The 47,355-nt window shown below is 64.3% G+C and carries 40 protein-coding genes (1 of these 40 cut by a window edge); 19 read left to right on the forward strand and 21 right to left on the reverse strand.

What is annotated here, in order from left to right:
• The 3 genes in view from LB538_RS21985 to tdh are tightly spaced (at most 46 nt apart) and all read left to right on the forward strand, a layout consistent with a single transcriptional unit that may run on beyond the window.
• Nucleotides 1-99, forward strand: the 3' end of a protein-coding gene (locus LB538_RS21985; protein WP_224529097.1) for a glycine C-acetyltransferase. Its footprint begins 1,089 nt before the window's first position; 99 of the gene's 1,188 nt are visible here — the last part of the coding sequence; the start codon falls outside the window, past its left edge; it ends in the stop codon at nucleotides 97-99.
• A gap of 28 nt (nucleotides 100-127) precedes the next feature.
• Nucleotides 128-571: an SRPBCC family protein gene (locus tag LB538_RS21990; protein ID WP_224529094.1), complete on the forward strand. Its 444-nt coding sequence runs from the start codon at nucleotides 128-130 to the stop codon at nucleotides 569-571.
• Between the two features lie 46 nt (nucleotides 572-617).
• Nucleotides 618-1,652 (forward strand): L-threonine 3-dehydrogenase, encoded by a 1,035-nt coding sequence (gene tdh, locus LB538_RS21995; RefSeq protein WP_224529090.1) that lies wholly within the window; start codon nucleotides 618-620, stop codon nucleotides 1,650-1,652.
• A 208-nt stretch (nucleotides 1,653-1,860) separates the two neighbouring features.
• Here the strand turns inward: tdh and LB538_RS22000 are convergent, their stop codons facing one another.
• Entirely contained in the window at nucleotides 1,861-2,304 is a 444-nt protein-coding gene (locus LB538_RS22000; protein ID WP_224529342.1) for a MarR family winged helix-turn-helix transcriptional regulator, read from the reverse strand.
• 133 nt (nucleotides 2,305-2,437) lie between these two features.
• Here LB538_RS22000 and hmgA point away from each other — a divergent pair, with 133 nt between their 5' ends.
• Genes hmgA through LB538_RS22020 form a run of 4 tightly spaced genes read left to right on the forward strand, consistent with a single transcriptional unit; the run spans nucleotide 2,438 to nucleotide 6,234 of the window.
• The gene (hmgA, locus tag LB538_RS22005) at nucleotides 2,438-3,751 is read left to right on the forward strand and encodes a homogentisate 1,2-dioxygenase (RefSeq protein WP_224529087.1); all 1,314 of its coding nucleotides are present in this window, start codon (nucleotides 2,438-2,440) and stop codon (nucleotides 3,749-3,751) included.
• Complete coding sequence (locus LB538_RS22010; protein WP_224529084.1) at nucleotides 3,748-4,647, forward strand: MBL fold metallo-hydrolase; 900 nt, start codon at nucleotides 3,748-3,750, stop codon at nucleotides 4,645-4,647. The genes hmgA and LB538_RS22010 overlap by 4 nt, the downstream gene beginning before the upstream one ends.
• Nucleotides 4,644-5,657: a fumarylacetoacetate hydrolase family protein gene (locus LB538_RS22015; protein WP_224529081.1), complete on the forward strand. Its 1,014-nt coding sequence runs from the start codon at nucleotides 4,644-4,646 to the stop codon at nucleotides 5,655-5,657. Before LB538_RS22010 ends, LB538_RS22015 begins: the two co-directional genes overlap by 4 nt.
• 16 nt (nucleotides 5,658-5,673) lie before the next feature.
• A complete protein-coding gene (locus tag LB538_RS22020; RefSeq protein WP_224529078.1) occupies nucleotides 5,674-6,234 on the forward strand; it encodes a DinB family protein in 561 nt (186 codons plus the stop codon).
• Here LB538_RS22020 and LB538_RS22025 read toward each other — a convergent pair.
• The 3 genes from LB538_RS22025 to hppD form a co-directional block, all read right to left on the reverse strand.
• Nucleotides 6,213-6,587, reverse strand: coding sequence for a type II toxin-antitoxin system VapC family toxin (locus tag LB538_RS22025; RefSeq protein ID WP_095767795.1), 375 nt, complete (start codon nucleotides 6,585-6,587; stop codon nucleotides 6,213-6,215). The genes LB538_RS22020 and LB538_RS22025 overlap by 22 nt on opposite strands.
• Nucleotides 6,584-6,811, reverse strand: coding sequence for a type II toxin-antitoxin system Phd/YefM family antitoxin (locus LB538_RS22030; protein ID WP_095767794.1), 228 nt, complete (start codon nucleotides 6,809-6,811; stop codon nucleotides 6,584-6,586). The genes LB538_RS22025 and LB538_RS22030 overlap by 4 nt, the downstream gene beginning before the upstream one ends.
• A gap of 62 nt (nucleotides 6,812-6,873) precedes the next feature.
• Entirely contained in the window at nucleotides 6,874-7,989 is a 1,116-nt protein-coding gene (gene hppD / locus LB538_RS22035; RefSeq protein ID WP_095767793.1) for a 4-hydroxyphenylpyruvate dioxygenase, read from the reverse strand.
• Nucleotides 7,990-8,127: 138 nt separating this feature from the next.
• Between hppD and LB538_RS22040 the strand changes: the two genes are divergently transcribed.
• Nucleotides 8,128-8,595: an Lrp/AsnC family transcriptional regulator gene (locus tag LB538_RS22040; protein ID WP_095767792.1), complete on the forward strand. Its 468-nt coding sequence runs from the start codon at nucleotides 8,128-8,130 to the stop codon at nucleotides 8,593-8,595.
• A 154-nt stretch (nucleotides 8,596-8,749) separates the two neighbouring features.
• Here LB538_RS22040 and LB538_RS22045 read toward each other — a convergent pair whose 3' ends face one another.
• From LB538_RS22045 to aztA, 4 genes are all read right to left on the reverse strand, one after another.
• Nucleotides 8,750-9,088, reverse strand: coding sequence for a TIGR01244 family sulfur transferase (locus LB538_RS22045; RefSeq protein WP_224529076.1), 339 nt, complete (start codon nucleotides 9,086-9,088; stop codon nucleotides 8,750-8,752).
• Between the two features lie 197 nt (nucleotides 9,089-9,285).
• Complete coding sequence (aztC, locus tag LB538_RS22050) at nucleotides 9,286-10,227, reverse strand: zinc ABC transporter substrate-binding protein AztC (protein WP_224529072.1); 942 nt, start codon at nucleotides 10,225-10,227, stop codon at nucleotides 9,286-9,288.
• A 35-nt stretch (nucleotides 10,228-10,262) separates the two neighbouring features.
• Nucleotides 10,263-11,138 carry a zinc ABC transporter permease AztB gene (aztB, locus tag LB538_RS22055; protein WP_140634059.1) on the reverse strand — a complete coding sequence of 292 codons (876 nt, stop codon included), beginning with the start codon at nucleotides 11,136-11,138 and terminating at the stop codon, nucleotides 10,263-10,265.
• The gene (gene aztA / locus LB538_RS22060) at nucleotides 11,138-11,965 is read right to left on the reverse strand and encodes a zinc ABC transporter ATP-binding protein AztA (protein WP_224529070.1); all 828 of its coding nucleotides are present in this window, start codon (nucleotides 11,963-11,965) and stop codon (nucleotides 11,138-11,140) included. The genes aztB and aztA overlap by 1 nt, the downstream gene beginning before the upstream one ends.
• Before the next feature lie 220 nt (nucleotides 11,966-12,185).
• Here aztA and LB538_RS22065 point away from each other — a divergent pair, with 220 nt between their 5' ends.
• The gene (locus tag LB538_RS22065) at nucleotides 12,186-12,530 is read left to right on the forward strand and encodes a RidA family protein (RefSeq protein WP_140697768.1); all 345 of its coding nucleotides are present in this window, start codon (nucleotides 12,186-12,188) and stop codon (nucleotides 12,528-12,530) included.
• A 164-nt stretch (nucleotides 12,531-12,694) separates the two neighbouring features.
• Here LB538_RS22065 and hutC read toward each other — a convergent pair whose 3' ends face one another.
• Together hutC and LB538_RS22075 are read right to left on the reverse strand one after the other, a co-directional pair.
• On the reverse strand, nucleotides 12,695-13,441 hold the full coding sequence (gene hutC / locus LB538_RS22070; protein WP_224529067.1) for a histidine utilization repressor: 747 nt from the start codon (nucleotides 13,439-13,441) through the stop codon (nucleotides 12,695-12,697).
• A gap of 13 nt (nucleotides 13,442-13,454) precedes the next feature.
• Entirely contained in the window at nucleotides 13,455-14,810 is a 1,356-nt protein-coding gene (locus LB538_RS22075) for a formimidoylglutamate deiminase (RefSeq protein WP_224529065.1), read from the reverse strand.
• Between the two features lie 97 nt (nucleotides 14,811-14,907).
• Here LB538_RS22075 and hutI point away from each other — a divergent pair, with 97 nt between their 5' ends.
• The 8 genes from hutI (at nucleotide 14,908) to LB538_RS22115 (ending at nucleotide 32,871) form a co-directional block, all read left to right on the forward strand.
• A complete protein-coding gene (gene hutI / locus LB538_RS22080; protein ID WP_224529046.1) occupies nucleotides 14,908-16,137 on the forward strand; it encodes an imidazolonepropionase in 1,230 nt (409 codons plus the stop codon).
• Nucleotides 16,134-17,675 carry a histidine ammonia-lyase gene (hutH, locus tag LB538_RS22085; RefSeq protein ID WP_224529043.1) on the forward strand — a complete coding sequence of 514 codons (1,542 nt, stop codon included), beginning with the start codon at nucleotides 16,134-16,136 and terminating at the stop codon, nucleotides 17,673-17,675. The genes hutI and hutH overlap by 4 nt, the downstream gene beginning before the upstream one ends.
• On the forward strand, nucleotides 17,672-18,493 hold the full coding sequence (hutG, locus tag LB538_RS22090) for an N-formylglutamate deformylase (protein WP_224529040.1): 822 nt from the start codon (nucleotides 17,672-17,674) through the stop codon (nucleotides 18,491-18,493). The genes hutH and hutG overlap by 4 nt, the downstream gene beginning before the upstream one ends.
• A 31-nt stretch (nucleotides 18,494-18,524) precedes the next feature.
• Nucleotides 18,525-20,198, forward strand: a complete 1,674-nt coding sequence (hutU, locus tag LB538_RS22095; protein WP_224529037.1) for a urocanate hydratase — start codon at nucleotides 18,525-18,527, stop codon at nucleotides 20,196-20,198.
• Between the two features lie 116 nt (nucleotides 20,199-20,314).
• Nucleotides 20,315-20,902 carry a HutD family protein gene (locus LB538_RS22100; protein WP_224529035.1) on the forward strand — a complete coding sequence of 196 codons (588 nt, stop codon included), beginning with the start codon at nucleotides 20,315-20,317 and terminating at the stop codon, nucleotides 20,900-20,902.
• Between the two features lie 270 nt (nucleotides 20,903-21,172).
• Nucleotides 21,173-29,752, forward strand: a complete 8,580-nt coding sequence (locus LB538_RS22105; RefSeq protein WP_224529032.1) for a GH36-type glycosyl hydrolase domain-containing protein — start codon at nucleotides 21,173-21,175, stop codon at nucleotides 29,750-29,752.
• Nucleotides 29,753-30,126: 374 nt separating this feature from the next.
• Nucleotides 30,127-31,896: a glucan ABC transporter ATP-binding protein/ permease gene (locus LB538_RS22110; protein ID WP_224529029.1), complete on the forward strand. Its 1,770-nt coding sequence runs from the start codon at nucleotides 30,127-30,129 to the stop codon at nucleotides 31,894-31,896.
• Nucleotides 31,897-32,112: 216 nt separating this feature from the next.
• Nucleotides 32,113-32,871, forward strand: a complete 759-nt coding sequence (locus LB538_RS22115) for a heme ABC transporter permease (RefSeq protein ID WP_224529028.1) — start codon at nucleotides 32,113-32,115, stop codon at nucleotides 32,869-32,871.
• Between the two features lie 161 nt (nucleotides 32,872-33,032).
• Here LB538_RS22115 and LB538_RS22120 read toward each other — a convergent pair whose 3' ends face one another.
• Complete coding sequence (locus tag LB538_RS22120) at nucleotides 33,033-34,088, reverse strand: D-TA family PLP-dependent enzyme (RefSeq protein WP_224529024.1); 1,056 nt, start codon at nucleotides 34,086-34,088, stop codon at nucleotides 33,033-33,035.
• 204 nt (nucleotides 34,089-34,292) lie between these two features.
• On the opposite strand from LB538_RS22120, the gene LB538_RS22125 reads away from it, so the two are divergent.
• Nucleotides 34,293-34,979: a D-lyxose/D-mannose family sugar isomerase gene (locus LB538_RS22125; protein WP_095767778.1), complete on the forward strand. Its 687-nt coding sequence runs from the start codon at nucleotides 34,293-34,295 to the stop codon at nucleotides 34,977-34,979.
• 15 nt (nucleotides 34,980-34,994) lie between these two features.
• Here the strand turns inward: LB538_RS22125 and LB538_RS22130 are convergent, their stop codons facing one another.
• Genes LB538_RS22130 through LB538_RS22155 form a run of 6 tightly spaced genes read right to left on the reverse strand, consistent with a single transcriptional unit; the run spans nucleotide 34,995 to nucleotide 40,954 of the window.
• The gene (locus LB538_RS22130) at nucleotides 34,995-35,873 is read right to left on the reverse strand and encodes an RDD family protein (RefSeq protein WP_224529022.1); all 879 of its coding nucleotides are present in this window, start codon (nucleotides 35,871-35,873) and stop codon (nucleotides 34,995-34,997) included.
• Nucleotides 35,860-36,876 (reverse strand): stage II sporulation protein M, encoded by a 1,017-nt coding sequence (locus tag LB538_RS22135; RefSeq protein ID WP_224529020.1) that lies wholly within the window; start codon nucleotides 36,874-36,876, stop codon nucleotides 35,860-35,862. Before LB538_RS22135 ends, LB538_RS22130 begins: the two co-directional genes overlap by 14 nt.
• A complete protein-coding gene (locus LB538_RS22140; protein WP_224529005.1) occupies nucleotides 36,873-38,177 on the reverse strand; it encodes a DUF58 domain-containing protein in 1,305 nt (434 codons plus the stop codon). Before LB538_RS22140 ends, LB538_RS22135 begins: the two co-directional genes overlap by 4 nt.
• The gene (locus LB538_RS22145) at nucleotides 38,174-39,130 is read right to left on the reverse strand and encodes an AAA family ATPase (protein WP_095767774.1); all 957 of its coding nucleotides are present in this window, start codon (nucleotides 39,128-39,130) and stop codon (nucleotides 38,174-38,176) included. The genes LB538_RS22140 and LB538_RS22145 overlap by 4 nt, the downstream gene beginning before the upstream one ends.
• Nucleotides 39,117-40,331, reverse strand: coding sequence for a DUF4350 domain-containing protein (locus LB538_RS22150; protein WP_224529002.1), 1,215 nt, complete (start codon nucleotides 40,329-40,331; stop codon nucleotides 39,117-39,119). The genes LB538_RS22145 and LB538_RS22150 overlap by 14 nt, the downstream gene beginning before the upstream one ends.
• Nucleotides 40,328-40,954 (reverse strand): DUF4129 domain-containing protein, encoded by a 627-nt coding sequence (locus tag LB538_RS22155; protein WP_224528999.1) that lies wholly within the window; start codon nucleotides 40,952-40,954, stop codon nucleotides 40,328-40,330. Before LB538_RS22155 ends, LB538_RS22150 begins: the two co-directional genes overlap by 4 nt.
• 149 nt (nucleotides 40,955-41,103) lie before the next feature.
• On the opposite strand from LB538_RS22155, the gene LB538_RS22160 reads away from it, so the two are divergent.
• Entirely contained in the window at nucleotides 41,104-41,886 is a 783-nt protein-coding gene (locus tag LB538_RS22160) for a hypothetical protein (RefSeq protein ID WP_224528997.1), read from the forward strand.
• A gap of 306 nt (nucleotides 41,887-42,192) precedes the next feature.
• Here the strand turns inward: LB538_RS22160 and LB538_RS22165 are convergent, their stop codons facing one another.
• The 4 genes from LB538_RS22165 to LB538_RS22180 all read right to left on the reverse strand — a co-directional run bounded on the left by LB538_RS22165 (nucleotide 42,193) and on the right by LB538_RS22180 (nucleotide 47,145).
• Nucleotides 42,193-43,833 carry an ABC transporter substrate-binding protein gene (locus LB538_RS22165; protein WP_224528996.1) on the reverse strand — a complete coding sequence of 547 codons (1,641 nt, stop codon included), beginning with the start codon at nucleotides 43,831-43,833 and terminating at the stop codon, nucleotides 42,193-42,195.
• Between the two features lie 259 nt (nucleotides 43,834-44,092).
• The gene (locus tag LB538_RS22170; RefSeq protein WP_224528995.1) at nucleotides 44,093-45,136 is read right to left on the reverse strand and encodes an alpha/beta hydrolase; all 1,044 of its coding nucleotides are present in this window, start codon (nucleotides 45,134-45,136) and stop codon (nucleotides 44,093-44,095) included.
• 5 nt (nucleotides 45,137-45,141) lie between these two features.
• Nucleotides 45,142-45,819 (reverse strand): isochorismatase family protein, encoded by a 678-nt coding sequence (locus LB538_RS22175; RefSeq protein ID WP_224528994.1) that lies wholly within the window; start codon nucleotides 45,817-45,819, stop codon nucleotides 45,142-45,144.
• Nucleotides 45,820-45,846: 27 nt separating this feature from the next.
• On the reverse strand, nucleotides 45,847-47,145 hold the full coding sequence (locus tag LB538_RS22180; protein WP_224528993.1) for a M24 family metallopeptidase: 1,299 nt from the start codon (nucleotides 47,143-47,145) through the stop codon (nucleotides 45,847-45,849).
• Nucleotides 47,146-47,355: the final 210 nt, after the last annotated feature.

The raw sequence follows: 47,355 nt of genomic DNA on the forward strand, positions 1-47,355 counted from the left end.
ATCCGCACGCAGATGTCTGCCGCCCATTCCAGCGCCGACATCGACAGGGCCGTCGCGGCCTTCGGCGACGTGGGAAAAGAACTGGGTGTAATCGCTTGACCCACGCCGAGGAAAACAGAAGTCGGCCATGACGATCGATGTCACGAGCAGGATCGAGATCGCCAGGCCCCGCGCGGTCGTCGCCGCCTTTTCCGCCGATCCGGACAACGTGCCCCGCTGGTACGTCAATATCAAATCGGTCGAATGGAAGACGCCCCGACCGGTTCAGGTAGGATCGAGAATTGCATTCGTAGCGCAGTTCCTCGGACGGCGGCTTGTTTACACCTACGAAATTGTCGATCTCGTGCAGGGCGAGCGGCTGGTGATGCGAACCGCCGAAGGACCGTTTCCCATGGAAACGAGTTATGCATGGCGCGATACCCGAGAAGGCGCTACCCATATGGCGCTCCGGAACCGCGGTACCCCGACAGGCTTTTCCCGTCTTGTGGCGCCGTTTATCGCCCTGGCCGTTCGGCGTTCGACCAATCGAGACTTGCTCAGGCTGAAGAACATTCTGGAGGCGGCGCACTGATGAAACCGATCCCATCAAGACAGGCAAGATTTTTGAGGAGCGTCTGATGTCGAACATGATGAAGGCGCTGGTGAAGGCCAAGGCCGAGCCGGGCATCTGGATGGAAGAGGTGCCGGTGCCGGAGATCGGCCCCAACGACGTGCTGATCAAGGTCAAGAAGACCGCGATCTGCGGCACCGACGTCCATATCTACAATTGGGACCAGTGGGCGCAGAAGACGGTGCCCGTGCCGATGGTGACGGGCCACGAATTCGCCGGCACGGTCGCTGATTTCGGCTCCGCGGTCACCGAATACAAGGTCGGCCAGCGCGTGTCGGGCGAAGGCCACATCGTCTGCGGCCATTGCCGCAACTGCCGCGCCGGGCGAGGGCATCTCTGCCGCAACACGCTCGGCGTCGGCGTCAACCGTCCCGGCGCCTTCGGCGAGTATCTGGCGATCCCACAGCACAATGTCGTGCCGATCCCCGACGATGTGCCGGACGAGATCGCCGCTATCTTCGATCCGCTGGGCAATGCCGTGCACACAGCCTTGTCCTTTGATCTGGTCGGCGAGGACGTGCTGGTCACCGGCGCCGGGCCGATCGGCATCATGGGTGCGCTGGTGGCGCAATGCGTCGGCGCGCGAAAGGTCGTCATCACCGATATCAACCCGGTCCGGCTGGATCTGGCGCGAAAACTCGGTGTCCAGCATGTCGTCGACGCCTCGAAGAAAAAGCTGCGCGATGTGATGCCGTCGATCGGCATGAGCGAGGGTTTCGACGTCGGGCTGGAGATGTCAGGCGCGGCCCCTGCCTTTCGCGACATGATCGACACTATGAACAATGGCGGCAAGATCGCCATCCTCGGCATCGCGCCGACCGGCTTCGAGATCGACTGGAACAAGGTCATCTTCAAGATGCTGCATCTCAAAGGCATCTACGGCCGCGAGATGTTCGAGACCTGGTACAAGATGATCGCCCTGGTGCAAGGCCCGCTGGATGTCTCGGGGCTGATCACCCATCGCATCGGGATTGACGATTTCCAGGTGGGGTTCGATGCGATGAGGAGTGGGAGTTCTGGGAAGGTTGTGATGGATTGGTGAGAGCCTCTGGAGAGATGTCGAGTTCCTTCGCCCCCCTCTCTGTCCTGCCGGACATCTCCCCCTCAAGGAGGGAGATCAGCCGTCACATCGGCCTTCGCCAATCGCGGACGTTGCAAGACGAGCGCCGTCGCCAAAGCTGCCAATCTCCCCCCAAGAGGGGGAGATGTCCGGCAGGACAGAGGGGGGCGCTGTCCCGCCGGCCTCTCATCTACTTTCTCTCCAAAGCCTCTTCCAGCGCCGCCACCCCCCTGGCAATCGCCGCGCGCTCCTCCACACTCAGCTTCCCCAGCAACTCCCTTTCAAACGCCTTCGCCAGCGGCACCATCTCGCGATAGGCGGCTAAACCCGTCTTGGTCAGCGCCAGGCGCTCTACGCGGCGATCATTCTCATCCGGCGTCCGCGTCAACCACCGCCGCCGTTCCAACTCCGCCACCGCGCGCGACACCTTCGTCTTGTGCATGGCCGACTGTTCACCGAGTTCGGTCGCCGTCATCGTGCCCCGCTCGCCAAGCCCCGACAGCGTGCGCCATTCCGGTCGCGTCAGACCGTGGCGCTCTTTGTAGATGCGCGAAAATTCGCGGCTGACGGTATCCGCCAACCGATAGAGTCTGTAGGGCAGGAAGCTTTCCAACTCGAGGATATCCGGTTCCATGAAGCGCTCCCGGGATGCCGCGCGGCCGTTGATAGTTACATTTTCGATGGTTACAAATGAAACCAGTTTGGTCAACATCGCCGGCAGCGCCGCGTTGTCAGGACGCTGGCAAGCCAGGATCAGGGAGGATCGGATGGCCTTTTCCTACATGCCGGGTTTCGGCAATGATTTTGAAACCGAGACGCTGCCCGGGTCGCTGCCGCAGGGCCGCAACTCACCACAGCGGCCGGCCTATGGCCTCTATGCCGAGCAACTGTCCGGCTCGCCCTTTACCGCGCCGCGCGGCACCAACGAGCGCTCCTGGCTTTACCGCATCCGTCCGAGCGTGAAGCACACCGGCCGATTCAAGGGCGCCAGCTACCCCTTGTGGAAGACCGGGCCTAATATCGGCGACCACGAGCTCGCGCTCGGCCAATACCGCTGGAACCCGACGCCAATGCCGACCGAGCCGACCGACTTCATTTCCGGCATGCGTACCTTCACCACGGCCGGCGATGCGGTCGGCCAGTCGGGCATGGCGGCGCATGTTTATGTCGCCAACCGGTCGATGGTGGACGACCATTTCTTCAACGCCGACGGCGAATTGCTGGTCGTGCCGCAGGTGGGCGCGCTGCGCTTCGTCACCGAGATGGGGGTGATCGAGCTTCGCCCCGGCGAGATCGCGGTGCTGCCGCGCGGCCTCGTCTTCAAGGTCGAGCTCGCCGACAAGGAGGCGCGCGGCTATGTCTGCGAGAATTACGGCGCCAAGTTCACCATGCCCGACCGCGGCCCGATCGGCGCCAATTGCCTGGCCAATCCGCGCGATTTCAAAACGCCCTGCGCCTGGTTCGAGGAGAAGGAGACGCCCTGCCGGCTGATCGTCAAATGGTGCGGCGCCTTCCACGTTACCGAACTCGGCCATTCGCCGCTCGACGTCGTCGCCTGGCATGGCAACTACGCGCCCTACAAATATGATCTGGCGACGTTTTCGCCCGTCGGCGCCATCCTGTTCGACCACCCCGATCCATCGATCTTCACCGTGCTGACAGCGCCGAGCGGCGAGGAGGGCACGGCCAACGTCGACTTCGTCATCTTCCCGCCGCGCTGGCTGGTGGCCGAAAATACGTTCCGGCCGCCCTGGTACCATCGCAACATCATGAGCGAGTTCATGGGCCTGATCCATGGCCAGTACGACGCCAAGGAGGAAGGTTTCGTGCCCGGCGGCATCAGCCTGCACAACCAGATGCTGGCGCATGGCCCGGACGCTTCCGGCTTCGAGAAGGCGACGCGCGTCGACCTGAAGCCGGTCAAGCTCGACAACACCATGGCCTTCATGTTCGAAACGCGCTTTCCGCAGATGCTGACGCGCTACGCCGCCGAGCTCGGCACCTTGCAGGAGAACTACATCGACTGCTGGGCCGACCTGAAGAAGCGTTTCAACGGCACTCCGGAAGGCGACTGGTCTTGAATACCGAAAACGTGGATCGGCTCGTCCTGCTCGGCTCCAAGGGTGGCCCGGCAGTCCGGCCGGGCGGACCCTGGCCGAGTTCGTCGCTGCTTGAAATCGGCGGGCGCACCATCGTCGTCGATTGCGGGCTGGGCGTCACGCGTGCGCTGACTGATGCCGGCGTCAGCCTGAAGGCGCTCGACCTGATCTTCGTCACGCACCTTCATTCGGACCACGTTCTGGAACTCGCGCCGCTGATCCACACCGCCTGGACGGCGGGGCTGGCGACGCCGGTGACCGTTTTTGGCCCACCCGGCACGGGGTACTACTGGCAATGCTTCTGCCAGGCGATGGAGTTCGACATCGAGATCCGCATCATCGACGAAGGCAGGCCGGACATCCGCGACCTGATCACGGTCGAGGAGTTCGGCGAAGGGTCGGTTTTGGACGAGCGAGGTCTGACGGTGACTTCGTTGCGCGTCGACCATCCGCCGGTCACCGACTGTTTTGCGCTGCGTTTCGAGCAGGGCGGCAAGAGCGTGGTGTTTTCCGCCGACACTGCCTTCTTTCCGCCACTGGCTGAGTTTGCCAAAGCTGCCGACATCCTTGTCCATGAGGCCATGCTGGAGGGGGGCGTGGAGCGACTGGTCGCCCGGACCGGCAACGGCGCGCGACTGCGCGAGCATCTCCTAGCCAGCCACAGTTTTGCCGACGAAGCAGGCCGCATCGCCAGCGATGCCGGGGTGAAGCGGCTGGTGCTCAACCATCTCATTCCAGCCGACGATCCGGCGATCGGCGAGGACGACTGGATCGACGCCGTCAGGAAAACTTGGGCCGGCGACTTGACGATTGCCCGCGACGGCCTTGTTGTGGGGCTAGGCGGTCAGAAGGCCGCTTCAGGAGAGGAAACCGCATGAAGCTTGCCACATTGAAGAACGGGACGCGCGACGGAAAACTGGTCGTGGTCTCGCGCGATCTGACGCGGTTCACCGACGCTTCCTTCCTGGTGCCGACGCTGCAGGCTGCGCTCGACGATTGGCGCCGCATTGCGCCGCATCTGGCGGCCATGGCCGAATCGCTTGAGACCAACGCAGTTCCCTCGGCGCGTTTCCACGAGCACGACGCGCATTCGCCGCTGCCGCGCGCCTATCAATGGGCGGACGGTTCGGCCTATGTGAACCATGTCAAGCTGGTGCGCAAAGCGCGCGGCGCCGAGATGCCGGCGAGCTTCTGGACCGATCCGCTGATCTACCAGGGCGGCTCGGACTCCTTCATTGCGCCGCGCGATCCGATCCGCATGGCCGACGAGGCCTTTGGCATCGACATGGAGGCCGAGGTCGCGGTCGTCGTCGACGATGTGCCGATGGGCGCCAGTCTGGAACAAGCGAAGGAGGCAATCCGCCTCATTATGCTGGTCAACGACGTCACACTGCGCGCCATCACCGGGCCGGAACTGGCCAAAGGCTTCGGCTTCTTCCAGTCGAAACCTTCGTCGGCCTTCTCGCCAGTGGCGGTCACGCCCGACGAACTGGGCGATGCCTGGGACGGCGGCAAGGTCAATCTCTCGCTGCTGGTCGACGTCAACGGCAAGCCGTTCGGCCGCGCCAATGCCGGCGTCGACATGACCTTCGATTTCCCGACGCTGATCGCGCATGCCGCGAAAACCCGGCCGCTCGCCGCCGGCACCATCATCGGCTCGGGGACCGTCTCCAACAAGCTCGACGGCGGCCCTGGCAAGCCGGTCTCGGCCGGCGGCGCCGGCTATTCCTGCGTTGCGGAACTGCGCATGATCGAGACCATCGAAGGCGGCGAGCCGAAGACACCCTTCCTGCGTTTCGGCGACACGGTGCGCATCGAGATGAAGGACAGAACCGGCCATTCGATCTTTGGCGCCATCGAGCAGAAGGTCGAGAAATACGAGGGGTGAGGGGAGCATTGAGCCGGTGACCATGCTGGAGCACCTGCGCCGCATGGCGCGCAACAATCTCTGGTCGAACGACCGGCTCTATCGTGCAGTGCTGGCGCTTCAGCCCGGCGAGTTCGCAGCCGGGCGCACCAGCTTCTTTCCGTCGATCAGGGAGACGCTCAACCACATCCTGGCGGTCGACCTTCTCTATCTCGAGTTCCTGACGGATGGTGGCCGTGGTGCCGCAGCCTACGACGACTACGTGCCCTTCAACGATGCAGTAGGTCTGGCACAGGCACAGGCCGATTTCGACCGCAGGCTCGTTGCTTTCTGCGATGCACTTTCAGAGACCGATCTCGATCGCCGCGTCATAACCGACCGGCGCGAGGATGGCATGATCCCCGAAAAGATCGGCGACATCCTCGCGCATGTCTTCCTGCACGACATCCACCACCGCGGGCAGGTGCATGCCATGCTTTCCGGCACTTCCGTTCCGCCACCGCAATTGGACGAGTTCCTGCTCGAGTACGACCTGAAGCTGAGGAAAGAAGAGGTCGAACGGTTGGGACTGGATGATCAGACCAAGGCAACGTCGTAGGCTGCGAAGTGCCGATCCGCAGTGACCATCGTCAGATCTTCAATTTGAGCCTGCGCGATGAGTAGACGGTCGAATGGATCACGATGATGAAGCGGCAGATGCTCAAGCCTCGCTGCGTGCAATTCATTGACGCCGAGGATCGGAATGCCGTTCGACTTCAAGATCTCCACGATATTGCCTGTGAGCGTGACTTTGCCGAGCGATTTCTTGATGGCGATCTCCGCCACCGAGATGGCGCTGACGACCACATCCTCACTCGCAAGAAAGATGTCCCGATGATGGTCCGAAAGGCGTGAATCCGCGTTGAGTACCCAGAGTAGAATATGAGTATCGACCAGATATTTGCGGCTCATTTGATGTACTCGTCCCATTCGGGGCCGAGTTCATCAAAATCATCCGATATCCAAATTTGGCCTTTCAGGGCTCCAAACAGACCCTTGCTCCCCGCAGGCCGGGCAGGGGCGCTCAAGGTTGCCACAATCTCCCCGTGCCGGGTCAGATTGATCTTTTCGCCGGCCTGGGCCCGCTTCACCAACTCGGCGAGTTGGGCCTTTGCTTTTGCCATCGGAACGTTCATTGCCAACCTCTTATGACCAGAATTTAGGTCATAATTGGTCCGGCCGCAAGTAAGCTCAGGCGTTACGCCGCCTTGCCGTCCAGCTTGATCACGCCGCGCTTGATCTGGTCCTGCTCGATCGATTCGAAGAGCGCGCGGAAATTGCCTTCGCCAAAACCTTCATCGCCCTTGCGCTGGATGAACTCGAAGAAGATCGGGCCGATCACGGTTTTGGAGAAGATCTGCAGCAGGATCTTGGTCGTACCGCCGTCGACCACGCCTTCGCCGTCGATCAGGATGCCGTGCTTTTTCATGCGCTCGATCGGCTCGTCGTGGCCGTGCACGCGCTCATGCGACATCTCATAATAAGTGTCGGGCGGGCCGGGCATGAATTTCAGCCCGTTGGCGGCGAGCTTGTCGGTGGCCTCGTAGATCGCATCGGTGCCGACCGCGATGTGCTGGATGCCCTCGCCATTGTACTTCTTCAGATACTCGGCGATCTGGCTGGTCTCGTCCTTGGACTCGTTCAGCGGAATGCGGATCTTGCCGCAGGGCGAGGTGATGGCGCGGCTGACCAGGCCGGTGATCTTGCCGTCGATGTCGAAGAAATGGATCTGCTTGAAACCGAACAGGTCGCGATAGAAATCCCACCACTTGTCCATGTTGCCGCGATAGACATTGTGGGTGAGGTGGTCGAGATAATAGAAGCCGACGCCTTCGGGCTTGGGGTCGCGCTCGCCCAGCCATTCGAACTCGGCGTCATAGGCCGAGCCTTTCTCGCCATAGGCTTCGATGAAATAAAGCAGCGAGCCGCCGATGCCGACGATGGCCGGCACGTCCAGTGCCTTGTCGGTGCCTTCATAGGGCGTGGCGCCCTTTGAGACGGCATGGTTGAAGGCATGTTTGGCATCGACCACGCGCCACGCCATCGAGGCAGCGCAGGGGCCGTGCTTTTCGACGAACTTCATCGCATGCGAGCCGGGCTCGGCATTGACGACATAATTGATGTCGCCCTGGCGCCAGACGGTGATGTCCTTGCTGCGATGCTTGGCCACCGCGACATAGCCCATGCGGGCAAAGAGCTCGGCGAGTTTTGCCGGCTCTGAATGCGCGAACTCGACGAATTCGAAGCCGTCGGTGCCGGCGGGGTTTTGCTTGCTGATCCTGGCGGGCGGGGCGTCGTGCGGGAACGGGCCCATGGCAGTCCTCCGAAAGCTGTTGCGGCCAAGCTTGGCCATCTTTCGCCATAATAGCGCGGAGCAGCCGCACGGTGCTTGCATTCAACCGCCTGAAATGGTCATCATGTGCGCAAATTATGCATGAATGGAGGATTGCTCGTGGATGATACGCGTCTCGATCAATTTGACCGCAAGATAATGGCGCTTCTGCAGGAGGATGCACGCTATACCAACAATGACCTTTCGGAGCGCGTGAACCTCTCGCCCTCGCAATGCTCGCGCCGCCGCCAGCGGCTGGAGGATGATGGCTACATCAAAGGATACCGCGCCGTGCTCGACCGCGATCGTCTGGGCTTTTCGCTGGTCAACGTCATCTCGGTGACTTTAGCCACCCACAACCGCGACAATGCCCGCCGCTTCGGCGAGCTGGTGGCCCGCCTGCCCGAAGTGCAGGAGGCGCACGCGCTGACCGGCGAGATGGACTACATCCTGAAGGTGGTGACGCCCGACCTCAAGTCACTGTCCGAGTTCGTCAACGGCGTGCTCCTGCCGCACGAATCCGTGCAGCATGTGAAGACCGCGATCGTGCTGGAGACGCTGAAGGAAACCGGCGCGCTGCCGATTTAAAGTGTGCCGATATTCGGGTGAGGCCGGCCTGCAAACGGCGGCTTCCTGCGCTTCCGGTGCTCACGTACTTAAGTACGCTCCGCTCCGGTTCTCGGAAGCCACCATTTTCGGCTCGGCCTGACCTGAATCTCAGCGCACTTTCGCGGCAAATCCGTCACCCTCGCTGCTGCTGGATCAGCCCATAAAGGTTGGTGCAACGCGCCCCGGAGCGGCAGTAGGCAAACACCGGCCCTTCGAGTTCATCCAGCGCGGCGGCCTGGTCCTCGACATTGTCCAGGGTGATCTGGCCGCTGATGACCGGGATGTAGCGGAAGCCGAGGCCGGCCGCCTCGGCCGCTGCCTTGACGCTATCGGCCGAAGGCTGGCCCGGCTGCTCGTCGTCCGGCCGGTTGCAGATCACGCTTTTGAAGCCGGCGTCCTTGATGGCGGCAATATCCTGCGGCTGGATCTGGCCGGAGACCGAATAGTCGTCGCTGATCTGGCGGTATTCCATGATGTGGTCCTCGCAATCTCTTTGGCGCAGTCATGCCACCCCGGGGCATGAGCGGCAATCCGTACGAGCGGATTTCTCTGCCAAATAGAGAATGTGCGCCGGAAAATCCAACCGGCTCCCGCAGCGCCGCGTCCCTCTCGGATACGCAATGGACGCTGCGGCAACCCAAGATGCCGGGCCGGTTGATGCCTCGCCGCTCAGCTTCCCAGGATCGCGCCTTTGATCTGCGTGATGTTGTTGTGCATCATGTCGATATAGGTCGCGGCGGGACCATCGGGCTGAGACAGCGCGTCCGAATAGAGCGTGCCGCCGACCTTGATGCCGGTCTCGCCGGCAATCTGCTCGATCAGCCGCGGATTGGTGATGTTTTCCACGAAGATCGCCGCCGCCTTATCCTGCTTGACTTGGCTGACCAGCTTGGCGACGTCGGCCGCCGACGGTTCGGAATCGGTCGAGATGCCTTGCGGCGCCAGGAAGGTCAGGCCGTATTCGTGCTCGAAATAGCCGAAAGCATCATGCGAGGTGATGACGACGCGCTTGGCTTGGGGGATCGACTGGATCGCCGCCTTCACTTCGCCCTCCAGCCCATCGAGCTTGGCAGTATAGGCGGCGGCGTTGGCCTTGTAGCTGTCGCAGCCTGCGCTGTCGGCCGCGCAGAAAGCGTCGGCAATGTTCTTCACATAGATCTTGGCGTTGGCGATCGACTGGAAGGCGTGCGGATCCGTGACCGTCTTGCCGCTTCCGGTGCCGGCCCCTTCTGCGGCATCCGCATCGGCGAATTCCGGCTTGAAGTCGATCGGCGTCACGCCCTTGGTCAGCGTCACGATCGCGGCCTTGGTGGCGCTGGCATCGACCAGGCGCTGCAGGAAACCCTCGAAATGCAGGCCGTTGACCAGCACGACATCGGCTTTGGCCATCGCCACCGCGTCCGCCGGGCTCGGCTCATAGACATGCGCGTCGCCGTCCGGCCCGACAATGGTGGTGATGTTGACCCGGTCGCCGCCGACATTTTTCGCAAAGTCGGCAATCACGGTGAAGCTCGCCACGACCTTGAGCGGCGCCGCGAAGGCGGACGATGTCGCGAAAGCGCTTAATGTTATAACACTCAACGTCAGCGCGGCACGGAAGGATTTCAGCATTGGCAACGTCTCCTTTTAAGGGGTGGGAATGAGGGTCAGGCGGTTCGGTGTCGGTGATGCACGATGCGTGCACGCAGCACGCCGCGCGTGCCGAACAGGATCGAGCAGAAATAGACGACGCCGGCCGAAAGGATGATCGCCGGGCCAGAAGGCAGCGAGGCGTGATAGGACAAGAGCAGCCCGGCGATGCAGGAGGCGAAGCCGATCAGCACCGCCAGCGCGCACATCGGCTCCACGCGCGCCGTCCAGAAGCGGGCCGCGGCGGCAGGCAGCATCATCAGTCCGACCGACAGCAGCGTGCCCAACGCCTGGAAGCCGCCGACGAGGTTGAGCACGACAAGGCCCAAGAAAATGAAATGCACCGGGCTGCCCATGCGGCTCACCGAGCGCAGGAACAGCGGATCGAGGCATTCGGCGACAAGCGCGCGCCAGAAGATGGCGAGACAGGCTAGCGTCACCGCCACGATTCCGCCGATCAGGATCAGCGCCTCATCGTTGAGCGCCAGCACCGTGCCGAACAGCACATGCATCAGGTCGACGCTGGAGCCGCGGATCGACACCATCAGCACGCCGACGGCCAGTGAGATAAGATAGAAGGCCGCCATCGAGGCGTCCTCGCGCTGGATGGTGAAGCGAGAGACGGCACCCGCGCCGAGCGCCACGATGATGCCGGCGATCAGCCCGCCGATGGTCATCGGCAGGATTTCGAGGCCATAAAGCAGGAAGCCGGCGGCAGCGCCGGGCAGGATGGCATGCGCCATCGCGTCGCCCGACAGGCTCATGCGCCTGAGCATCAGGAAGACGCCGACCGGGCAGGCGCCGAGCGACAGCATCAGCGAGCCGAACAGCGCCCGCTGCATGAAGGCGAAGTCGGCGAAGGGCGCGATGAACAGGCCGTAGAGGAAATCCATCATGCCGCCCTCGGTCCGGAGCCGTGATGATGGTCGTGTCGGTGGTCGTGCCCATGATCATGATCGTGCGCGCGATCATGGCTGTGTTCATGCTCACTCGGCTCGCACCACGGCGCGTTTTCTTCCCACGCCTCGTGGAAGCGCCTTGCCTTGAGCAGATTTTCCGGCCGCAGCGTGTCCTTGGTGTCGCCCCAGGCGACAGGCTGGCGGGCAAGCAGCAGCGTCTCCGGGAAATTCTGCCGCACCAGGTCGAGGTCGTGAATCACGACCATGATCGTGCGCTCCTCGCCATGCCAGCGCTTTATCAACTGGATGAGATCGCCCACGGTCTTGGAGTCGACCGCGTTGAACGGCTCGTCGAGCAGGATGAGGTCGGCGTCCTGCAACAGCACGCGGGCAAACAGCGTGCGCTGCAGCTGTCCGCCGGACAGCGTGTCGATCGGCCGCTTCTCGAAGCCGCCGAGCCCGACCGCCATCAGCGCCTTGCTGACGGATTCTCGGTCCTCTTTGGTGTAGCGCCCGAGCATGCCGCGCTTTGGCCATAGGCCGAGCGAGACCAGATCGACGACGCGCGCCGGAAAGGAGCGGTCGAGCTCCGACTGCTGCGGAAGATAGGCGGTGCGGACACCCGGCATGCGGACCACCGCGCCTTCCATCGGCTTCAGCACGCCGACGATGCCCTTCATCAGCGTCGATTTGCCCGAGCCGTTGGCGCCGACCACCGCGGTCAGCGAACCTTTGCGGACGGTGCCGTTCAAATGATGGATGGCCGCGTGGCTGTTGTAGCCCAGCGTCAGGTCGCGGAAAGTCAGGCAGGCATTGGTCATCGGGCGGCGATCCGCGAAATCGAGTGAGCTGTCGATATGTGATGTTATTACATTAGTCAACACGCCAGGCTGGCGCAATTGTGTCACGACCGGTCAACTCGCCGTGTAGGTGGGCGGCAGAGACCGGATACTTGGCTCAATTGGTTTCGCGTCCGCCGGCCTTGCCCCGCGTCCGCCCGGACTCTAAAGAGCAGCGACTCCCATAACGAAGGAACCTCCAATGAGCATTCGTCGCATCGATGTCGGCCCGCGCATGAGCCAGATCGTCATCCATGGCAACACCGTCTATCTGGCCGGCCAGGTCGGCGAGCCCGGCGGCAACGTTGCCTCGCAGACCCGCGACATCCTCAAGACCATCGACGAATTGCTCGCCAAGGCCGGCACCGACAAGACCAAGATCGTCCAGGCGATCATCTGGCTGGCCGACATGGGCACCTTCGCCGAAATGAACTCGGAATGGGACAAGTGGGTGCCGCAAGGCCATACCCCAGCACGCGCCACCGGCGAAGCCAAGCTCGCCGCCCCGGAATATCTGGTCGAGATTATTGTGACTGCGGCGATCTGAGGCGCCGACTTTCCCTTCTCCCCTTGTGGGAGAAGGTGGCCGCGAAGCGGCCGGATGAGGGGTGCTCCAGGGAATGCCAGCGTCTCACTCCGCTGGAACACCCCTCATCCGTCTCGGCGCTGCGCGCCGATCCACCTTCTCCCACAAGGGGGGAGGAGAAGAGCTCACCCCTGCGACGGGGTAAATCGCGCCACCAGCGTGTGGCTCTCCGCCGGATAGATGAACCGAACATGCGTCACCGGATGCTCGGCGCTCCAGGTGCGGCGTTCGACCACCAGGCAGGGCGCGCCCACGTCGATGTCTAGCGCATCGGCGATCGTCTCGTCGGCGGCCATGGCGCGGATGCGGTGCTCGGCCTCGCTCCACGGAACGCGGCCGATCAGCCACGGGCCTGGCGCGATGTCGAGAAATTCCTCCTCGGCTGCCTCGGCCACCGCAGAAAGATTGATCAGCCGCTGCTCCAGCGCGAACGGCCGTTCGCCGGCAAAATGCAGGCCCTCCAGCGCCAGCACCGGACCTGATCGGGAAAGCCCGAGCAGCGCGCGGTCCTCGGTGCCACTGCGCCGCTTCAGGCGTTCCAGCCGCTTATAGCGATAGGGCAGGCCGAGCGCCTCGACCTCGATTCTGATGTCATGCAGCTCAAGCACCGCCGCTTGCGACTGCGGCTGGCGCACGAAACTACCGGAGCGGCGGCGGCGCTCGATCAGCCCGGCCTTGGCCAACTGCGACAGCGCCTTGTTCACCGTCATGCGCGAGCAATTGTAGTGATCCGTCAGCTCGTGCTCGAAGGGAATGCGATAGCCCGGCGCCCAGGCGCCCGACAGGATCTTTTCGCGGATATCCGACAGGATGCGTTGATGCAGCGAGAGGATCTCGCCGCCTTCGATGTCATCTATCTCGACAAGGCTCATCGGATGTTCCTGTTCAGCCCTGCGACAATGCGGTCATGACTTCGCGGAACCGCTTGGCAACCGCCTCGCGCTTGGCATGTCTGCCGCCGCTGACCTGCTTCTTGCCATGCACCCAAACGCAATCGACCTTGCTGCCGTTGGCGAAAATCCAGGTGTCGAGGATCGCGTCGCCAGCCTTGCCGGCAACCCAAGGATGGCCAGCGTCGAGCGAGACCAAATCGGCGGGGCAGCCGGCGGCAATTTGCGCCGGACCGGCGCCGAGCGCCTGGCTGCCGCCGTCGAGCGAGGCGTCGAACAGGGCGCGCCCCGTCGAGCCGCCGGTGCGGGCCAGCACGTTGCGGGCGCGATGGGCGAGGCGCTGCGAATATTCGAGCTGCCGAAGCTCGTCCGGCAGGCCGATCAGCACATTGGAGTCGGAGCCGACGCCAAAGCGGCCGCCATGCTCGATGAACAGTGGCGCCGCGAACGTGCCGTCACCGAGATTGGCTTCGGTGATCGGACAGAGCCCTGCGACGGCGCCGGTCCGGGCCATGGCAATGGTCTCGGCCTCGGTCATATGGGTGGCGTGGATCAGGCACCAGCGCTTGTCGACTTTGGCGTTGGCCAGCAGGAATTCGACCGGACGCTTGCCCGACCAGGCGACGCAGTCCTCGACTTCCTTCATCTGTTCGGCGACATGGATATGGATCGGTCCGTCCGGTGCCATCGCGGCGACCGCATCGAGCTCGTCCGGCGTCGCGGCGCGCAGGCTGTGCGGCGCAACGCCGACGACGACCTGCTCCAACGAGCGAACGCCCTCGCGGCTTTTCTCAAGCAGGCGCCCGAAGCGCTCGACATCATTGATGAATCGCCGCTGCCCTTCGTTGGGAGCGGCGCCGCCGAGGGCCGAATGGGCATAGAAGACCGGCAGCAGTGTCAGGCCGATGCCGGTGTCTGCGGCGGCAGCCGAGATCCGCTCTGCCATCTCGGCGATATTGGCATAAGGCTGCCCGTCGCGGTCGTGATGCAGATAATGGAACTCGCCGACGCGCGAAAAGCCGGCCTCCAGCATTTCGACATAGAGCTGCGCCGCCACAGCCTCGACCTGGTCCGGCGTCATCGACAGCGCGAAGCGGTACATCACTTCGCGCCAGCTCCAGAAACTGTCGGCCGAAGGGCCGCGTAATTCGGCCAAACCCGCCATGCCGCGCTGGAAGGCGTGGCTGTGCAAATTGGGCATACCGGGCACAACGATGGCATGGCGTTCGTCACCAGCCCGAGCGGCAGCGCTGGCCTCGACCTTCGAGATGCGGCCATCCTCGAAGACGATCCTCACATTGCTTTGCCAGCCCTCGGGCAGAAGCGCCTGTTCCGCAAAGATTGCCGTCACCTGCGTCTCCAAATCTCGATGCGTGAGCGACGATATTGCTTGCGTCGCGTTTCAATATGTATATACATAATCGCCATCCTTTCAAATGGAAAAGATGATGGGTGGAGCAAACAACAGGAGCGGCCATCGGGTCTGGCGCAATGCGCGCCTGGCGACCATGGCCGAGGGTGCGGCCGGCCTCGGGATCGTCGAGAAAGGCGCGGTCGCCGCGCGCGACGGGCTTATTCTCTATGCCGGCCCCGAAACCGAGATGCCGGCTGCGGCCGGGCAGGGCGCCGAGACCGTCGATTGCGCTGGACGCTGGATCACCCCCGGCCTGATCGACTGTCACACGCATCTTGTCTATGCGGGAAACCGCGCCAATGAGTTCGAGATGCGGCTGGACGGCGCCACATATGAGGAAGTGGCACGCGCCGGCGGCGGCATCGTCTCCTCGGTCAAGTCGCTGCGCGCCGCAAGCGAGGACGAACTCGTCGCCCAGACGCTGCCGCGGCTCGACGCGCTGATCGCCGAAGGCGTCACCACCGTCGAGATCAAGTCCGGCTACGGCCTTGATGCCGATAATGAGAAGAAGTCGCTGCGCGCAGCCCGCCGTCTGGCCGGTGAGCGTCCGGTGACGATCCGCACGACATGTCTCGCCGCGCACGCGTTACCGCCGGAAGCCAAGGGCGACAAGGATGCCTTCATCGATCTCGTCTCCGGCACGATCCTGCCGCAAGTCGCCGCCGAAAAGCTCGCCGACGCGGTCGATGGGTTCTGCGAGGGCATCGCCTTCTCGCCGGAGCAAATGGCGCGCGTATTCGATAAGGCAAAGGCGCTCGGCCTGCCGGTAAAACTCCACGCCGACCAACTCTCCAACCTGCATGGCGCGGCGCTTGCCGCCCGCTATGGCGCGTTGTCCGCCGACCACCTCGAATACACGGACGAGGAGGGAGCCGCCGCGATGGCCAAGGCCGGCACCGTGGCGACGATCCTGCCCGGTGCCTACTACTTCATCCGTGAGACGAAGAAGCCGCCGGTCGATCTTTTTCGCCGCCACGGCGTGAAGATGGCTGTCGCCACCGACTCCAATCCCGGCACCTCGCCGCTCACCTCGCTGCTGCTCACCATGAACATGGCCGCGACGCTGTTCGGCGTGACCGTCGACGAATGCCTCGCCGGCGTCACTCGCGAGGCCGCGCGCGCGTTGGGCTTGCTTGAACAGACCGGCACGCTGGAAGCCGGCAAATCGGCCGATCTCGCCATCTGGGATATCGAGCGTCCGGCCGAACTCGTCTACCGCATGGGCTTCAACCCGCTCCATGCCCGAATCTGGAGAGGACAATGACGGAACTTACCCTGAAGCCCGGCAATGCCACGCTTGCCGACTGGCGCGCCATCTATCGCGGCGCCGTGCCGAAGCTTGACGCCGCCTGCCGGCCGAAGATCCGGGACAGCGCCGAGGCGGTGGCCCGCATCGTCGCCAAGGGCGAGCCGGTCTATGGCATCAACACCGGCTTCGGCAAGCTCGCCAGCGTCCGCATCCCGGCAAACGACCTCGAAACGCTCCAGCGCAACATCGTGCTGTCGCATGCCGCCGGCGTCGGCGAGCCGATGCCTGTCGCCGTGGTGCGGCTGATGATGGCGCTGAAGCTCGCCAGCCTGGCCCAGGGCGCATCCGGCGTGCGGCCTCAGACCATAGAATTGCTGGAAGCAATGCTCGCCAACGACGTCATTCCGGTGGTGCCGGCGCAAGGCTCGGTCGGCGCTTCCGGCGACCTCGCGCCGCTTTCGCATATGACCGCCGTCATGATCGGCGTCGGCGAATGCTTTACCCCGCATGGCCGGTTCCCGGCCAAGGTGGCCTTCGTCTCGCATGGACTGGAGGCGGTGACATTAGGCGCCAAGGAGGGTCTCGCGCTGCTCAACGGCACGCAGTTCTCCACCGCCTTCGCGCTCGCCGGCCTGTTCGAGGCCGAGGTTCTTTACCAGTCGGCGCTGGTCGCCGGCGCGCTGTCGACCGATGCCGCCAAGGGCTCCGACGCCCCCTTCGACCCGCGCATCCATCTGTTGCGCAAGCATCGTGGCCAGATCGAGACCGCGGACGCGCTGCGTAATCTCATGGCCGGCAGCGCCATTCGTGAATCGCACCGTGTCGGCGACGAGCGCGTACAGGATCCGTACTGCCTGCGCTGCCAGCCGCAGGTGATGGGCGCTGCGCTCGACGTGCTGCGCAAGGCCGCCGACACGCTCGAGACGGAAGCCAACGGCGTCACCGACAACCCGCTGATCTTCGCCGAGGACGACACCGCGCTTTCGGGCGGCAATTTCCACGCCGAGCCGGTGGCCTTCGCCGCCGACATGATTGCGCTTGCCGTCTGCGAGATCGGCTCGCTGTCGGAGCGTCGCATTGCCATGCTGGTCGACCCGGCATTGTCCGGCATGCCGGCCTTCCTCACGCCGAAGCCCGGTCTGAACTCCGGTTTCATGATCCCGCAGGTGACGGCGGCGGCCCTCGTTTCCGAAAACAAGCAGAAGGCCTACCCGGCGAGCGTCGATTCCATTCCGACGTCGGCCAACCAGGAAGATCATGTCTCGATGGCCGCCCACGGCGCGCGCCGGCTGCTCGGCATGATCGAGAATGCGACCGCCGTCATCGGCATCGAATTGTTGGCCGCCGCGCAAGGCTGCGATTTTCACGCGCCGCTTGCATCCAGCGAGGCGCTGGAGGCGGTGCGCAAATTGGTCCGGGCCGAAGTCCCGCATCTCGACAATGACCGCCATTTCCATCCCGACATGGAGAAGGCGATCGCCATGGTCCGCAGCGGGGCCGCGGCGAATGCGGCGGGTGCCGTGAAGCTGCCGGGGATCGCGGGAGCGGCATGATGGCCTCGCCAAGCTGGCTCACGGTCACCCGGGGCACCGCGCCGCTGCTGGTTTCGATCCCGCACACCGGCATCGACCTTGCAGGCCTCGACTCGCGCCTCGTCTCGACTTGGCTCGGGCGGCGCGACTGCGACTGGTGGATCGACAAGCTCTATGATTTCGCCGCCGACCTCGGCGCAACCGTCGTGCACACCGCCATCTCGCGTACCGTTATCGACGTCAACCGCGATCCGTCGGGCGTTTCGCTCTATCCCGGGCAGGCGACGACCACCCTTTGCCCGACAGACACGTTTGACGGCGATCCGCTCTACCGCATGGGTGAGGAGCCGAGCCCATCCGAGATCGACCAGCGCCGCAAGACCTATTTCGAGCCTTACCATGCCGCCCTACAGGCCGAGATCGACCGGCTGCGCGGCATACATGACAAGATCGTGCTCTATGACTGCCATTCGATCCGCTCGGTGCTGCCGCGCCTGTTCGGCGGCACGCTGCCGGTCTTCAACCTTGGCACCAATGACGGCAAGAGCACCGATCCCGTGCTGCAGGAAAAAGTGGCCGCCATCCTGGCCGCGACCGGCGAGACCTGGGTGGTCAACGGCCGCTTCAAGGGCGGCTGGATCACCAGAAGCTTCGGCCAGCCCGGGAACGGCGTGCATGCGCTGCAGATGGAGCTCTCCAACCGTGGCTACATGCGCGAGCCTGCGGAAAAAGGTTCGCCGGAAAATTGGCCGGTGCCTTACGACCCAAGCTATGCCGCGCCGATCCGCGCCACGCTGAAAACAATCCTCGAAACCGCCATTGACTGGGCCGGGCGCTGACCCGCGCCGCCCGCCTTGCTTGAAAGGGACAATGATGACCGATCCTCGTCACAACATACGTGAAGTGCGCGCCCCCCGCGGCGACAAGCTCAATGCTCGCTACTGGACGACGGAAGCGCCGCTGCGCATGCTGATGAACAACCTCGATCCCGAGGTCGCCGAGAACCCGAACGAGCTCGTCGTCTATGGCGGCATCGGTCGGGCGGCGCGCACCTGGAACGATTTCGACCGTATCGTCGCGTCGCTGAAGACGCTGGGCGAGGACGAGACGTTGCTGGTGCAGTCGGGCAAGCCGGTCGGCGTCTTCAAGACCCACGCCAATGCGCCGCGCGTGCTCATCGCCAACTCCAACATCGTGCCGCACTGGGCGACCTGGGAGAAGTTCAATGAGCTCGATAGGAAGGGCCTGATGATGTACGGCCAGATGACGGCCGGCTCCTGGATCTATATCGGCACGCAAGGCATCGTTCAGGGCACCTACGAGACTTTCGTGGAAGCCGGCCGCCAGCACTATAATGGCGACCTCAAGGGCAAATGGATCCTGACCGGCGGCCTCGGTGGCATGGGTGGCGCCCAGCCTCTGGCCGCCGTCATGGCCGGCGCTTCCTGCCTCGCGATTGAGTGCAACCCGGACTCGATCGATTTCCGCCTGCGCACCCGCTATGTCGACGAGAAGGCCGAGACGCTCGACGAAGCGATGGACATGATCAATCGCTGGACCAAGGCCGGCGAAGCAAAATCGGTCGGGCTTCTCGGCAACGCCGCCGAGATCGTGCCGGAGATGTTCAAACGCGGCATCCGCCCCGACATTCTCACCGACCAGACCTCGGCGCATGACCCGATCAACGGCTATCTGCCGAAGGGCTGGACGATGGCCGAGTGGCGCGAGAAGCGCATCTCGGATCCGAGGGCCGTCGAAAAGGCCGCCCGAGCATCGATGCGCGAGCATGTCGAGGCGATGGTGGCGTTCTGGAACGCCGGCGTGCCGACGCTCGACTACGGCAACAACATCCGCCAGGTCGCCAAGGACGAGGGTTTCGAGAACGCCTTCGCTTTCCCGGGCTTCGTGCCGGCCTATATCCGGCCGCTGTTCTGCCGCGGTATCGGTCCGTTCCGCTGGGCGGCGCTCTCGGGCGATCCGGAGGATATCTACAAAACCGACGCCAAGGTGCGCGAGCTGACCCCCGGTAATACGCATCTCCACAACTGGTTGGACATGGCGCGCGAGCGCATCTCGTTCCAGGGATTGCCGGCGCGCATCTGCTGGGTCGGTCTCGGTGATCGCCATCGCCTCGGCCTCGCTTTTAATGAGATGGTGGCCAAGGGCGAGCTCAAGGCGCCTGTCGTCATCGGCCGCGACCATCTCGATTCCGGCTCGGTCGCCTCGCCGAACCGCGAGACCGAAGCGATGAAGGACGGCTCCGACGCCGTTTCCGACTGGCCGCTGCTCAACGCGCTGCTCAACACCGCGTCGGGCGCGACCTGGGTGTCGCTGCACCATGGCGGCGGCGTCGGCATGGGCTTCTCGCAGCATGCCGGCATGGTCATCGTCGCCGACGGCACGGCTGACGCGGCAAAGCGCCTGGAGCGCGTGTTGTGGAACGATCCGGCGACCGGCGTCATGCGCCATGCCGATGCCGGCTACGACATCGCCATCCAGTGCGCCAAGGAGTACCAACTGAACCTGCCGGGCATCCTGGGCTAGAGCATGATGCCGAAAAGTGTGAAGCGGTTTTCGGACAACATCATGCTCCTCACCAAAAAGACAGAGCCGGATGATTTCAGGTCGAACCGACTTGAAGTCGTCCGGGTCTGAGCCAAATGCGCATCCTTCGTGCCGCCGATTACCGCGTCATGCCGTGGAAGAATGGCGGCGGCACGACGACCGAAATCGCCGTTTCGCCCCGCGGCGCCGGGCTCGAGGATTTCGACTGGCGCGTCTCGATGGCCCGGGTCGAGACGAGCGGCCCGTTCTCAAGTTTCGCAGGCATAGATCGAACACTGTCGGTGCTGGAAGGCGAGGGGATCATTCTCGACATTGCCGACCAGGCGCCGGCGCGGTTGACCATGGCCTCGGCGCCGCTCGCCTTTCCGGGCGACGTGCCGACTGGCGCGGCGCTGATCGGCGGCCCGATCACCGATCTCAACATCATGACCCGCCGTGGCCGCATGGCCCATGAGGTCGAGCGCCGGTCTTTCACCGCCGAGATTCGGATCGCGCCGCGCGCCGACACCAGCCTCGTTCTTGCCGTCGGCGCCGCCGCCACGCTCCTCACGCACGATGGGCCGAGCCTCGGACCGCTCGACACGCTGATCCTCGACCGCGACAGCCCGGATTTGCGGCTTCAGCCCAAGGGGCAGGGCCTGCTTTTCGTGATCGGGCTCCACCGCCTCGCCGCCAACCATTAACGGCTGTTGCCAAACATGATCGCGGCTTGGGCGAATTATCGCCCGGCCCCTTGCATGTACCACGAAAAAGCCCGAATCCTTGCCCTGATCCAACCGGGGGCGGAGAGCGAGGGGCGTTCGCCCACGAGCTGTCGAAAGGGCACGCCCCGGTTGTGGTGCGCAAAACAAACTTTCGGCCGATCAGTGATGCAACCAATTGCAATTGAACCGGTTTTAGGGCCATTGCCGTGGCGGTGACGCCGCATTGCGCCCCCGCTTACGGAATTTTCAATGAACATTCAGACCAATCCCAACAAGATCGAACAGACAAGCGCCGGCTTCCCGGCGGCGACGGACGCGCCGATACGCTCCAATTTCCTGCCTGAGGACCGGCTGCGTGGCTTGGGCGTCGCGCTCGCCAAGGGCGAGGTCAAGGAATTGTTCGGCCTCGCCCCGTTCGAGTTCCAGGCACGCATCCGCGATAGCGCCAAGAAAATTCTCGAAGTCTACCGCTCGACCAATGCGGCGCAGGCCAAGGGCGAGACCATCACGCCGGCCGCACAATGGCTGCTGGACAACAATTACCTCGTCGAGGAGACCATCTTCCAGGTCAAGCGCGACCTGCCGCGCCGCTTCTACCGGCAGTTGCCGACGCTCACGCTCGGCGACGGCACGGTGCTGCCACGCGCCTTCGTCGTGGCCTGGAGCTATGTCGAGCATTCCGACAGCTCCGTCTCGGCCAACATGTTCAAGGCGATCGTCGAGGGTTTCCAGTCGGTCGAGCCGATGAAGATCGGCGAGCTCTGGGCGCTGCCGTCGCTGCTGCGCTTCGTGCTCATCGAGAACCTGCGCCGCATCGCCGTGCGCGTCGAGCGCACCAGGCAGATGCGCCAGACCGCCAACGAGGTCGCCGACCGGGTTCTGGCGACCGACGACAATGCCGACCGCACCAGGATCCTATCGAACTACAGCGCGCATGCGCAGGACACCACCTTCGCCACCCAACTGCTCTACCGCCTGCGCGACGGATCGCAGAACGCCGGCCGCGCGCTGGAATGGCTGGAAGGCGAGCTCGAAAAGACCGGTTCCGATGCCGAGGAGATCATCATCTCCGAGCATCAGACGCTGTCCTCGGGCAATGTCACCACCGGCAACATCATTCGCGGTCTGCGCCTCATCAATGACGTCGACTGGACGGTCTGGTTCGAGGGCGTCAGCCGCATCGACACGCTGCTGCGCGACAAGACCGATTTCGCCAACCTCGATTTCTTCTCGCGCGACCAGTACCGCACCGCGATCGAACAGCTGGCGCGCCGCTCGCATCTCTCCGAGTACCGCGTCGCCGAAAAGGCGATCGAGCTTGCCGGCCACACACCCGGCCTCACCGATGCGTCCGGCGTGCCGGAAACAGCGGACCCCGCCGTGCACACCGATGTCGGCTTCTTCCTGGTCGGCCCGCGCCGGCAGGAGCTGGAAAGGGCGATCGGCTACCGGCCGCCTTTCTATGTGACCTTCAAACGAGGCTTTGCCAGCGCCGGCTGGCTGGGCATCGTCGTGCCGGTTTTCCTGTTGACGGCGCTGCTGCTGGTGCTGTCGGGCAAAGCGCTCGTCAATCTCGGCCTGTCGGTGGAATCGATCACGCTGATGCTGGCGCTGTTCGCCGTTCCAGCCAGCGAAGGCGCGCTGGCCTTCTTCAACACCGTGGTAGCGCTGTTCCTGAAGCCGACCAGGCTTGTCGGCTACGATTACAACAAGCACGGCATCCCGGCCGAATCGCGCACCTTGGTCGTGGTGCCTTCGCTGATCGGCTCGCGCGACGACGTCGAGGAAAACATCCGCAACATCGAGGTGCACCACCTCGCCAACACGGCGGACGAGATCCGTTTCGCGCTGTTGTCCGACTGGCCGGATTCCAAGACCGAGATCGACGTCGCCGACATCGAGATCCTGCAATATGCCCGCGACGAGATCGCCAGGCTCAATGCCCGCTATCCGTCCGAAGGTTCGCCGCGCTTCTACCTCTTGCATCGCCGCCGGCTCTATAACCAGGCTCAGGGCTGCTGGATGGGCTGGGAGCGCAAGCGCGGCAAGCTGCATGAGCTGAACCTTCTTTTGCGCGGCGACAGCGACACTACCTTCCTGCCGCTCGATGTGCCGCTGCCGGAAAACGTCGTCTATGTGATGACGCTCGACGCCGACACGCGCACCACGCGCGACGCGGTTTCGGACCTGGTCGGCAAGCTCGCCCATCCGCTGAACCGCCCGCATTTCGATCCGGTCAAGCGTATCGTCACCGCCGGCTACACCATCCTGCAGCCGCGCATCACCGCTTCGCTCACCAGCGGCGACGACGCCTCCTTCTTCCAGCGCGTCTTCTCGGCCAATCGCGGCCTCGACCCCTATGTCTTCGCAGTCTCCGACCTCTACCAGGACGTCTTCGGCGACGGCTCCTTCACCGGCAAGGGCCTTTACCATGTCGACGCTTTTGAGGCGGCGCTGAAGAACCGCATCGACGAAAACACCATCCTCAGCCACGATCTGCTCGAAGGCGCGCTGGCACGCGCCGCGCTGGTCACCGACGTCGAGCTGGTCGAAGACTATCCGACCCGCTACTCGGTCGACGCCTCGCGCCACCACCGCTGGGCGCGCGGCGACTGGCAGCTGCTCGGCTATATCTTCGATCCGCGCTCCGGCGTGCCTGCGCTGTCGCGCTGGAAGATGGTCGACAATCTGCGCCGCTCGGTCACCCCGATCTTCTGGGTCATGGCCTGCGTCGCCGGCTGGACGCTGCTGCCCTTCACCCAAGCCGCGCAGTGGCAGGCTCTTATGATCCTCAGCCTGTTCATGGCGCCGACCTTCGACATCGTGAACGGCATCCTGCCGAAGAGCGGCGATCAGACGCCGCGCGGCCATTTCTCCGCCTTGGCCCGCGATACCGTGTTCGGCACCGCGCTCGTGGCGTTAAAAGTGCTTTTGATGGCGCATCTCGCCTGGATGATGGGCGATGCCATCATCCGCACCATCTATCGGCTCTTCGTCAGCCGGCAAAATCTTTTGGAATGGCGTACCGCCTCGCAAGCCGCCAAGGGCGGCAACGATCTCGGCGCCTATTACGGCATGATGTACGGCGCGGTGATCATCGGCGTCGTTGGCCTGGCGATTCCGGTGCTGGCCGATTCCACCGGCGCCTTCGTCGCCTTCTTCTTCGCCATCTTCTGGATCGCTTCGCCCGCCGTCGCCTGCTGGATCAGCCGCTCGGCCGAGACCGAGGACAGGCTGCGCATCTCGACCGCCGACATCCACGCGCTGCGCACCTTCGCGCGCCGCACCTGGCACTATTTCGAGACCTTCGTGACGGCCGAGCAGCATCACCTGCCGCCGGATAATTTCCAGGAAAGCCCGGCGCCGGTTGTGGCGCCGCGCACCTCGCCGACCAATATCGGCGTCTATCTGCTCTCGGTTGTATCGGCGCGCGATTTCGGCTGGATCAGCCTGTCGGACGCCATCACCCGCATCGACGCCACGATGACGACCATCGAGAACATGCCGCGCGATCGCGGCCATCTCTATAACTGGTATGACACCACGACACTGAAGCCGCTCTATCCGCTCTACATCTCGGCGGTCGACAGCGGCAATCTCGCTGGACATCTCGTCGCGGTGGCGGCGTCCTGCGCCGAATGGGCCGAAGCGCCATCCGTGCATCTGCAAGGCGATTTCGAAGGCATCATCGACACCGTCACCATCCTCGACGAGAGCCTGGACGAGCTGCCGGACGACCGCCGGCAACTGCGGCCGCTGCGCCAGCGCCTTGCCGACCGTCTCGACGGCATGCGTCGCGCGGTGGCGACCATCAAGGCGCAGCCCGAGATGGCGTCGATCCGCACCATCAACCTTGCGGTACTGGCGGGCGAAATCCGCAAGCTCGCCACCGCCATCCACACCGAGGCGGCATCGCCGAAGAGCGATGTCATCGCCGATTGGGCGGCCAGGCTGGAAGCGACCTGCGAGGCGCATGTGCACGACTCGCACAATGACGATAGCGCGGTCGCCGCTCTGCGCGCCAAGCTGCTCGCCTTGCGCGAGCGCTGTCGCCGCTACGCCTTCGAGATGGATTTCTCCTTCCTGATGCGGCAGGAGCGCAAGCTGCTCTCGATCGGTTACCGCGTCGAGGAGCGCCAGCTCGACGAGAGCTGCTACGACCTGCTTGCTTCCGAGGCACGGCTCACCAGCCTGTTCGCCATCGCCAAGGGCGACCTGCCGACCGAGCACTGGTTCCGTCTGGGACGGCCAATCGTCGAGATCGGCTTCCAAGGGGCGCTGATGTCCTGGTCGGGCTCGATGTTCGAGTATCTGATGCCGCCGCTGGTGATGAAGGAGCCGCAGGGCTCGATCCTCAACCAGACCAGCAAGCTCATCATCAAGCGCCAGATCCAGTATGCGCGTTCCAAGAACGTGCCCTGGGGCATTTCGGAAGCGGCCTACAACGCCCGCGACCGCGAGCTCACCTATCAGTACACCAATTTCGGCGTGCCCGGGCTCGGCCTGAAGCGCGGCCTTGGCCAGAACACCGTGATCGCGCCCTATGCGACGATCCTGGCCGCGCAGTTCAATCCGCGCGAGGCGGTGCAGAACCTGCAGCGGCTGCGTTCGATCGGCGCGCTCGGCCGCCACGGCTTCTACGACGCGGTCGATTTCACGCCGCAACGCGTGCCCGAAGGCACCGACCACGCTGTGGTGCAGAACTATATGGCGCACCATTCCGGCATGACGATCGCGGCGGTAGCCGACGCTATTTTCGAGGGCCGGCTGCGCGAGCGTTTCCACAGCGACCCGGTGATCGAATCGGCCGAGCTTCTGCTGCAGGAGAAGGCGCCGCGCGACATTCCGACGGCGACTGTCAGGACGGAAGCCGACGAGCGCTCCAAGGACGAGACCGAGGCCGAGAGCCCGGACAGCCGTGTCGTGCTCGATCCGATCAAGGCGCTGCGGGCGACCAACGTCATGTCCAACGGCCGCTATTCGGTCATGGTCACCGCCACCGGGTCCGGCTACAGCCGCTTCGGCGAGCTTGCCGTCACCCGCTGGCAGCCGGATCCGAGCGAGGATCGCCTCGGCTCCTATATCTTCCTGCGCGACGCGGCGACCGGCGACTGGTGGTCCGCCACCGCGGAGCCGAAGCGCGCCGAGGGCGAGCGCGCCCAGACGCTGTTTGGCGACGACAAGGCGAGCTTCACCAAGACGGTGGGTTCGCTGCGTTCGGAAGTCGAATGCATCGTCATTTCAGAAGGAAATGGCGAAGGCCGCCGCATCACGCTCTACAATGACGGCGCCACCGACCGGCACATCGAAGTGACTTCCTTCGCCGAGCTGGTGCTCGGCAACGAGACTTCGGACAACGCGCATCCGGCGTTCTCCAAGATGTTCGTCGAGACCGAGATCGCGCCTAACAACAGCGCGATCTTCGCCACAAGGCGCAAGCGCGACAACAACGATCCCGACCTCACCATGGTGCATTTCGTCACCGACCCGTCCGGCCCGTCGCGCGATGCCGAGGCCGAGACCGACCGGCGCGCCTTCATCGGCCGTGGCCGCACCATCGCCGATGCCGTCGCCTTCGACCCCGGCGTCAGGCTTTCGGGCAGCCAGGGCTTCACCCTCGACCCGGTAGCGGCGCTGCGCCGCCAGGTGCGCGTTCCGGCCAACAAGAAGATATCGCTGACCTTCTGGACCGCCGTCGGCGCCAATCGCGGCGAGCTCGACGAGGCGATCGCCCGTCTCGACCACCAGGAGAGCTTCGCCCGCCAGGCCATGCTTGCCTGGACGCGCAGCCAGGTGCAGACGCGCCATCTGGGGCTCAGCCTCACCGACGCCGCCAATGTGCAGAAGCTGGCGCGCTATTTGATCTATCCCGATCCGTTCCTGCGCCTGCCGGCGGAATCCATAGCGTCGGGCCTCGGCCGCCAGTCGAGCCTGTGGCCGACCAGCATCTCCGGCGATTTCCCGATCTTCCTCGTGCGCATCGGCGACGTCGCCGATCTCGAGATCGTCGCCCAGGCGCTCCGCTTCCAGGAATATATGCGGGCGCGGGGCATGATGATCGACTTCGTCGTCGTCAACGAGCAGGCCTCGTCCTATGTGCAGGACCTGCAGCGCGCGGTGGAGACGCTGTGCGAGAACAGCCGCCTGCGCGGCCGCGAGCTCGGACCCCGCCAGCATATCTTCGCGGTGCGTCGCGACCTGATGGACGAGCCGACCTACAAGACCTTGCTGTCTGTGGCGCGGGTCGTGCTGCACACCCGCAACGGCACGATCTTCGATCAGCTCGAACGTGCCGAGACGGCGGCGCTCCAGGCCCGCGACGCCTTGATGCAGGCCGAGGGCGGCACACCGCGCGAACCCGTTCCACCGCTGCCCTTGCCGGTGCCGGCAAGCCGGGACGGAGCCGATATCGCCGCCGACGGCAGCGGTCTCAGCCTCTGGAACGGCTTTGGCGGCTTCGACCGCGACGGCCGCCACTATGTGACGCGGCTGACCGGGCGGCGTTCGACGCCGCAGCCCTGGATCAACGTGATCTCCAACGCCTCCTTCGGCTTCCACGTCTCGGCCGAAGGCGCCGGTTTCACCTGGAGCCGCAACAGCCGCGACTACCAGCTGACGCCGTGGTCGAACGACCCGGTGTCGAACCGGCCAGGAGAAGGCTTCTATATTTTCGACCAATTGAGCGGCAAGGCCTTCTCGCCGATGGCCGCGACGGTTCGCGATCCGTCGATGACCTATGAGACCTGGCACGGCCAGGGCTTCTCGACCTTCCGCTCCAGGCGCGGTTCGCTGTCGATGGACCTGACGCAGGTGGTCGATCCTAGCGATCCTGTGAAGATCACCCGGCTGCGCATCCAGAATGCCGGCCCGGCACCGGCGCGGCTGCGCATTTACGCCTATGCCGAATGGGTGCTGGGCGGCCATCGCTCGCGCACGGCGGCGACCATCGTGCCGTCGCGCGACGCCGCCACCGGCGCTATGCTGGCGCAGAATCCCTATGGCCTCGACTTCGGCGAGCGTGTCGCCTTCCTGGCAGCCAGCCATCCTGTCCATTCGGTAACCGCCGACCGCAGCGAGTTCATCGGCAGGCACGGCACGACCGAATATCCGCAGGCCGTGCTTGGCGGGCTTGCGCTTTCCGGCCGCATCGAGGCGGGTGACGATCCCTGCGCTGTCGTCGCCAGCGACATCGACATTCCCGCCGGCGGCGACGTGACACTGTCCTGGCTGCTTGGCGACGCTGCCACGCCCGCCGAGGCGAGCGCGCTGGTGCAGACCCATCGCGGCAAGGATTTCGATCAGCGCCTGGCCGATAACGAGCGCGTCTGGCGCGGCTTCCTCGACACTATCCAGGTCGAGACGCCCGACGAAGCGATGAACGCCATGGTCAACCATTGGCTGCCTTATCAGAGCCTGGCCTGCCGCATCCGCGCGCGCTCGGCCTTTTACCAGGCGAGCGGCGCGTTCGGCTTCCGCGACCAGTTGCAGGACACGCTCTCGCTTTTGGCGCATGACTCGAAGCTGGCGCGCGACCAGATCCTCAACGCGGCGCGCCGGCAATTCCCGGAAGGCGACGTGCAGCATTGGTGGCTGCCGCGCACCGATGCCGGGGTGCGCACGATGATCTCGGACGACGTAGTCTGGCTGGCGCATGCGACGGCCCGCTACATCGAGGTGACGGGCGATGCCGGTATCCTCAAGGAGCAGTTGCCCTTCATCGACGGGCAGCAACTCGGCGAGGGTGAGCACGACGCCTTCTTCACGCCGGAGATCACCAAGAACACCGCGCCGCTCTATGAACATTGCGCGCGGGCGCTCGATCTCGCGATCAAGCGCAGCAGCCCCGCCGGCCTGCCGCTCATCCTTGGCGGCGACTGGAACGACGGCATGAACCGTGTCGGCGAGGGCGGCAAGGGCGAGAGCGTGTGGCTGGGCTGGTTCCTGTTGAAGACGCTCACCGACTTCGCGCCTGTCGCCAAAGGGCAGGGCGACACCAAGCGGGCACAGGCCTGGACCAAGCACGCGGACGCGCTGAAGCGGGCCCTGGAAAGCACCGCCTGGGACGGCCAGTGGTACCGGCGCGGCAGCTTCGACGACGGCACGCCGCTCGGCTCGCATAATTCGGACGAGTGCAGGATCGATTCCATCGCCCAGTCCTGGAGCGTGCTGTCGGGCGAGGGCGATCCTGCCCGTTCGACGACGGCTATGGAACAGGCGACCAAGATGCTGGTCGATGACAAGCTCAAGATCGTCAAGCTGTTCACGCCGCCCTTCTCGAAAAGCGACAAGGATCCCGGCTATATCAAGAGCTATCCGCCGGGGGTGCGCGAGAATGGCGGCCAATACACCCATGCCGCGACCTGGTTCGTCATCGCGCTGGCCGAAATGGGCCGCACCGACGAGGCTTATCGCTGCTTCTCGATGCTGAACCCGCTCAACCACGCTTCGGACGAGGCGGCGGCCGAGCACTATCGCGTGGAACCCTATGTCGTGGCCGCCGACATCTATGCCGGCGAAGGCAAGGGCGGCCGCGGCGGCTGGACCTGGTACACGGGCTCGGCCGGCTGGCTTTACCGCGCCGCGGTGGAGGGCATTCTCGGCATCGAGCGGCGCGGCAAGGAGATCACGTTTAGGCCGAAGCTGCCCGGGCACTGGGACGGCTACGCCGCGACGCTCAAGATGTTCGACGGCGAGATCAAGCTTTGTGTTATCCGCGACAAAAAGACCAAGTCGATCTCGCTAGAAGTCGATGGTTCGAAGAAAAAATCGGCCTCTTTCGAGCCGAAAGCCGGCGACAAGACCGAGGTCGTCGTCAGGATACCTGCGTAAAATCAAAGGTTTGGTTCGCCGGTCGCGCATCTTTCGGGGTGCGCGGCCGACGCCCTTTTTACTTGGCGCGGCCTCTCGCGCCCGATCGCGCGCCTTCCTTTAGGGCAGCCTAAGCAAGCAGCTTGTGATTAAAAATGTGGCAGCGCGAGGCAGGTGCCATTATTTTGCCGCAAGCCTGACATTTCACCTTTTATCTCAAACCGTTAGGTGATCACGTCAGATTTCGTACCGTCGTCATCTTTTGTTCGCTAAATGGGAACGGAAGCGATAGACGACGCATTGTTTCGCGACACGTTAACCGATACGTGTCAGAAAATGGTGCGGTGCACAATTCGGGCATTGAGCACAGACAAGAGTTTGGCGGAGTAGCTGAAGTGTCACTTCTGCAGATCTACTTTAGAGCGCTGGGTTATCTGGCGTCCGACAAGAAGCGCGTTGCGCTGATTTGCGGCGCCAACGTCGCGCTCGCGGCGATCGCGATCCTTGAGCCCATCCTGCTGGGCCGGGTGATCGGTGCCATCTCCGAAAAAGGCGCGGTGTTTTCGACGCTCGCCGTCTGGGCCGCTCTTGGTGCCTTCAACGTCGTCGCCTTCGTGCTGGTGGCGCGCGGCGCCGACCGCTTCGCCCATGCCCGCCGCTCCGAAGTGCTGTGCCAGTCCTTCGAGCGCGTCATCACCATGCCGCTTGCCTGGCACCATCAGCGCGGCACATCCAATTCCCTTCACACGCTGCTGCGCGCGGTCGAGACCCTGTTCAGCCTGTGGCTCGAATTCATGCGCGTGCATCTCTCGACGGCCATCGCGCTGGTGCTGCTGGTTCCGACCGCGCTGTCCATGGACATCCGCATGTCCGTCGTGCTGCTTGGCCTTGGCGTGCTTTACGTTGGCATTGGACGCATCGTCATGCGCCGCACCAAGTCGGGGCAGACTGCCGTCGAACGCCACTACCACACCGTGTTTGCCCACGTGACCGACAGCGTCAGTAACGTTGCCGTGCTGCAGAGCTACAACCGCATCGCCCACGAGACCGCGACGCTGAAGCGCTATGTGAAGGATCTGCTCGACGCCCAGAACCCGGTGCTCGACTGGTGGGCGATCGCCAATGCGCTGAACCGTCTGTCGTCGACCATCTCGATGATGATCGTGCTCTCGATCGGCGCTTATCTCGTCACCCGTGGCCAGCTCCGCGTCGGCGATGTCGTTGCCTTCACCGGCTTTGCCGGAATGCTGATCGCCCGTCTCGACCAGATGTCGGCCTTCACCACCCAGATTTCCGAGGCTCGTGCCAAGCTCGAGGAGTTCTATCGCCTCGAGGATTCGGCTGCCGAGACCGCCGAGCCCGACGGATTGCGCGAGTTGACCAACGTCACCGGCCACGTTCGCTTCGAGGATGTCAGCTTCGAGTTCGCCAATTCGGGCCACGGCATCGAGGACGTCTCCTTCGAGGTCCAGGCCGGCCAGACGGTCGCCATCGTCGGCCCGACCGGCGCCGGCAAGACGACCCTCATCAATCTCTTGCAGCGCGTCTTCACGCCTGCCAGCGGCCGCATCCTGATTGACGGCATCGACACCCGCACGGTGACCCGCAAGTCGCTGCGCCATTCGATCGCCACCGTCTTCCAGGACGCCGGCCTGCTCAACCGCTCGATCGAGGACAACATCCGTGTCGGCCGCGCCGATGCGAGCAATGACGAGGTTCACGCCGCCGCCAATGCCGCCGCCGCCCAGGACTTCATCCTGGCCAAGAGCGGCGGCTACGACACCGTCGTCGGCGAGCGCGGCGGCCAGCTCTCGGGCGGCGAGCGCCAGCGTATCGCCATCGCCCGCGCCGTGCTCAAGGATGCGCCGATCCTGGTGCTCGACGAGGCGACCAGCGCGCTCGACGTCGAAACCGAGGATCGCGTCAAGGAGGCCATCGACGAGCTGCGCCGCAACCGCACGACCTTCATCATCGCCCACCGCCTGACCACGGTCCGCGACGCCGACCTCGTCGTCTTCATGGACAAGGGCAGGGTGGTCGAGATGGGCGGCTTCACCGAGCTGTCGCTGCGCAACGGCCGCTTCGCCGCCCTGCTGCGCGCCGGCGGCCTGCTCAACGACGAGGAAGTCCGCCGCCTCAGCCGTCCGGTGACGGAAGCGGCGTAAGGCAGAACGCTTCTCCCTTCTCCCCTTGTGGGAGAAGGTGGATCGGCGCGATAGCGCCGAGACGGATGAGGGGTGTTCCAGCGGAGTGAGACGCTGGCTTTTCTGGAACACCCCTCATCCGTCGCCTTCGGCGACACCTTCTCCCACAAGGGGAGAAGGGAAAGCGCGACACTCCCCCGATTGCCCCAGGCCAATCTCCGGTCTATTTAGGTTGGCATGAGCGACACCACCTCACGCTTGAGCGCCTGGGCCGATCTCGCCAATCCGACGCGCTTCGTCGGGTTGGCGGACAAAGTCATTCCATGGCTGGCGGCGGTCACGGCGATTCTGCTCGCCGTCGGCCTCTACATGAGCTTCACCGCGCCGGAGGATTTCCAGCAGGGCATCACCGTGCGCATCATGTATATTCACGTGCCTTTCGCCTGGCTCGCCATGATGTGCTACACGATCATGGCGATCTCGGCGCTGGGCACGCTGGTCTGGCGTCATCCGCTGGCCGATGTGGCACTGAAAGCGGCGGCCCCGATCGGCGCCACCTTCACCGCGCTGGCGCTCATCACCGGCTCCATCTGGGGTAAGCCGATGTGGGGCACCTGGTGGGTATGGGACGCGCGGCTGACCTCGGTCTTCGTGCTTTTCCTGATGTATCTCGGCATCATAGCGCTGACCCGCGCGCTGGATGATGCCGGCCGCGCGGCCTGGGCCGCCGCCATCATCACGCTGGTCGGCTTCATCAACATCCCAATCATCAAATTCTCGGTCGACTGGTGGAACACGCTGCACCAGCCGGCCTCGGTCTTCCGCCTCGGCGGCCCGACCATCGACCCCTCGATGCTGTGGCCGCTCGCCGCGATGGCGCTCGGCTTCACAGTGCTGTTCTTCGCGCTGCACCTGATGGCCATGCGCACGGAGATTTTCAGGCGCCGCGTGACCGCGATGCGCAGAGTTGCCGCGCGGCAGGCGGAGCGGGCCTGACCTTCTCCCCTTGTGGGAGAAGGTGGATCGGCGCGCAGCGCCGAGACGGATGAGGGGTGTTCCAGGGAACGCCAACGCCTCACTCTGCTGGAGCACCCCTCATCCGTCCGAGCTTCGCTCGGCCACCTTCTCCCACAAGGGGAGAAGGGGAAGCCCGCTGCTCACCCCATCCGTCCCCTTGCCGCTACCGGCAGCGTTTCCAGCACCTTGTCGCCGTCGATCAGATGCACCTGGTCGAACAAATTCGTCACCACGCAGCAATGATCGGGAACGACGCGCACGCGTTCGCCGATGCGCAAGGCGCCGCCCGATAGCGTGACGGTGCCGTGCTCTTCGCTCAAGCCCGTGACGCGGGCGCCCGGCACGCCGAGCAGCTCGCCGAAGTCAGGCAGGCCGAGCGTGTCGGAGGACAGCGCCTTGCTGCCGCTATCGACGATGGCGCGCGTCGCCGTCGGATGGCTGACCACGGTTGCCAGCACGGTCAGCGCGCAGTCGTCGAGCGTGCCGACGCCTTTGGCGACCTGGTAGCGGTCGAGATAGATGTAGGTGCCGGGCCGGTATTCGGTGACCACGCTGTCCTCGCCGGAGCGCCACATGTCCGGCGTGCCGCCGCTGGAGATGCGGGCACATTCAAGCCCGGCCGCTGTTAGCGTAGAGCGTGCATTGCTCAGCCATGCCTCCGTCTCGGCGGCGCGCCCCGCCGCCGGATAGGTCATCAGCCCACCGAAGGCGAGGCCCTTGGCCTGGTCGATCACTTTCGCCAGCGCCAGCGCTTCGTCGGCGCTCTGCACGCCGCAGCGGCCCATGCCGGTGTCGCACTCGACCAGAACGGACAACGGATGGCCGGCGTCGGTGAAAGTGGCGGCAAGACCTTCAAGCGTCTCATGGCTGTCCGCCGTCACCGATAGCGTCACGCGCCCATGCAGCGCCTTCAGCCGCTCCAGCTTGGCGCGACCAAGGATGTTGTAAGGGAGAAAAATGTCGGTCAGCCCGGCATCAGCCATCACCTCGGCCTCGCCGATCTTCTGGCAGGTGATGCCGACGGCGCCCGCCTCCACCTGCTTCTTCGCCCAGTAAGGCAGCTTGTGCGTCTTGATATGCGGGCGGAGCTTCAGCCCGTGAGCATCCGCATGGGCCTGCGCTTTCTTGATGTTCGCCTCGGCGCGGGCAGCATCGATGAGGATCGCCGGTGTGTCGAGATCGGCTATGCTTGCCATGAGATCACCCGTCCGAGCATGTCTTCCGCGCGGCGATCCGCTGTGGGACAAAGACATTGCGTTAAAACAAATCAGTTGGGTTATGGCCCCGAACGAAGCCCATGTCACGGGGCCAGATCCGCCGGTTTGCGTCGACAGAGGACCGGCATTGGGCTATTCGGAAGGACGGATTTCAGCAGGCGGCGGCCGGAAGGAAGAGAACCCATGAAGCGCTCCAAGATCAACGACATCATCCGCGAAGCCGACGCCTTCATCCGCTCCTTCGGCTATATCATGCCGCCCTTCGCCTATTGGTCGCCGGAAGAGATGAAGGCGCATAAGGGCGACTCCCCGGCCATCTTCACCTCCCGTCTCGGCTGGGACATCACCGACTACGGCCAGGAGAAGTTCGACGAGCTCGGCCTGTTCCTGTTCACAGTGCGCAACGGTCGTTACGAGGACATGAAGCTCGGCATGGGCATGCTTTATGCCGAGAAGATCATGATCTCGCGCAAGGACCAGCTCTCGCCCATGCACCGCCACAACATCAAGGCCGAGGACATCATCAACCGAGGCGGCGGCAAGCTGGTGCTGGAATTGTTCATGCACGACCGCGACGGCGGCATCGACCCCAAGGCCGAAGTCTCGGTGCCGGTCGACGGCACCATGACCAGACTGCCGGCAGGCGGGCTGCTGAAGCTCGATCCGGGCCAGAGCGTGACGCTGCTGCCCGGCGTCTGGCACGCCTTCTGGGCCGAGGGCAAGGATGTGCTGATCGGCGAGGTCTCGACGGTCAATGACGACCTCACCGACAATGTCTTCCGCGATCCGATCGGCCGCTTCTCCAACATCGACGAGGACGTCGCCCCGCTGCATCTTTTGGTGTCGGATTACGAGAAATGGGTGGGGTAGGCTAGGGACGCTCCGCTAGCGCGCGTACTTATCCGCCTTGCGGTTCCCCAGCAGCAGCTTGCGCTCCAGATGCGCGCGCAGCTCGCCGTAATAGGCGGTGAGAAAAGCCTTTGAATCGATCGGCTCGACCCGGGCGCCGATCTTGCGGGCGATGGTCTCCGCCACAGCTTTCAGCGCGGAATAATCGTCGCGGCGCAACACTTCCTCGAGCTTCTGCAGTTCGGCGATGCCATAGGTGTCGAGCTGCGCGGGGCTGAACTGGAAGCCGGCCGGGACCGGATTCTTGCGCTGCGAAAGGTCTTCGATCAGCGCCACTTTCGGCGCCTCGACCACCCAGGTGCCGGCGAGCAGGTCGCCGATCCTCAGCCGGTCGCGGTTGAACAGCGGAAACAGCGAAAACAGCAACGCCCAGACAAGACCGAAGATGGTCGACAGCGTGTCGGCGACATCGGCGCTGGCGCGCGCAGCCAGAATCGACAACGGCAGAAAAACTTCGATCTCGCGCATCAGATTGCGCGCGATGACCTGGTCGATGGTGAGGCCGGCGCCGCTGCGTGACGCGACCCTCACGCCAACCATGCGCTTGCCCGGCGTGGCTGCCCGCCGGCCCGCCTCGAAGGCGATGAAATAGACGTTGCGCAGGAAAAAGATGAAGATGATCCAGACGATGAACAGCGGCTCCGCATCCTGGATACCAAGCCCTGCAAGGCCGAAGATCATCACCAGCGAGATGACCACGGCCGCGACGACGATGATCACCACGTCGAGCAGGAATCCGGAAGCGCGGGTGCCAGCATCCGCCAGCTTGACCCGCAGGTCCACGCCTTCGGGTGTCACCAGCGGACGTATCAGCGCGGCAGGGTTCTTTGCCTTGGCTGTCCTAGCGGTCGCCATGCCGCACCATCCGCAACAGGTAGAAATATGAAATCCAGAGCGCCAGCATGCCGCCGCCGATCGAATAGCGGGCGAGGTCGCTGGTGATCGTCTGCCGGCCGATGCCTTCCAACAGTCCGGCAAAAAGCAGCATCACCGTGACGCCGATCATGGCGGTCGCCGCCACGCGCCCGGCTCGCGCCGCGGCCGCCATGCGGGTCAGTTCGCCGGGAAAGGCGATGCTGGTGCCGATGCGCATGCCGGCAGCTCCCGCGATGGCGATGGCGAACAGCTCCGTCGTGCCGTGGATCGAAAGCCAGCCGCCGAGCTCGAAACCCAGGCCCTTGGCGGCATAGATCTGGAAAATGGCACCGAGCATGCAGCCATTCATCAGGATGATCAGCACGCTCGGCACGGCGAAGGCGAAGCCCAGCGCGAAGGCCAGGATTGAGACCTGCGTGTTGTGGGTGAAGAGATAGGCCGCGAAGCCCGACAGGAAATGATCGCCGCCGCCGTAAAGCACGCTGCGCAGCGTCTCGGCCGACGAATCCGGGTTGCGCCCGCCCGCCAGGCTCGGCGCGATGATGGCGTCGTACCAGCGCTTGTCCGAAGCGACCAGCCAATAGCCGGCAATGGCACCGATGACGGTGAGCCCGACCGATGTCCATACTTCGCGCCAAAGGTCGCGGATCGCCGCCGGCCAGTCGTGCAGGAAGAAATCGCCGATGCGGGTTCTCAAGCTCCGCCGGGCGCCATAGAGATAAAAATAGCCGCGCAGGCACAGCGCCTCGAGATAGGCGATCAACGCGCTGTCGAGCAAGGTCGCGCGCGCCACCGAAAGCGACGACAGCGCCGAACGGTAGAGGAGCGGCAACGACAGTAATTCGTCTTCTGAGAGCGCGCGCGGCGCGCGCTTCTCGACGCGCGCGAGCAGCGCCTCGAAGGCTTTCCAGTCGGCCTCGCGCTCCTGGCGGAAGCTTGCCAGCGACTGGCGCACGGAATCGGTGCCGGCCGACGGCGTCATAAGAGGTTCTCCTCCTTGAGCTGGATATAGCGCTCGACCAGCGCCGGACCGAGCCGCTGGTGGTCGGCCTCGATGACATGCGCGCCAAGCAGCCTGAGCCTGCCGATCACCACCTGCCGCTGCCGCAAGAGGTCGCCGGCGGTGACGGAACGGGCGACATCTTCGGGTGCAACCGGCGCCATGTCGGCCAGCGTTTCAAGCTCCACATCCTTCATCAGCATGAACAGCACCAGATGCCGCTCGGTCAGCCGGCCCACGGTGCGCAGCATCAGTTCGGCACTGATCGGATCGACGAAATCGGTAAAGACGATGACCAGCGAGCGCCGGTCGAGCTTCGCCGACAGCGTGGTCAGCGCCAGGGTGAAGTTGGTCTCCTCGGTCGAATAGTCGATCTCGGCGGCGCGCTTCTGGATCATGGTGAAGCTCGGCGAGCCGCGCACCGCGCCGCTCGACACGCGCGGCCTGGCGTCGAAGGAAAACAGGCTGACGAGGTCGCCGCCCTTGAGCGCGATGAACGCCGACAGAAGCGCCGCCGTCACCGCGCGGTCGACCTTCGGCACCCCGTCGACCGGCTCGCACATCAGCCGGCCGCTATCGATGGCCAGAACGATGTTGTTGTTCTCCTCGATCCGGAACTCGCGCGCCAGAAGCTTGCCGTGCCGGGCGCTGCGCTTCCAGTCGATCATGCGCCGCCCCATGCCGGGCTGGTAATCCTTCAGCGCTTCGAACTCGCGGCCCTGGCCGGCACGCTTCTGCGTATGGCCGTCGGCAAGGGCGGAACGCTGCAAGAGCGTGATCGCTTCGTCGCGCGCGCTGTTGACATTGGGCAGCACCGCGACCTTGCGGTCGACCGGCAACACAACCTGGTTCCAGATCAGTCCGAACGGACCCTGCCAGCGCAGCCAGAGACGGTCGAAGCCGGCGATGCCGCGGCGGATGGCCTCGAATTCGAGATCGAGCGTGCCGCCATTGGCCGGCAGCGCGCCGCCGGTGCCGGCCAATGGCTGGACCCGCTGGTCGTGCCCGACACGCGCCTGCAGGCGGCGCAGCCTTGCGCCGGCACCGTCCGCCACGTGCAGCGTGAAGCGCCCGCCGACGCCGACCTGCGGCGGCGCCGTCAGCGTGGCGTTGAGCGAGGCGCGACCCCTGCCTGCGGCTGCGTCCACCGCCAGGAATGCAAGCAGCAGGCAGATCCACAACAGGCCGAGATACCAGACATGCGGCAATGCGAGCGCGATCAGGAAGGCGGGGATCGCCCCCGCCGCAGCTGCCCAGACCGCTCGGCCGCTCGGATAGATCAACGCGGCGCTTCCGTATTGTCGACGAGGTCTGAGACGATCTGCTCGACCAGCCGCCCGTCGATCTGCGCGGCCGGCGAGAGAACGACACGGTGACGCAGCGCCGGTACTGCCAGCGCCTTGACGTCGTCGGGGATGACATAGTTGCGGCCGTCGAGCGTCGCCCGGGCGCGCGCGGCTCTCGCCAGCATGGCGCCCGCGCGTGGACTCGCTCCCACTTCCAGGTCAGGGCTTTCGCGCGTGCCGCGCACAAGTGCCGCGATATAGCCGACGACGTCGTCGACCAGCGTGACGTCGCCGACCGTGGCCAGCGCCGCTTCCAGCGTCTCGCGGTCGGTCCGCGCCTTGATGCCGTATTGCTCGATATCGTGCGAGGCCGAGCCGCCGCCGTGATGGACGATGATGGCGCGCTCTTCGGTGAGATCCGGATAGCTCACCCGATGCTTGAACAGGAAGCGGTCGAGCTGCGCTTCGGGCAGCGGATAGACGCCCTGGTGCTCGATGGGGTTCTGCGTCGCCACCACCATGAAATTCCGGCCGAGCGAATGCGTGGTGCCGTCGAAGGTGACGGCATGCTCCTGCATGGCCTCGAGCAGCGCGGCTTGAGTCTTCGGCGGCGTGCGGTTGATTTCGTCGGCGAGCAAAAGGTCGCAGAAGATCGGGCCGCGCGTCAGCGTGAACTGCCCGGTCTGGAAGTTATAGATGTTGGCGCCGACGATATCGCCGGGCATCAAGTCGGGCGTGAACTGGATGCGGCCATAGGCGACGCCAAGCGCCTGCGCGAAGCAGCGCGCCGTCATCGTCTTGGCGGTGCCGGGCGGGCCTTCGAGCAGGATATGCCCGCCGGCAAACAGCGCCGTCAGCATCAGGTCGACCGTGTCGCGCTGGCCGGTGATCGCTTTTGCCACTTCTTCCCTGATCGCGTTCGCCAGGGTCTTCACTTCATCGACGTTCAATGAGCCTCCTTGCCGTCCAGTCATGCAGCTTTTCGGCTGCTTCGTGCATTGCGGCCAGATTGTTGGAATCGTGTACTGCCCTGAAGCGGGCGGTGAAGCCGTGCTGTTCTTCCTTGTCGCGGGAATCGAGCCAGCGGTCGAGCGCCTCGCCCTGCAGCCCGTGCGGCGCGCCGAGCAGGACGGCCGCGCGCTGGCGCATCAGCGTTGCGTAACGGTCGCCAAGCTCCTGCAGCCGTCCGGCGCGCTTCAAAAGCATCGCCGTGGTGTCGACCAGCGCCCGCTTGCCGAAGGCGATGGCGCGCTCTTCGGCGCGCGGCGGACCGAAGCGGCCGAGCCCGTGCAGGAAGGCGAGCGCGGCCGCCACCAGCACCGACAGCGTCAAAGCCAGGAAAGGCGGTTCGATCAGCAGCTTGGCAAGATCGTAGTTGCCGCCGATGCCGTGCAGCGTCAGGTCGAACATGACGGCTCCCTTGGCGGGCTCCAGCATGGCGATGATGTCGAGCGCGGCGGCCGCCTTCTGCTCGTCCTTCAGCGCGGCGTTGTTGAGGAAATCGGGATCGGTGAGGATGTAGAAGGGTTCGTTGTCGAGCTCGGTCAGGATAGCCCTGCCGTCGCCCGCCGCGATCAGCGGATGGTCGTCCGCTACCCATTGCAGCTCCTCCGGCGCGGCCACCATGCGGCCGGCGATATTGATCTGCGAGAGCGTGCTCTCTGCCTCGCCGAGCTTGGCTTTGGCGATGCGGCCGAGCCAGTCGTTGACGACGTTGTTGGGCAGCCGCTCGACCTTTTCCTCCCAGCCTTCGTGGCTGAACAAGGGAAAGGTCTGCCATTTGGGCAGCACGAACAGCGTGTCCTTGCCAGAGCGCAGCTTGATAAGGCGATCGAGCGCGGCCGGGTCGCTGCCCGGCGCGATGGTGACGACGAGCAGGAAGGTCGACGCCACGGGGGACGCGAGGTCCTTCTCGCCGCGCTCCATCGGCGGCGCCTGTCCGTTGGTGAGCTTCAGCCATTCGACAAGCCCGGCATAGCCGGTGCCGCCCTTCGAGAACGGCGTGGCACCGCCCTGGGGCTGGCGGAAATCCGGCGCATAGGTGGACAGCAGGAAAAATCCGGCCGCCGCCAGCAGGCTGGCGAAAATGCCCCAGAACAGGGTCTTGCGGCTGAACGGTTCTTGCACTGCGCCTGTCATCTGCGCGGTCATGCCCAGGCATCTCGGAAGGCGAACCGCTCATAGGCTCCGCGCGCCTGCTGCCAGCCTTCGACCCCGACGGGTCGGCGGGCAAACAAGGCGGCCTCGACGATGCGGGCGATCTCGCTGAAGGCGGCGCGGGGCCGGGTGGGGATGGAGCCGGCGGCGGCGATGTCGCGTGCGGTGAGCGATGGGCGCAGGAAATCGGGCAGCCGGGTGGCGATATCGGAGACGCTGCGACGCAACAGTAGATGCACCGCCTCGTCATACTCGCCGCGCGCGGCGAGCGCATCGGCCTCGGAGAGCAGGACCTGGGCCGCCCCCGCGTCAGGGCGCCACTCTTCCTTCGCTTCGGTTTCTTCGCGTTTTCGCCGCCATGGCAGGCGCCAGGCAATGCCTTTCGCCTCGAGGAAAAGCAGAAAAGCAATGATCGCGACGCCGATGATGACCGCGCCCCAGAACAGATAGATCATGTAGGGGCCGAGCTTCGCCAAGCCGTCCAGAAGCGGCTTCAGCCACTCCGGCGGCTCGGGCCGCACATAGGTCGGCAAGGCGAACTGGATCGAATCGTCCCCGAGCAGTTGCTTGTGCAGCTGCGCCAGCCGTCCGGCCTCTTCCGTCCCTGCGGCTGTCACCCGCTCGTTCCCCCTGCAACCTGCGGTTCGGGGCCGACACTGGCAATACGCCATGACAATTGCAAGCGCACTGGACGTAGCCTTTCAATCTTGGCAAATTTACTTTGAAGTCGCCGATGAACGCAGTGGTGACTCGGGGGAAAATTATCATGACGACTGCAACATTGGGACGACCCGGCCGATTCGAGATCGGCAGGGTATTCAGCAACACCTTCGGAGTGATTGGCCGAAACCTCGGACTTTGCGTTGGGTTGGCGGCTTTGTTTTCCGGTCTGCCGGCCTTGCTCATCAGGCTGTGGACCCAGCCGCAGATCGACGCCATGATGCAGCGCGACCCCGGCACCATGGCCGACCCCGGCGCCATGTTTCGCAATTCCTACATCACCATCATCGCCGGATTGATTTCGTTCGTGTGCGCGCTGCTGCTCCAGTCGGCGCTGGTGCGGGCGACCATCGAGGACCTCAATGGCAAGCGTCCGTCCTTTGGCGACTGCATCCAGATTGCGATCCGCTTTCTGCTGCCGACGCTTGGCATCGGCCTCCTCGTCGGTCTCGGTGCGGGTATCGGCCTGATGCTGTTGATAGTGCCGGGCATTATCCTCTGGCTCGGCTGGTCGATGTCGGTGCCGGTCCTGATCCAGGAGCGGCGTGGCGTGTTCGGCTCGATGTCGCGCAGCCGGGTCCTCACCAAGGGCAGCCGCTGGGGGCTTTTCGGTCTGTTCCTCATTCTCATCATCATCGCGATGATCATCCAATGGGGGATGCTGCTTGTTCTGGTGCTGTTCGGCGGCATCATCGCCGAGATCGGCGCCGCGCTGGTGCAGACGGTGGTCTCGATGGTGCTCTCGATCGCAACCGCGGTGAGCTATGTCGAGCTGCGCCAGGCGAAAGAAGGCGCAAGCATCGACGAACTGGCGGAGATATTCTCCTAGGCAGCAGAGATCACCCGATGGCTTTGGAAAGCCCAGGTGCAGCCGGTAAATTCCGGCTGGGCGTTCGTCGGACGGAATCCAGTTCTCTCGCTGGCGGTCGCGGTGTGCTTTTTCGCCCTGCCGTCGCGACGACCACATACATAGCCTTGCGGCGTGCGAAGGAGGGCGGTGGCGTCGACAAACTGTTGGCCGTCTTTTCCTAGCAATCGGCGCCGCCGACGCAATCTGAGCTGAAGGCAATCGCTGGCAAATGGCAGACGGCCGACGCGACGGGAAGGTCGCGCCGGCCGCTCGCTCCTGGGAGGATCAGGACTCCAGCCACACCGTCTCGAAATGCTGCTCAAGCGCCTGGTGCTGTTCGCAGCCCTGCACGCCCTTGCGATAGGTGCGGTAGACCGAGCGCCAATAGGGCTGGACGATAATGCCGGAGTCGCGCAGGTTGGTCTCGATCTTGGCCATGATCTCCTTGCGCTGGGTGGCATCCGGCGTTGCAAGCGCCTTGTCGAGAAGCTCGTCGAACTCCTTGTTCGCATAGGCGCTTTCGTTCCAGGCGCCGCCCGATTTGTAGGCCAAAGCCAGCACCTGCACGCCGAGCGGGCGGCCGAGCCATTCGGTGCAGGAATAGGGGAACTTGGCCCAGTCGTTCCAGAAGGTCGCTGCCGGCAGCACGGTGCGCTTGATCTTCAGGCCGGCCTCGCGGATTTGCGCGGCAATCGCGTCGGCGGTGCTCTTTTGCCATTCGACGTCGACCGAGATCAGCTCATATTCGTGGTCGGCCTTGCCGGATTCCGAAATAAGCTTCTTGGCCTGTTCGACATCGCGTTTGGCCGGGCCGATATCGGCGAATTCCGGATGCATCGGGCCGACATGGTGGTTGTCGGCGGGCTTGCCGCGGCCGTCGAGCCCGAGCTTCAGGACGGCCGCATTGTCGACGGCAAGCTGGGCGGCGCGGCGCACCTTGAGGTCGTCATAGGGCGCGTTGGAGACATTGAAGCGCGCGACGATGGTCGAGCCGGTGGCGATCTCGGAATTCTGCAGGCCCATCTGATCGGTCTGCGACACGGCATCCGCCGTGGTCTCGTGGTCGGTGTCGATCTCTCCGGACTCGAAGGCGGACAGCGTGGCGTTGGGATCGGAGCCGTAGTCGACCCATTTTATGCCGTCGAGATAGAATTCGCCCTTCCACCAGGGCTTGTCCTTGCGCTTCACCTCCGCGCCCGTCTCGGCGTCCCAACTCACCAGCTCGCAAGGGCCGGTAGTGATGGCCAAAGCCTTCTTCGGATCGGCATCGCCTTCATAGGAGCGGTGCATGATCAGCGCCGGATAGTCGGCCATGCCGGCGATCAGCGAGATGTCGGGCTTCGGCAGGTTGATCTTGACGGTGTAGTCGTCGACCTTCTGAATGCCTCCGTCGACCGGCTTCTTGGTGTCGGCATTGACCAGCGCGCCCATGCGCGCGGCGACCGAATTGCCGGCGACCGAGGCATCGCACCAGCGGTTGAGGTTGTGGATCACGTCCTCGGCGTTGAAAATGTCGCCGTTCGACCAGGTGATGCCCTTGCGCAGGTGCAGCGTGATCGTCTTGGCGTCGTCGCTGGTCTCCCAGCTTTCGAGCAGCCAGGGCTCGAAGGAGAAGTCGGTTTTCCAGCGCACCAGATATTCGTTGCACTGACGCGCGACATTCGACATCTCGACGCCGTCGAAGGTGCGCGGGTCTTTAAAACCTTTGACGTTCATCGCCACGCGCAGCACGCCGCCCTTTTTCGGCTCGGCGGCGCAGGCAGGTGAGGGAGCGATACCGCCCAGCGCCATGGCGCCGGCGGCGCTGACGCCGAAGCCGGCCATCAAAGCCAGATATTCGCGCCGGCTGATCGCGCCCTTCTTGAAATCGTCGGCGATCGGCTTGGCACGCGGGTGCAGTTTTCTGTCGGTCAGCATGAATTTCATCGTCGTTCCCTCTGTTGTTGGGCGCTCCGGGCCGCCATGCGGGGGCAGATGCGTCCGCTGGAGCGCCGTTGCCTGCGAGGGAATGATAGGTCCGCTTTCCGCAGCGAAATGGTTGGGTTTCCGCAGTTCTTGTGCGCTGTTCCGCAGAGGGTACAGCCAATCTCCCCCCTTGTGGGGGAGATGCCCGGCAGGGCAGAGGGGGGCGCTGTCCCGCCGGCGTTTCGGCAGTCAGCGCTACCTTCTCAAGTCGTTCAGATGATCAGAAGTCCGAGGAGCCGCGTTCCTTCGCGCCCCCCTCTGGCCTGCCGGCCATCTCCCCCACGAGGGGGGAGATTAGCGCTCCATCGCCGGCGCCCAGCTTCGAGATGTCGCTGATGATCCTCGCGAACGCCTCCGCCGCGCGCGGCACAGTCGGCCTTGCCCGCAAAAAGCTGTGCACCAGCCTCGGCTCCTCGCGCCACCATGCGTGGCCGCCGGCGGCAAGGATGCGCTCGCGATAGACTTCGCCGTCCGACGACAGCGGATCGCATTCGGCGGTGACGATGATCGTCGGCGGCAGGCCGGAGAAATCGTGGTCTCGAAGCGGCGAGAACGTTGGATCGTCCTGTGACTGCCCGGGCGCGGACCGGATGCGACGGTAGAACTCGATGTCGCTGACGCTGAGCAGCGGCGCTTCGGCATGCTCGACATAAGAGCGACCGATTTCGTCGCCGCCCAGCTCCGGATAGATCAACATCTGGCCAACAGCGTGCCTTTCACGGCGCCGCGTCGCTTGCGCCACCGCGGCAGCGAGATTTCCGCCGGCACTTTCGCCGCAAAGCACGATCGGCAGCGTGCTGGTCGCCGCGACCCATTCGAACACGGCCAGCGCATCGTCGAAGGAGGCGGGGTGCAGGTGTTCCGGCGCCAGCCGGTAGTCGGCCGAGACCACCTCGAAACCGGTGCCGGCGCAGATCTCGGCGCAAATGTCGTCGTGGCTGTCGAGGTCGCCAAGAACAAAACCGCCGCCATGGTAATAGACGACAATCGCCGGCGCCGTCTTGTCCGCCATGCGGTAGTATCGGATTGGGATCGCATGCGCGGCCGTCGTTACGAGACCGTCGCTGGTCGTCACGCCTTCCGGATGACCTTGGTGAAACGCGACGCACATCCGATCATAGACCGCGCGCTGCTCGGTAATGGGCGCGGCGACGATCTCCGGCGGGTACCAACTGTTGACCTCGTCGATATAATCCCACAACTCCGGATCGAGCCGGTCGGCATATTGGCCGCGGCTCGACGGATCGGTTTGGGCCCTGGTCACTGCCCTCAAAGCTCGGCGTAGAGCTGCGCCGCGTTCTCGAAGGTGAAGCGCAGCGGCACCGAGCCCTCGACCTGCCACACCTTTACGGTGTCTCCCGCCAACAGCCGGCAGGCATCGAGCGTGTTGGTGACGGCACCGCCATAGAGGCGGTTGGCGAGGTTGAGGATGCCGGTCTGGTGCATGGCGGCACTGGCGCTGCCGCAGGCATCCTTGACCAAAAGCACGCGAAAGCCGCGCGCTACCGCGTCCTTCACCGTCGCGTCGATGCAGGCCTCGGTCCACACGCCCGCAATCACCAGCCATTCGATGCCCGAGGTCTTGAGCTTGTCGCCAAAATCGTTACTGGCGAAGGCGCTAGCTTCCTGCTTGACCAGCGTGACTTCGCCATTTTGCGGCGCCACTTCATGGCAGATTGCGGTCAGCGGATCGTCCTTGTCGGAGAAGGCCGATTTGCCGCTTTCATCGACTGGGTGGAACGGCCGCGCCGCGGCGAGATCGACGATATACGCCCAATGATAGAGCGGCACGAAGTTGCGCCGCGCCGCCTCCTGCAGGCGCTGCACATTGGCGAGGATGTCGGCAAAACTCTCGACCAGATAGCGCTTGTCCTTGCGATGCTCCTCCTGGAGATCGATGAACACCGCGGCCACTGTACCGCGTCGGATGGAAATGGGTGTTTTCATGCGAAATGTGCTGTCGATGCGTCGGCGCTAATTGTCAAGAAACTCGTCTTCATACGGAAACCGCGAAAGCAATTCCGTGCCGGTCTCGGTAATGAGAATCTCATCCTCGAGCTTGACGCCCTCGCGACCGCCTTTCTCGCCGATATAGCTTTCCACGCTCACCACCATGCCGGGCACGATGATGCCATCGCGGCCATAGGTCTCGTAGTCCATCGCGTGCGCGATGAAAGGCGTCTCACCATGCATGCCGACGCCATGCATGACCGAGGTGTAGCGCTGGTCGACGAAGCGATCCGGGATCTTCCAGGCTTTTTCGGCGATCTCGCGGAACGCCATGCCGGGCTTCACGATCGAGATGTTGTGCTGCACCTGGTCGTGCGCCATGCGGTAAAGCGATTTCTGATAGGGCGTCGGCTTGCCCGGGCCGCAGCGGAAGGTGCGCGAGAAGTCGGAATAATAGCCGTAGCAGCCGATCGTGTCGGTATCGAGCGCCAGCAACTCGCCCGGCCTGATCTTGCGCCCGCTCGCCTCGTTGAACCATGGATTGGTGCGCTGTCCCGAGGTGAGCAGCCGGGTCTCGATGAACTCGCCGCCTTGCCGGATCACCTCGCCATACATAATCGCGAACAGCTCGTTCTCGGAAACGCCAGGCTTGATCGCCTCGCGTACGGCCGCCACCGCGGCCTCGGCGCCCGCCATCGAGGCCAGCAGGCATTTGACTTCCTCCGGCGTCTTGACGGCGCGCACCGCCAGTATCTCGCCCTGGCAGTCCTTCACCTCGCAGCCGCGCTTTTCCAGCGCCAGCGCCTGCAGATGGCTGCAGCGGTCGAGCCCGAGCTTCATGGAGCCGCCGCCATGCTTCTTCAGAAGCTCGGCGATCTCGTCGGCGAACGGCCCCGCGGTCTCGTCGTCGCGGCCCGACACCGACGACCAGACGAGCTTGGACGGCCGCGCCTCGTCGATCGTGTCGAGCACCATCGAGACATGGTAGCTCTGCGGATATTCGAACAGCACGATCGGCCCTTCGGTCGGAATGAAGAAGTAGCGAGTCGAGTTGCGCAGGAAATAGCCGAACATGTTGCGCGAGCCGGTGGCGTAGCGCTGGTTGTATGGATCGAACAAAACGACGCCGCCATAGCCAGCCTCGCGCATCCAGGCGCGTAGCTTGGCCAGCCGCCCCTTACGCAGCGCGTCGGCATCGATGAAGGACGGCTCGGTGTCTGAAAGCCACATGCCGCCGGCCGGATCGGCCGCGACGGGGTGGCGCATGCGATCCTTGAAGTCCACATCCTCGGTGCTGTCGGGGTCGAATACGACGATGCTCATCAGAAGGTCTCCTGTTGCGGAGACCATAGCCGGGCAGGGTTTTGAGCTTGTGCGGAATTCCGCGATTGTCGTGCCGGATGCCGCATCATAACTTCGTCATTCTAGGGCGAGCAAGGAGCGAAGCGACGCGCGCAGACCCTGGAATCCTGTGTGTTGGTTCTGGTGTATGGTTGAAGTGGGAAGGAGACCGAATGAATCCTGGTCGTCCTT

The organism is Mesorhizobium sp. Ca11, from assembly GCF_020165275.1.
In the GTDB taxonomy this organism is placed as follows: Bacteria; Pseudomonadota; Alphaproteobacteria; order Rhizobiales; family Rhizobiaceae; genus Mesorhizobium.

Coding starts and splice junctions, on each gene's coding strand:
- hmgA (WP_224529087.1), top strand. CDS start 2,438: ATGGCCTTTTCCTACATGCCGGGTTTCGGCAATGATTTTGAAACCGAG.
- LB538_RS22125 (WP_095767778.1), top strand. CDS start 34,293: ATGAAGCGCTCCAAGATCAACGACATCATCCGCGAAGCCGACGCCTTC.
- LB538_RS22120 (WP_224529024.1), bottom strand. CDS start 34,088: ATGGCAAGCATAGCCGATCTCGACACACCGGCGATCCTCATCGATGCT.
- LB538_RS22025 (WP_095767795.1), bottom strand. CDS start 6,587: ATGAGCCGCAAATATCTGGTCGATACTCATATTCTACTCTGGGTACTC.
- LB538_RS22165 (WP_224528996.1), bottom strand. CDS start 43,833: ATGAAATTCATGCTGACCGACAGAAAACTGCACCCGCGTGCCAAGCCG.
- hutH (WP_224529043.1), top strand. CDS start 16,134: ATGACGGAACTTACCCTGAAGCCCGGCAATGCCACGCTTGCCGACTGG.
- LB538_RS22100 (WP_224529035.1), top strand. CDS start 20,315: ATGCGCATCCTTCGTGCCGCCGATTACCGCGTCATGCCGTGGAAGAAT.
- LB538_RS22180 (WP_224528993.1), bottom strand. CDS start 47,145: ATGAGCATCGTCGTATTCGACCCCGACAGCACCGAGGATGTGGACTTC.
- hutU (WP_224529037.1), top strand. CDS start 18,525: ATGATGACCGATCCTCGTCACAACATACGTGAAGTGCGCGCCCCCCGC.
- hutI (WP_224529046.1), top strand. CDS start 14,908: ATGGGTGGAGCAAACAACAGGAGCGGCCATCGGGTCTGGCGCAATGCG.
- aztA (WP_224529070.1), bottom strand. CDS start 11,965: ATGACCAATGCCTGCCTGACTTTCCGCGACCTGACGCTGGGCTACAAC.
- LB538_RS21990 (WP_224529094.1), top strand. CDS start 128: ATGACGATCGATGTCACGAGCAGGATCGAGATCGCCAGGCCCCGCGCG.
- LB538_RS22015 (WP_224529081.1), top strand. CDS start 4,644: ATGAAGCTTGCCACATTGAAGAACGGGACGCGCGACGGAAAACTGGTC.
- LB538_RS22000 (WP_224529342.1), bottom strand. CDS start 2,304: ATGGAACCGGATATCCTCGAGTTGGAAAGCTTCCTGCCCTACAGACTC.
- LB538_RS22135 (WP_224529020.1), bottom strand. CDS start 36,876: ATGACGCCGTCGGCCGGCACCGATTCCGTGCGCCAGTCGCTGGCAAGC.
- aztB (WP_140634059.1), bottom strand. CDS start 11,138: ATGGATTTCCTCTACGGCCTGTTCATCGCGCCCTTCGCCGACTTCGCC.
- LB538_RS22175 (WP_224528994.1), bottom strand. CDS start 45,819: ATGAAAACACCCATTTCCATCCGACGCGGTACAGTGGCCGCGGTGTTC.
- hutG (WP_224529040.1), top strand. CDS start 17,672: ATGATGGCCTCGCCAAGCTGGCTCACGGTCACCCGGGGCACCGCGCCG.
- tdh (WP_224529090.1), top strand. CDS start 618: ATGTCGAACATGATGAAGGCGCTGGTGAAGGCCAAGGCCGAGCCGGGC.
- LB538_RS22160 (WP_224528997.1), top strand. CDS start 41,104: ATGACGACTGCAACATTGGGACGACCCGGCCGATTCGAGATCGGCAGG.
- LB538_RS22030 (WP_095767794.1), bottom strand. CDS start 6,811: ATGAACGTTCCGATGGCAAAAGCAAAGGCCCAACTCGCCGAGTTGGTG.
- hutC (WP_224529067.1), bottom strand. CDS start 13,441: ATGAGCCTTGTCGAGATAGATGACATCGAAGGCGGCGAGATCCTCTCG.
- LB538_RS22115 (WP_224529028.1), top strand. CDS start 32,113: ATGAGCGACACCACCTCACGCTTGAGCGCCTGGGCCGATCTCGCCAAT.
- LB538_RS22150 (WP_224529002.1), bottom strand. CDS start 40,331: ATGACCGCGCAGATGACAGGCGCAGTGCAAGAACCGTTCAGCCGCAAG.
- aztC (WP_224529072.1), bottom strand. CDS start 10,227: ATGCTGAAATCCTTCCGTGCCGCGCTGACGTTGAGTGTTATAACATTA.
- LB538_RS22130 (WP_224529022.1), bottom strand. CDS start 35,873: ATGGCGACCGCTAGGACAGCCAAGGCAAAGAACCCTGCCGCGCTGATA.
- hppD (WP_095767793.1), bottom strand. CDS start 7,989: ATGGGCCCGTTCCCGCACGACGCCCCGCCCGCCAGGATCAGCAAGCAA.
- LB538_RS22065 (WP_140697768.1), top strand. CDS start 12,186: ATGAGCATTCGTCGCATCGATGTCGGCCCGCGCATGAGCCAGATCGTC.
- LB538_RS22105 (WP_224529032.1), top strand. CDS start 21,173: ATGAACATTCAGACCAATCCCAACAAGATCGAACAGACAAGCGCCGGC.
- LB538_RS22045 (WP_224529076.1), bottom strand. CDS start 9,088: ATGGAATACCGCCAGATCAGCGACGACTATTCGGTCTCCGGCCAGATC.